This is a genomic window from uncultured Merdimmobilis sp., assembly GCF_902471145.1.
In the GTDB taxonomy this organism is placed as follows: Bacteria; Bacillota; Clostridia; order Oscillospirales; family Ruminococcaceae; genus Merdimmobilis; species Merdimmobilis hominis.
In genome coordinates this window covers 229917-287587 of sequence record NZ_CABRJC010000001.1, presented here as the reverse complement: position 1 = coordinate 287587, position 57671 = coordinate 229917, and the positions used below count along the sequence as shown (strand labels likewise).

The 57671-nt window shown below is 55.5% G+C and carries 52 protein-coding genes (2 of these 52 cut by a window edge); 23 read left to right on the top strand and 29 right to left on the bottom strand.

The window, feature by feature from the left end; all coding sequences use genetic code 11:
• A protein-coding gene (locus tag RDQ42_RS01335; protein WP_071427994.1) for a hypothetical protein crosses the window boundary here: on the top strand, positions 1-779 show its 3' portion. It extends 361 nt beyond the left edge of the window; the window shows 779 of its 1140 coding nt (coding positions 362-1140); its start codon lies beyond the left edge, outside the window; the stop codon is at positions 777-779.
• Positions 780-959: 180 nt separating this feature from the next.
• On the opposite strand, the gene RDQ42_RS01330 is transcribed toward RDQ42_RS01335, so the two are convergent.
• The 5 genes from RDQ42_RS01330 to RDQ42_RS01310 form a co-directional block, all read right to left on the bottom strand.
• Positions 960-2036, bottom strand: a complete 1077-nt coding sequence (locus RDQ42_RS01330; RefSeq protein ID WP_082398618.1) for a GNAT family N-acetyltransferase — start codon at positions 2034-2036, stop codon at positions 960-962.
• A 70-nt stretch (positions 2037-2106) separates the two neighbouring features.
• Positions 2107-3006 (bottom strand): LysR family transcriptional regulator, encoded by a 900-nt coding sequence (locus RDQ42_RS01325; protein ID WP_308588135.1) that lies wholly within the window; start codon positions 3004-3006, stop codon positions 2107-2109.
• A gap of 301 nt (positions 3007-3307) precedes the next feature.
• Entirely contained in the window at positions 3308-4150 is an 843-nt protein-coding gene (locus RDQ42_RS01320) for a class B sortase (protein ID WP_054331767.1), read from the bottom strand.
• Between the two features lie 12 nt (positions 4151-4162).
• Positions 4163-5932: a pyruvate kinase gene (gene pyk / locus RDQ42_RS01315; RefSeq protein ID WP_071427998.1), complete on the bottom strand. Its 1770-nt coding sequence runs from the start codon at positions 5930-5932 to the stop codon at positions 4163-4165.
• 342 nt (positions 5933-6274) lie between these two features.
• Complete coding sequence (locus RDQ42_RS01310; protein ID WP_054331768.1) at positions 6275-6763, bottom strand: hypothetical protein; 489 nt, start codon at positions 6761-6763, stop codon at positions 6275-6277.
• Positions 6764-7081: 318 nt separating this feature from the next.
• On the opposite strand from RDQ42_RS01310, the gene RDQ42_RS01305 reads away from it, so the two are divergent.
• The 4 genes from RDQ42_RS01305 to RDQ42_RS01290 are packed head-to-tail and all read left to right on the top strand — an operon-like array spanning position 7082 to position 10953.
• Entirely contained in the window at positions 7082-7465 is a 384-nt protein-coding gene (locus tag RDQ42_RS01305) for a GntR family transcriptional regulator (RefSeq protein WP_369949061.1), read from the top strand.
• Entirely contained in the window at positions 7462-8364 is a 903-nt protein-coding gene (locus RDQ42_RS01300; protein WP_054331770.1) for an ABC transporter ATP-binding protein, read from the top strand. Before RDQ42_RS01305 ends, RDQ42_RS01300 begins: the two co-directional genes overlap by 4 nt.
• The gene (locus RDQ42_RS01295; protein ID WP_308588130.1) at positions 8339-10666 is read left to right on the top strand and encodes a DUF6449 domain-containing protein; all 2328 of its coding nucleotides are present in this window, start codon (positions 8339-8341) and stop codon (positions 10664-10666) included. Before RDQ42_RS01300 ends, RDQ42_RS01295 begins: the two co-directional genes overlap by 26 nt.
• Positions 10667-10701: 35 nt before the next feature.
• Positions 10702-10953: a hypothetical protein gene (locus RDQ42_RS01290; RefSeq protein ID WP_071428004.1), complete on the top strand. Its 252-nt coding sequence runs from the start codon at positions 10702-10704 to the stop codon at positions 10951-10953.
• A gap of 116 nt (positions 10954-11069) precedes the next feature.
• On the opposite strand, the gene cls is transcribed toward RDQ42_RS01290, so the two are convergent.
• From cls to galE, 3 genes are all read right to left on the bottom strand, one after another.
• Positions 11070-12599 carry a cardiolipin synthase gene (cls, locus tag RDQ42_RS01285; protein WP_308588128.1) on the bottom strand — a complete coding sequence of 510 codons (1530 nt, stop codon included), beginning with the start codon at positions 12597-12599 and terminating at the stop codon, positions 11070-11072.
• A 132-nt stretch (positions 12600-12731) separates the two neighbouring features.
• Positions 12732-13088, bottom strand: a complete 357-nt coding sequence (locus RDQ42_RS01280; protein WP_231358173.1) for a DUF3788 domain-containing protein — start codon at positions 13086-13088, stop codon at positions 12732-12734.
• 76 nt (positions 13089-13164) lie between these two features.
• Entirely contained in the window at positions 13165-14175 is a 1011-nt protein-coding gene (gene galE, locus RDQ42_RS01275; protein WP_054331774.1) for a UDP-glucose 4-epimerase GalE, read from the bottom strand.
• Between the two features lie 191 nt (positions 14176-14366).
• On the opposite strand from galE, the gene RDQ42_RS01270 reads away from it, so the two are divergent.
• Positions 14367-15032, top strand: coding sequence for an HD domain-containing protein (locus tag RDQ42_RS01270; RefSeq protein WP_054331775.1), 666 nt, complete (start codon positions 14367-14369; stop codon positions 15030-15032).
• Here RDQ42_RS01270 and RDQ42_RS01265 read toward each other — a convergent pair.
• The 10 genes from RDQ42_RS01265 to RDQ42_RS01220 form a co-directional block, all read right to left on the bottom strand.
• On the bottom strand, positions 15010-15798 hold the full coding sequence (locus tag RDQ42_RS01265; protein ID WP_161802854.1) for a TIGR02206 family membrane protein: 789 nt from the start codon (positions 15796-15798) through the stop codon (positions 15010-15012). The two genes, RDQ42_RS01270 and RDQ42_RS01265, sit on opposite strands and share 23 nt — an antisense overlap.
• A 322-nt stretch (positions 15799-16120) precedes the next feature.
• Complete coding sequence (locus tag RDQ42_RS01260) at positions 16121-16354, bottom strand: DUF3006 domain-containing protein (protein ID WP_054331777.1); 234 nt, start codon at positions 16352-16354, stop codon at positions 16121-16123.
• A gap of 61 nt (positions 16355-16415) precedes the next feature.
• Positions 16416-17462 (bottom strand): ComEC/Rec2 family competence protein, encoded by a 1047-nt coding sequence (locus RDQ42_RS01255; protein ID WP_308588126.1) that lies wholly within the window; start codon positions 17460-17462, stop codon positions 16416-16418.
• A gap of 3 nt (positions 17463-17465) precedes the next feature.
• Positions 17466-19394 carry a YgiQ family radical SAM protein gene (locus RDQ42_RS01250; protein WP_231358175.1) on the bottom strand — a complete coding sequence of 643 codons (1929 nt, stop codon included), beginning with the start codon at positions 19392-19394 and terminating at the stop codon, positions 17466-17468.
• A 184-nt stretch (positions 19395-19578) separates the two neighbouring features.
• Positions 19579-20325 (bottom strand): TraX family protein, encoded by a 747-nt coding sequence (locus tag RDQ42_RS01245; RefSeq protein WP_071428009.1) that lies wholly within the window; start codon positions 20323-20325, stop codon positions 19579-19581.
• Between the two features lie 160 nt (positions 20326-20485).
• Positions 20486-23137: a DNA translocase FtsK gene (locus RDQ42_RS01240; RefSeq protein ID WP_231358176.1), complete on the bottom strand. Its 2652-nt coding sequence runs from the start codon at positions 23135-23137 to the stop codon at positions 20486-20488.
• A 40-nt stretch (positions 23138-23177) separates the two neighbouring features.
• Positions 23178-24059, bottom strand: a complete 882-nt coding sequence (locus RDQ42_RS01235; RefSeq protein ID WP_071428012.1) for an undecaprenyl-diphosphate phosphatase — start codon at positions 24057-24059, stop codon at positions 23178-23180.
• A 26-nt stretch (positions 24060-24085) separates the two neighbouring features.
• The gene (locus tag RDQ42_RS01230) at positions 24086-24313 is read right to left on the bottom strand and encodes a YlzJ-like family protein (RefSeq protein WP_054331783.1); all 228 of its coding nucleotides are present in this window, start codon (positions 24311-24313) and stop codon (positions 24086-24088) included.
• Complete coding sequence (locus tag RDQ42_RS01225; RefSeq protein WP_082398625.1) at positions 24310-25017, bottom strand: ClpP family protease; 708 nt, start codon at positions 25015-25017, stop codon at positions 24310-24312. The genes RDQ42_RS01230 and RDQ42_RS01225 overlap by 4 nt, the downstream gene beginning before the upstream one ends.
• A gap of 329 nt (positions 25018-25346) precedes the next feature.
• Entirely contained in the window at positions 25347-25838 is a 492-nt protein-coding gene (locus RDQ42_RS01220; RefSeq protein WP_071428014.1) for a dCMP deaminase family protein, read from the bottom strand.
• A 229-nt stretch (positions 25839-26067) separates the two neighbouring features.
• Here RDQ42_RS01220 and rsmA point away from each other — a divergent pair, with 229 nt between their 5' ends.
• Positions 26068-26943, top strand: a complete 876-nt coding sequence (gene rsmA / locus RDQ42_RS01215; protein ID WP_054331785.1) for a 16S rRNA (adenine(1518)-N(6)/adenine(1519)-N(6))-dimethyltransferase RsmA — start codon at positions 26068-26070, stop codon at positions 26941-26943.
• Between the two features lie 51 nt (positions 26944-26994).
• Here rsmA and RDQ42_RS01210 read toward each other — a convergent pair whose 3' ends face one another.
• Complete coding sequence (locus tag RDQ42_RS01210) at positions 26995-27663, bottom strand: redox-sensing transcriptional repressor Rex (protein ID WP_054331786.1); 669 nt, start codon at positions 27661-27663, stop codon at positions 26995-26997.
• A gap of 299 nt (positions 27664-27962) precedes the next feature.
• Between RDQ42_RS01210 and RDQ42_RS01205 the strand changes: the two genes are divergently transcribed.
• Together RDQ42_RS01205 and RDQ42_RS01200 are read left to right on the top strand one after the other, a co-directional pair.
• Positions 27963-28421, top strand: a complete 459-nt coding sequence (locus tag RDQ42_RS01205; protein ID WP_054331787.1) for a hypothetical protein — start codon at positions 27963-27965, stop codon at positions 28419-28421.
• A gap of 23 nt (positions 28422-28444) precedes the next feature.
• On the top strand, positions 28445-29383 hold the full coding sequence (locus RDQ42_RS01200) for an alpha/beta fold hydrolase (protein WP_231358178.1): 939 nt from the start codon (positions 28445-28447) through the stop codon (positions 29381-29383).
• Between the two features lie 77 nt (positions 29384-29460).
• Here the strand turns inward: RDQ42_RS01200 and rny are convergent, their stop codons facing one another.
• Positions 29461-31002, bottom strand: a complete 1542-nt coding sequence (gene rny, locus RDQ42_RS01195; RefSeq protein WP_071428447.1) for a ribonuclease Y — start codon at positions 31000-31002, stop codon at positions 29461-29463.
• A 650-nt stretch (positions 31003-31652) separates the two neighbouring features.
• Between rny and thrS the strand changes: the two genes are divergently transcribed.
• The 6 genes from thrS to RDQ42_RS01165 all read left to right on the top strand — a co-directional run bounded on the left by thrS (position 31653) and on the right by RDQ42_RS01165 (position 39824).
• A complete protein-coding gene (thrS, locus tag RDQ42_RS01190; protein WP_231358221.1) occupies positions 31653-33557 on the top strand; it encodes a threonine--tRNA ligase in 1905 nt (634 codons plus the stop codon).
• Between the two features lie 357 nt (positions 33558-33914).
• Positions 33915-35702 (top strand): M23 family metallopeptidase, encoded by a 1788-nt coding sequence (locus RDQ42_RS01185; RefSeq protein ID WP_231358179.1) that lies wholly within the window; start codon positions 33915-33917, stop codon positions 35700-35702.
• Between the two features lie 676 nt (positions 35703-36378).
• The gene (locus RDQ42_RS01180; protein WP_071428018.1) at positions 36379-37662 is read left to right on the top strand and encodes a UDP-N-acetylglucosamine 1-carboxyvinyltransferase; all 1284 of its coding nucleotides are present in this window, start codon (positions 36379-36381) and stop codon (positions 37660-37662) included.
• 245 nt (positions 37663-37907) lie between these two features.
• On the top strand, positions 37908-38699 hold the full coding sequence (locus tag RDQ42_RS01175) for an MBL fold metallo-hydrolase (RefSeq protein ID WP_071428020.1): 792 nt from the start codon (positions 37908-37910) through the stop codon (positions 38697-38699).
• A gap of 14 nt (positions 38700-38713) precedes the next feature.
• Positions 38714-39196, top strand: a complete 483-nt coding sequence (gene rlmH / locus RDQ42_RS01170) for a 23S rRNA (pseudouridine(1915)-N(3))-methyltransferase RlmH (protein WP_054331795.1) — start codon at positions 38714-38716, stop codon at positions 39194-39196.
• A 94-nt stretch (positions 39197-39290) separates the two neighbouring features.
• Positions 39291-39824, top strand: a complete 534-nt coding sequence (locus RDQ42_RS01165; protein WP_054331796.1) for an amidase domain-containing protein — start codon at positions 39291-39293, stop codon at positions 39822-39824.
• Between the two features lie 575 nt (positions 39825-40399).
• Here the strand turns inward: RDQ42_RS01165 and RDQ42_RS01160 are convergent.
• From RDQ42_RS01160 to RDQ42_RS01150, 3 genes are all read right to left on the bottom strand, one after another.
• Complete coding sequence (locus RDQ42_RS01160; protein ID WP_054331797.1) at positions 40400-41206, bottom strand: hypothetical protein; 807 nt, start codon at positions 41204-41206, stop codon at positions 40400-40402.
• A gap of 305 nt (positions 41207-41511) precedes the next feature.
• A complete protein-coding gene (locus tag RDQ42_RS01155; RefSeq protein ID WP_231358180.1) occupies positions 41512-42342 on the bottom strand; it encodes an MYG1 family protein in 831 nt (276 codons plus the stop codon).
• A 31-nt stretch (positions 42343-42373) separates the two neighbouring features.
• Entirely contained in the window at positions 42374-43159 is a 786-nt protein-coding gene (locus tag RDQ42_RS01150; RefSeq protein WP_054331798.1) for a ZIP family metal transporter, read from the bottom strand.
• Positions 43160-43348: 189 nt separating this feature from the next.
• Here RDQ42_RS01150 and RDQ42_RS01145 point away from each other — a divergent pair, with 189 nt between their 5' ends.
• The 3 genes from RDQ42_RS01145 to RDQ42_RS01135 all read left to right on the top strand — a co-directional run bounded on the left by RDQ42_RS01145 (position 43349) and on the right by RDQ42_RS01135 (position 46234).
• A complete protein-coding gene (locus RDQ42_RS01145) occupies positions 43349-43582 on the top strand; it encodes a hypothetical protein (protein ID WP_054331799.1) in 234 nt (77 codons plus the stop codon).
• 130 nt (positions 43583-43712) lie between these two features.
• The gene (locus RDQ42_RS01140; RefSeq protein ID WP_054331836.1) at positions 43713-44264 is read left to right on the top strand and encodes a LemA family protein; all 552 of its coding nucleotides are present in this window, start codon (positions 43713-43715) and stop codon (positions 44262-44264) included.
• Positions 44265-44344: 80 nt separating this feature from the next.
• Complete coding sequence (locus tag RDQ42_RS01135) at positions 44345-46234, top strand: DUF2207 domain-containing protein (protein ID WP_308588121.1); 1890 nt, start codon at positions 44345-44347, stop codon at positions 46232-46234.
• 45 nt (positions 46235-46279) lie between these two features.
• Here RDQ42_RS01135 and RDQ42_RS01130 read toward each other — a convergent pair whose 3' ends face one another.
• Both RDQ42_RS01130 and udk read right to left on the bottom strand, forming a co-directional pair.
• On the bottom strand, positions 46280-47620 hold the full coding sequence (locus tag RDQ42_RS01130; RefSeq protein ID WP_054331837.1) for an APC family permease: 1341 nt from the start codon (positions 47618-47620) through the stop codon (positions 46280-46282).
• 237 nt (positions 47621-47857) lie between these two features.
• Positions 47858-48475 (bottom strand): uridine kinase, encoded by a 618-nt coding sequence (udk, locus tag RDQ42_RS01125; RefSeq protein WP_231358182.1) that lies wholly within the window; start codon positions 48473-48475, stop codon positions 47858-47860.
• Between the two features lie 419 nt (positions 48476-48894).
• Between udk and RDQ42_RS01120 the strand changes: the two genes are divergently transcribed.
• Positions 48895-50994, top strand: a complete 2100-nt coding sequence (locus RDQ42_RS01120) for a sodium-translocating pyrophosphatase (protein ID WP_054331802.1) — start codon at positions 48895-48897, stop codon at positions 50992-50994.
• A gap of 69 nt (positions 50995-51063) precedes the next feature.
• Positions 51064-51714 (top strand): HAD family hydrolase, encoded by a 651-nt coding sequence (locus RDQ42_RS01115; RefSeq protein ID WP_308588119.1) that lies wholly within the window; start codon positions 51064-51066, stop codon positions 51712-51714.
• Between the two features lie 141 nt (positions 51715-51855).
• Here RDQ42_RS01115 and RDQ42_RS01110 read toward each other — a convergent pair whose 3' ends face one another.
• The 4 genes from RDQ42_RS01110 to RDQ42_RS01095 all read right to left on the bottom strand — a co-directional run bounded on the left by RDQ42_RS01110 (position 51856) and on the right by RDQ42_RS01095 (position 54448).
• Entirely contained in the window at positions 51856-52071 is a 216-nt protein-coding gene (locus RDQ42_RS01110; RefSeq protein WP_233424509.1) for a DUF4177 domain-containing protein, read from the bottom strand.
• A 62-nt stretch (positions 52072-52133) separates the two neighbouring features.
• Positions 52134-52286: an aspartate/glutamate racemase family protein gene (locus RDQ42_RS01105; protein ID WP_308588117.1), complete on the bottom strand. Its 153-nt coding sequence runs from the start codon at positions 52284-52286 to the stop codon at positions 52134-52136.
• Positions 52220-52792: an amino acid racemase gene (locus RDQ42_RS01100; RefSeq protein WP_308588144.1), complete on the bottom strand. Its 573-nt coding sequence runs from the start codon at positions 52790-52792 to the stop codon at positions 52220-52222. Before RDQ42_RS01100 ends, RDQ42_RS01105 begins: the two co-directional genes overlap by 67 nt.
• A 138-nt stretch (positions 52793-52930) precedes the next feature.
• Positions 52931-54448: a YifB family Mg chelatase-like AAA ATPase gene (locus RDQ42_RS01095; RefSeq protein ID WP_308588115.1), complete on the bottom strand. Its 1518-nt coding sequence runs from the start codon at positions 54446-54448 to the stop codon at positions 52931-52933.
• Between the two features lie 445 nt (positions 54449-54893).
• Here RDQ42_RS01095 and RDQ42_RS01090 point away from each other — a divergent pair, with 445 nt between their 5' ends.
• The 3 genes from RDQ42_RS01090 to RDQ42_RS01080 form a co-directional block, all read left to right on the top strand.
• The gene (locus tag RDQ42_RS01090; protein WP_369949091.1) at positions 54894-56645 is read left to right on the top strand and encodes a phospho-sugar mutase; all 1752 of its coding nucleotides are present in this window, start codon (positions 54894-54896) and stop codon (positions 56643-56645) included.
• A 114-nt stretch (positions 56646-56759) separates the two neighbouring features.
• Entirely contained in the window at positions 56760-56963 is a 204-nt protein-coding gene (gene rpmE / locus RDQ42_RS01085; RefSeq protein ID WP_074026324.1) for a 50S ribosomal protein L31, read from the top strand.
• Between the two features lie 82 nt (positions 56964-57045).
• Positions 57046-57671 carry the 5' portion of a YigZ family protein gene (locus RDQ42_RS01080; RefSeq protein WP_054331804.1) on the top strand. The gene runs 7 nt beyond the window's last position, so the window shows 626 of its 633 coding nt (coding positions 1-626); it begins with the start codon at positions 57046-57048; the stop codon falls past the right edge of the window.

The following is a 57671-nucleotide window of genomic DNA, read 5'->3' as shown; positions in this document are numbered from 1 at the left end:
GGCCCACCAAACAGACCGAAGTTTCCTACCGGATGAAATTGGTTGGCAGACGCGCTGGTATGGAGTCTGTAGAAGCCCTGGACATCAACTTTCTCACCGGCTATGAGTTCGCTTCCGATTCTATGGTAAGCAGCTTGGGCGAAGATGACTACATCACCGCAGATCCTAATGCCCCTGTGTTCACCAAAGAGCAGCTGGAGCGGATTGCCAGCGTCAACAACTACAAAAAGGTGACCTTTGCCAACGGCAGCTGGACCTTCCAGACCAGCATCAACGACATGGATTCCATCAACATGCTCAACAATGAGAATGCCATCAAAGAAATCATCTCCGCTTACCCGGACAACGATTTCAAATTCATCACCTTCCCCGCTGGCACCAAATTCCCTGGGAAAGGCACCTTGACCGTGGACGTCTCCGATCTGGAGGCTGGTTTCAAAGGCAACTACTATGTGTACCGTTACCTGAATGGCAAGCTGACAAAACTGGATGCTTCCTTTGTGGAAGAGGATGAGACCCTGGTTCTTGAAACCAACACCCTGGGCCGCTTCGTGATCACCGACAAGGAGATCAAAGACGGTTCCACCGTAGTAGAGGGCATGGAGCCCAGCAGCTCTGAGACCTCTTCTAACTCCTCTAGCAGCGAGAATGGTTCCAACAACTCCGGAAACAGCGGCAAGCCCAACCCCGAGACTGGTGTGGGCGCAAGTGCTGCTATCGCCACCGCTGTCATCGCCATCTCTGGCGCGGCTCTGGCTTTGAGCAAAAAATCCAGATAAGGATAACACCCAATCCATTGGCTTGAGCGTCAAAAAATGAAACGCGCGGCAGTTCCAACCGGAACTGCCGCGCATCTTTTTTTGACAATGAAAGAGAACTTTGGCTGAGGGGGAGAGAAGGCTAAGCCCTCTACACAAGGAGGAAGGAGAGAAGAGGGGCACTGCAAGACCGGTGCTGCCTTATTCCTCCAGTCCGTAGACGTCCCGGTAGACCGCAGCCTTGAGCAGGCCGAAATCCATCTCCTCCAAGGGATCGGGGTAGGTCATCAGCATCAAGGGCATAAAGGGAAATTGAGGCTGCAAAGACGGTTGCAAGTAGGGCTGGGTACAGAGGTGGAACCCATGCCGTTGGTAAAAGCCGATCCGGCGGCGGGCCATCTCCCCATTTTCCGGAGGTTCCACCTCCAGGACAATGGGCTGCCCCTCTCCGGCGGCGACCGCATCGAGGAATTTCCCCCCTAAACCGCTGCCTCTCTGGGCCCCATCCACTGCCAGATGTTCCACAAAGGTGTAGCCATCCAACCGCCAGATGGCCATAAAGGCGATGATCTGGCCGGAGCTATCCCGGTGGAGCAGCAGATGGTAACAATCCTTATTCAGGAGAGCCTTTTGGCCGGCATAATCCCGGCGCTCGGAAGCGGGGAAGGAAGCGTCCATCAGCCCCCAGACCCGTTCAAAATCTTCCGGGGAGATGGGGTTCTGGGTGGAGTGGATCTCAAAGGGGAAGGGGGGATCGGGGAAGAATGCGCCGGCATAATGGACGGTTCCGGCTGCATTTTTTAGCCCGTCTTCCCGCAGGGACAAGGCCATAAAATTGGCATCCTCCACCGGGAAGGGGCAGAGAATCCCAAATCGGGAAGCGGGAACGAACCCAAACCGGGGGTAATAGGCAGCGTGCCCCAGCACCACAATCCCGTCAAACCCCTCTAGGGCGGCCTGGGAGATGGCTTGCTGAATGAGCTTGGATCCAATACCCTTTCCTTGGTAAGAGGGCAGCACAGCCACTGGGGCCAGAGCTAAGGCTTTGCAGGGACTGTCGCCGATGGTGAGGCGGGTGAGCATACAGTGACCCACGATCTGCGCCCCATCCAAGGCAACAAGGGCAAGGCTTGGAAGGTAGGCGGGATCTTGCCGCAGGCGTTCCACCAAGTTGTGTTCATCCCCATCGCTGTGCTGTGCCTGTTCAAAGGCGGCATAGACCACCTGGCGGATGGCTTTAAAGTCCTGGGGGGATTCGGGCCGGATGAGAAGATTCATAATGAGATTCCTCCTGGTAAAGTTGATTTCGCAGCTTTGCAGGCCTCTTAGGGTTCATTCCTGCATGGGGCTACAGCAGCGATTTGTTTTCTAGCACCAATTGGGAGAAAAAGCGCATGGGTTTGGTGAGGTACGCATATTTTTTGTGGATCAGGTACAACTCCTGAAAGAGGGGGTCTGCCAGAGAGGCATAACAGATGCCAGAGGAGCCATAGGTGTCATCTTGGGGGCAGAACCCGATTGCAACGCCGGAATTTGCCAAGTTGAGGATGGAGAAGGCATTTGGGGCTTCAGCTGCCACTTTGGGGACAAAGTGATGCTGCTGGAAATACCGGTCCAGCCGCATCCGCAGGACAGTTGTATTGCCTGGCAGAATGAAAAATTCTTCTTCCAGCCGCTGGATGGGGATAGAGGGGAGCTCCCCAGGGGCGCTGCTTTCAAAGGTGGAGAGAGGGTTGCTTTTGGGGATGGCCAACAGGATTTCTTCTTGTTTGAGCATGGCATATTCCAGTGAAGGCTGCTGATCCACAATGGGAAGTATGCAAAAATCCAGCCTTCCTTCCCGCATCATGCCAAGGATTTCCAGGGATGAGCCCTCGAGGACATTCACCGTGCACTCTGGGTAATGGCTATACAGCTGGGGGAGGATTTTGCTCAGAAAGTGCAGGGATTTCCCACCCATCAAGCCTACGCTGAACAAAGCGCGCTCGTTGGCGCAGATGTCTTCGATTTCTCGATACATTTTGTTGTTGATTGCCACTATCTTCCGCACCCCTTTTAGGTAAACTTCCCCCGCCGGGGTCAGTGACAACGTCTTGTCCCGGTAGAAGAGAGGGGTTCCCACACTGGATTCCAGCTTCCGCAGGTAGCTGCTCAATGTGGGCTGAGAGAGATAGAGCCGCTTTGCAGCTTTTGAAATGCTTTTCTCCTCGGCAATGGCAATAAAATAATGAGCTGTCTTCATATCCATAGAAAAAAATCATTCCTTTCTGCAAATCGTCTGGAAGAGGGAATCTCCCAGTGGCTGCCTGCTTGTAAAGCGGTCTTCTTTTTCCTATTATAATTTTTCCAGAGGGGAAAATCAAATTTTATTAATGGCCATTGGCAGGGGCCACGCTGGCAGAGGTGATTGGCCCCTGAAGGCGTGGGGAAAAAGCCGAAGATTGCGGAGGAGGCCCCCCTCATCTATCTTCCCCTGGATATGCAGATAAAAAGCCGAAGCATAAAAAGAGGGCCCCCTCCAACGGGAGGGGGCCCTCTTTTTATGCTGTTTAGTTGAAGTTGGGAGCCTTGGGGTTGGGGTTCTTGGTCACGTTGACGGTGTCCTTGATCTCTTCGCCAGCTCTCAACAGACGGGCCTGCACCACAAAGCGCTGATTGGTGTTGCTGGGGCCACCGAATTTGTAAGTACAGGTGGAAAGGGTCAGAATCTTGTCGCCGGTGTTGACATCTACATCGTAGTTCAGCTCGCTTCTCAGCCGGGCCTCTTTGATGATGTTGTCAAAGGTGGCAGTGTCGGGGTTTTCCAGATGGTACTGGAAGCCGGTGTCGGTGTAGAAGACCGCATACACCTGGAAGACCATGTCATCCTCGGGGGTGGAGAAGTAGATGTAGGGGTTCTTGGAAGCCCAATCCACATCCAGGTAGTGCATCAGCTGGGCAAATTTTAGGCCGTTGGCTTTGTCTTCCATGTTGTGGCCGTAGATGATGGTGTTCTTGGTCAGGTCGTTGCGGGTGCCGAAGGTGTTGCCGCCGTCTGCATAATAGCAGCCATACCAGTTGTATTTCTGGGTGATGTCGCGGCGCTCATAGTACACATTGTCGCCCACCTTTTGCAGGACTTCCGCATCGATGGTGGTGTTGGGGATGGTCAGCCAGCCAACAACATCGCTGTTTTGGGCCTGGGCAGCAGCGATTTTATCCAGGGTTTCTTTCTCTGGCTCGCTGGGGTCACCGGGATCCTGGGAAGGTTCTTCCACCATAGAGGAACTTTCCGAAGAAGAGCTCTCGGAAGGCTCACCGCGGTCTTTACAGCCTGCAAAGGAGAAGACCATGACTGCTGCCAACAAGGCACAGGCGAGGGATTTCAGCTTCAAAGTAGGTTTTTTGTCCATTGAAATGCTCCTTTATCCTATTGTTTTTTCCCCTGTGGGGGTAACATTGCTGACAATATTGCGTCCGGCATCGATGCATACCGCGGTTCCGCTGCGCAAAATGGAAGTCGCACCAACCGCGCCAACGATGACGGGAATATCCAGGGTCAGCCCAACAATGGCTGCATGGGAGTTGATGCCGCCGGTCTCAGTGATGATGCCGGAGGCCTTTTTGAGGAGGTCTAAAATGTTGTTGGAGGTCTGTGGAATTACCAATATATCATTTTGTTTGAAATTATTCAAGGCCTCCTGCTCATTTCGCGCTACGCATAAGGTGCCGACCTGGGAGAGCTTGTTGATACCGGTGCCGGAGACCAGCACATCCCCCACCACGTGGACTTTGAGAAGGTTGGTCGTTCCGGAGATGCCGATGGGCACGCCAGCGGTGATGATCACCAAGTCGCCGTTGCTGATGAGACCCTCCTCCTTGGAACGCTCCACCGCGTGGGCGAACAGGTCATCGGTGTTGTCTTTAAAATCCACCAGCACCGGCACAACGCCCCAAGACATGCTCAGGTGATAATAGGTGCTTTTGCAGGGGGTGCACCCGATGATGGGGATTTTTGGACGGAACCGGCTGCTCATCCGGGCGGTGTGGCCCGACTGGGTGACGGTGATGATGGCCGACGCCCCCAGGTCATATGCGGTGGTACAGGTGGCATGGCTGATGGCATTGGTCACATCCCCGGAGCTGTATTTATCCCGCTCGCTGTAGAAGATGCCCCGGTAGTCGATCTCTCGTTCGGTCCGCTCTGCGATGACCGCCATAGTCTTGACCGCTTCCACCGGGTATTTGCCAGAGGCAGTCTCCCCAGAAAGCATGATACAGCTGGTGCCATCGTAGATGGCGTTGGCCACATCGGTGGCTTCCGCCCGGGTGGGGCGGGGATTCTTGATCATAGAATCCAGCATTTGGGTGGCGGTGATCACCGGTTTCCCGGCGAGATAAGCCTTTTTGGTCAGCTTCTTTTGCAGGATGGGGATTTCCTCCATGGGGATCTCCACCCCCAGATCGCCCCGGGCGATCATCAGGCTATCCGACACTTTGAGGATGCTGTCGATGTTTTCAATCCCCTCGGCGTTTTCGATCTTGGCACAGATCTTCATGGTGCTGCATCCGGCTTTGTCCAGGATGTTCCGGATTTCCATCACATCCTTGGCGCTGCGCACAAAGGATGCGGCCAGGAAATCAAACCCCTGCTCCACCCCGAAGAGGATGTCCTCCCGGTCCCGGTCGCTGACGTAGGGGAGGGAAAGCCGCACGCCGGGGACATTGACCCCCTTGTGGTTGGATACCTCCCCGCCATTGATGACGGTGCAGAGGATGTCAGACCCTTTGACCTCAGACACTTTCAGTTCAATCAAACCGTCATCCAACAGGATACGGGTGCCGGGGGAAACGTCTTTATAAAGCTCCTTATGGGTGATGGCAGCGCGATGGGCGTCACCCAAAATCTCTTCGGCACAGAGGACAAACTGGGAACCAGGGACCAAGGTGGCTTTGCCGTCTTTAAAATCCCGCAGGCGGATTTCCGGCCCTTTGGTATCCAGCATAGTGCCCACCGGGAGGCGGAGTTCTTCCCGGCATTTGCAGACCATCTGGTAGCGGGCCAGATGCTCCTCATGGGTGCCGTGGGAAAAATTGAACCGAGCCACATCCATTCCAGCCAGCATCAATTCTTTGATCTTCTCTTCCGAATCGGTGGCGGGCCCCAAAGTACACACTATTTTTGTTTTACGCATAGATTCACTCTCCAAATTTAGGTTGCCCGTCTGAGCAGACCGCCAGTAAAAAGGCGACACAAACCATAATAACTATAGCGCACCAGGCTGTAAAAATCAATGCCTCCCGCCATTTTCGATGAGAAAAACTGTGAAAAACTGGTGGGACTTGGGCATTTTTTGAAAAAAGGGTGTCGCCCATAGTATGGACAGGAATTCATTCTAAAAGTGGTGGATTTGTAAAATTTTGTTGCAGCCCCTGCGCAAAATACCTTGGAAAACAGTGGAAGGGGAAAACGGAAATGCTACAAAGAAAAAGGGCGGCCGAAGCCGTCCTTTCTGTATAGGGAAAATCCATTTCCATTATTTGGAGAGGGCATCCTCCCGGAACTCGATGGGGAGAAGCTTCCACATGATCACATCGCCGTCTTTGACCACGATGGAATCGGTGGATTCGGTGGTGACAGTGCCGTTGTACAGGAGGCTCCAGACATAAGCGTCATCCGACTGGAGGTTGCCAAAGCCAATGTACTCGCCGGACTCATCGGTTTCAAAGGGAACGGTTTCCCCGTATTCCACAACCGCTTTGGTCAGGTCGCGGACGGTAGGGGCTTCTGCATTTTCCGCCACAGCGGAGCCTTCGAACATAGCCACGCCTTCTTCATCAACGATGGTGAAGATGGTGGTGACCTTCTCACCTGTGGCGCCGCCGTCAAACACAGCGACCTTTTCCTCAGCCTGGGAAGAACTGATGCCCTGGCTGGAGGAAGAGTTACCGCCGTCGTTGCCGCAGCCGGCAAACACAGCGGCCATCACCGTACCGGCCAATAAAACTGCAAAAATCTTTTTCATTGTAATTACCACCTTTTCTCCGGCGAATCAAGATAGATTATAAGCTGGAACCAGGCCCCGCCGGCGAGCCGGACTGAAAATACCATACCGTTTTCCAGCACGTCCAGTATAGCATAGTTTGGTGCCCTGTCAAAGAATAATTTGTGAACTTTTGGTGGCGGTGGGACAATCTGCTGTATAACTGTACTAATACGCACAGTACAGTTTGTGGGATATTCCAAAAATCATTGGAAGCCATTGCCTTTTTTAGATAGGGGTGTTATGCTGTAACTGTACTAATCAAACTAATACGGTTAATACACTTGTTGATACAGCGAGGTGATCCAATTGTTTAAGCTTGACACGCAGAGCAGAACCCCGATTTATGAGCAGCTGAAAGCCCAGATAACCGAATTGGTGGTCATCGGCGCCCTGGAACCTGGAAGCCAGCTCCCCTCGGTGCGGTCCCTTGCCCGGGACTTAGGGGTCAACCCCAACACGGTACAGAAGGCTTACCAGGATTTGGAGCGAGACCAGGTCATCTATTCGGTATCCGGCAAGGGGAGCTTTATCGCCTCCTATGACCGTTCCCGCAGGAAGATTCAGCTCCAGTTTTTGGACCGTCTAAAGCTGGCCGCCCGGGATGTGATGAACAGCGGGACGCCGTTGGAAGAAGCCGTCGAAACGGTGCGGACGGTGTATGAGGAGGGTGTGACACAATGATTGAAGCGAAGAGCCTAGTCAAAAAGTTTGAAGATTACCCGGCCCTGAACGGGTTGACCACCACCATTGAACCCGGTTGGATTTACGGTTTGGTAGGCACCAACGGCTCGGGAAAATCCACCTTTATGCGGACCATCGCCGGGGTGTATCAGCCGGATGAGGGGAGCCTCCAGATCCAGGGGGCGGATGTCTTTGAAAATATCCACGTCAAAGATAAGGTGCTGTTTGTGCCGGATGACATGTTTTTTCTGCCCCAGTCCACTTTGGCGGACATGGCAGCACTTTACCAGGGGATTTACTCCGGCTGGTCCCAGGACAAATACCAGGAGCTGGTCAAACGTTTCCCCATAAGCGACAAGAAAAAGATCAACACCTTCTCCAAAGGGATGAAACGGCAGGCGGCCATCATCCTGGCCATTGCGGCCCAACCGGATTACCTCCTGCTGGATGAGGCGTTTGACGGCTTGGACCCGGTGATCCGGGTGGCGGTCCGCAAGCTGATCGCCGACGAAGTGGCATCCCGGGGCATGTCGGTGCTCATCGCCTCCCACAACCTGCGGGAACTGGAGGACTTCTGTGACCACATCGGCATCCTGCACCAGGGAAAACTCCTACTGGAGCGGGAGCTGGATGACCTGAAAGGGGAGTTCTGCAAGGTACAGGCGGCGTTCAAACCCATGGTGGACATCGACACTTTAAAAGAGAAACTGGAAATCCTCTCCATTGAAATGAACGGAAGTATCGTCAACCTCATTGTCCGGGGCTCCCGGGAGGAGGTCTTGGAGAAGATCAATCACTTCAACCCCCTCATTGCGGACAGCATGCCGCTTTCGCTGGAGGAAGTATTCATCTATGAAATGGAGGCGGTAGGGTATGATTACAACAACATTATCTTCTGATAAAAGCAGGAGTTTCGGCTTTTACAAAGACACATTGCGGCGCCTGAAATCCTTCATTTTGTTCTATGGTGCAGTGGGATTTGTTTTCTTCCCCCTCCAGTACTTGATGGGGGTCCTGCGGGACAATGGCTACTACTTCATGGGCCTTGGGGAGGTGTTCAACGCCATTTCGATGGTGTTTTACGGACCCTTCCTGTGTGTCGTTCCGGTGATCGTCGCCGCCCAAATTTTTGGCTATATGCATTCCAAAAAGGCGGTGGACCTGTACCACGCACTCCCCATCCGGCGGGAGGAACTGCTCCTCTCCAGCTTCGCCGCAGGCTTTACTGCGATCTTGGGACCTCTGGCCCTGAACTATGCCATTGTGATCCTGCTCAAAGCAGTTCGCTTTGGCGGTGGCCAAGAGGTTGGGAAGGTGGTTATCAACTTCCTGTATGCGGCGGTGATCTGCTTTGCCGCCTTGGCCATTGCAGCCTTTGTCTTCACACAGGTTGGCACCAAGTTCGACAGCATCGTCATCACCTTGGGGATGTATGTCATCCTGCCGGCCCTGTACCTGGTCACCATGTTGTTTATGAGTGAGCACCTGTACGGCTTCAATGTGGATCAAAGCATCAATTGGAAGCTGCTTTTGGGCCTTTCCCCCCAGCTGCTGTTTTTTTACCTGTACCAGGGGGATTACCCGTTGTCCTCGGACCCCAATATGCCCACCTTGGCATCGGGGCATGTGACCGCCTTTGTCTGGCTCATCATCGGCATCTTCCTGGCATTGGCTGCCGCTGTTATCTACCGCCGCCGCAAGAGCGAGATGGCCGAGAACACCTCCACCGGTGGTATCCTCAAGGTGTTTATTAAAATTGCTTCCACCTACCTGGCCTCATTGCTGATGGGCTTTATCTTTGAAGGGGTCTTTGGGGTGGGCGGCGATGACTTCAGCATGTTCCTGCTGGGCGTGGTTCTAGGCGCAGTCTTAGTCTACCTCACAGCGGAAGTCATCCTTTCCCGCAGCTTTAAAGCCATCTTCAAATCCCTGCCCATGGCCGCTGGCTTGGCGGTGCTGCTATGCGCCTTCTCCTTTGTCATGCACCAGGGTGGTTTTGGATATGTAACCCGCGTCCCCAAGGTGGAGGATGTGGCTTCGGTCACCATCGACTATCGGGGCGCCTACGGCGAAAATGAGCGGCAGGGTGGAACCGGCAGATATGTGCAGGACGTCACCCTGGAAGGGGAGGAAGCCAAAGCTTTGGTGATCCAGCTGCACCGCCTCTCGGTGGAGGAATACCAGCAGTACAAAGGGGAGGTCCCCGACGACAGCCGGTATTACCGCGGCTACAACTATGTGAATATCTCCTACAAAATGGCCGGCGGCAGCACGATGAACCGCAGCTACAGCAGTAAGAGCCAAGGGTTCTTGGAGTGCCTGGCCCGCCTGGAGGCCAACCAGGAGTTTATCACCAAAACCCACCCAGTCTTCCGAACCCAGTACAAGGATTTGGAGAAGGTTACCCTCACCGGTGCCAGTGGGGTAGGCAACGTGCCTCTCACCTTCTCGGAAGAGGAGATGAACCAGCTGTTCACCTGCATGCAGGAGGATCTGCTGGCCCGCACCTACGACCAGGTGGTCAATGGCAAACCGGCCATCGGCTTCCTCTCCATGGACTATAAGTTTGACAACCGGCATAATGAGTATTATTCTTCGGACCACTCGGGCCGGAACCAGCAGAGCGAATACCCGGAGGAAAATTTCTTCATGGGTGGCCAGCTGACCTTGACTGAGGACTTCACCAACACGGTGGCTTTCTTAAAGGAGAAGGGCTATGGCTCGATGCTGGAGCTGCAAGAGGGCGAAGTGGTCGGTCTGGTGTTCCGCCATCCCATGTATGACGGATACAACAGCGAGGTCATTTCCCTGGTGCGGGACTACAACTTCAATTCCTACAACAGCGGCAACCAGACCTGGAAAGAGGAAAAAGGCTATGTGGTCTATCGGGACGACCCGGGGCTGATCGGGGAGATCCTTCCCAAGCTGCACAGCAGCACCATCAACGGATACCGGTGTGTGCGGGTGGATTATGTGGTCAATGAAAATCTGACCGCCAATGGGGCGATGGAATTCCCCGGCGGCAGCGTCTCCAACCAGGGGGCCTATGGTTACCTTGCGATTGACGACCTGCCGGAGGACGTGCGGGAAGAACTTGCAGAGATCGACTCTGAGGGGATTGAATACGGCCAAACCACCTATCCCCAGGTGGCCGTCGCCACCGAATCGCTGTCGGAAGACCTCGCCGTGCAAGAAGAATAACCAATTGTTTGATGTGATAGAAAAGAGGGTCAAAGATGGAACTGTACTGCCCCCGATTGCCCAAGGTGATCACCCTCACCCAGGGCGTTGCCGGAACAGTGGCTATTATTAGCTTCCTACAGGGATTTTTCGGGGGAAGCCTGGCCGTGTTTCTGGTTTCTCAAGTGTGCCTCCTGCTGGCGGGACTGCTGGCGGTAGACCGCAGGTATTTGGTCTGCATGCTGTTTGACCTGTCGGCCATGGTGTTGCTCTTTGTCCGGTATGCACAGGTGTTTTGCAGCCTGTAATACCCCATTTTATTGCAGCCGATAAAACAGAAAACTCCCCCCGGTGGATGCATCCGCCGGGGGGAGTTGTTGCTTTGCAGGGATCCCTTTCCCCAGCCCATCTGGGAGGGCCGCCGTCACATCAGCGGGGCAAAAATTTTGAGGATAGCCCGGAAGATCCGGCGGGGAAGAGGAGTCATCTGAATCTCTTCATAGGTGACTATTTTGCACTTTTCCAGTGTGGTTTCTATATCCCGGCGGACATCTGCCACCACCGGCGAATAAAAAAAAGCCACCCCACATTCAAAATGGAGGTAAAAACTGCGGTAATCCATGTTGGCTGTGCCCACGATGGCACAGCAATCGTCCGAGACAAACATTTTGGCGTGAATAAACCCGGGGGTATACTCATAAATTTTTACTCCACAGCGCAGAAGGGATTGATAATAGGAGCGTGTCAGTTCGTGGACAAACCATTTGTCTGGGATGTGGGGGGTGAGAATCCGCACGTCAACGCCGCTTTGGGCCGCGGTGGACAAGGCGGTGAACATTTCGTTGTCCAGGATCAAATAAGGGGTTGTGATGTAGACGTAGTCATTGGCCCGGCTGATCATCTGGAGATAGGCGTTCTCGGAGATGTTCATGCTGTCCAGGGGGCTGTCCCCAAAGGGTTGGACAAAGCCGGCCGCGGCGGTACAGGAATGGGTGGGCACATACTGGGAAAAATCCCGCTGCTCCTGGGGGTTGCTGAACTGCCACAGGCTCAGGAACATCAGGGTCAGGTTCCACACCCCATCCCCCTCCAGCCGGACGGCAGTGTCTTTCCAATGACCGTGCTTTTCAAAGGCATTGATGTATTCATCCGCCAAGTTGATACCGCCGCAGAAGCCGATGTTGCCGTCCACCACGCAGATTTTCCGGTGGTCCCGGTAGTTCATCACCATGTTGAGATGGGGGCGGTAAGGGTTGAAAACCGTGACCTGTAGGCCCAGCTCCTTCAAGGTCTGGTCATAGCCGGGGGGCAGGGTCTGGATGCACCCCACATCGTCGTAGAGAAGGAGGACTTCCACCCCTTGGGCGGCTTTTTCCCGCAGGATATTGAGAACGGAATTCCACATCTCCCCCTCCTGGAGGATGAAATATTCCAGCAGGATAAAACGCTGGGCCGACTGCAGGGCCAGCAGCAGGGCGGGCCAGAAATCTTCCCCTAGAGGGTAGTAATCCGCCAGGGTGTTCTTCCACACAGGGAAGCCGGACCCATTTTTCAGGTAGCGGGCCTGCACCCCCAGGGAGGGGGAAACTTCCTCTAGCTCCCCAGCCACCCCGGAATCCACCTGGATCTGCCCGGCGGTGGTGCAGTTAAACTCCACCACCCGTTTTTTCAAGGCCCGGGAAAGGCGCTTAGAGCCGAAAATCAGGTAGAACAGCCCGCCAAAAATGGGCAGGGCGAGAATGGTGATCACCCAAGCCAGCTTGTATGAGGGATTGTCCTCTCGGGAGACCACCCATACCACCAGCAGTAAGCTGATGCACTGGGTCAGCACATATACTGGCAGGGCGTGAACGCTGAGGTAAAGCACCACATAGGAGAGGAGTCCGAGCTGGAGGGCGATCAACAAGGTGACCAGCACAACGCGGCTGGTCAGAAAACGCAGGAGCTTTTTCACCGCGTCATCTCCTTTCCTGGGCGCTGCCCACACTTTTGTAGTGTATGCTATACACAGGGGATTATGGACCTTCCCGCCAACGCCAAAATTTACAAAAAACCCCCTCCAGAAGTTGGCTCCAGAGGGGGGCCCCTACGACTGGCGCAGGGCGATCAGCCGTTCTAGGGAGGCAAGGATAGCCGGGGTGGTGACATCCACCATCAGCCAGCGGCCGCCCATGCCGGATTTGGTGTTTTGATACAGCTGTTGGACATAGGGGTCCAAAGAGGGGAGAAGGAGTTCCGCCTCGTTCTGCTTTTTGTCCCCGATGACCACCATGCAGGAGAAAGATCCCTCCACCGGGTATAGGGTGCAGAGGGCTTTGCCGCTTTTTTTGTATTTTACATTCCACCCCGGGGCCATGGCGCATTTGCTGTATTCCACCTTGGGGGTGACACGGTAGGTCTCTTCCAGGTGGATGAGGAACTTTCCCCATAGGGGAGTGGCCACCGCAGCGGCATCTCCTCCAAAGAGGGCTGCCGGTCGATGGGGTACCGGGTTTTCCAGCCCATAGGTTGTCCCCTTTCTAATTTTGCTGCCGATGGAGCAGGGTGTAATTCCAGGCGTCCCGGCACATTTCGTCGATGCCCCGGCGGGCCTCCCAGTGGAGAATTTCCTTAGCCAGGGAGGCGTCGGCGTAACTGCGGGCGATGTCCCCATCCCGCCGGGGGGCGATGACCCGGGGGATCTTCACCCCGCTGGCCCGCTCAAAAGCGTCGGCCACCTCCAGGACGCTGTACCCCTTGCCGCTTCCCAGGTTGATGGGGTGAGCCCCTGGGTTGTCCTTCAGGTAGTCGAGGGCGCAGATATGGCCCTGTGCCAGGTCGCAGACGTGGATGTAATCCCGGATGCCGGTGCCGTCGGGGGTGTCGTAGTCATCCCCGTAGACTTTGAGGCAGGGCAGTTCCCCCAAAGCCACCTTGGCAATATAAGGGAGCAGGTTGTTGGGGATGCCGTTGGGATCCTCCCCCAACAGCCCGGAGGGGTGGGCGCCTATGGGGTTGAAATACCGCATCAGGGCAATCCGCCAGCGGCTGTCCGAAGCTGCCAAATCGGTGAGAATCTGCTCGATGTACACCTTGGTCATCCCGTAGGGGTTGGTAGAACCCAAGGGGAAGTCCTCCCGGAAAGGGGCGGTGTTGCAGCCAAGGTAATACACCGTGGCCGAGGAGGAGAACACCAGGGAGAAACAGCCGTGGCGTTCCATGGCCCGGCAGAGATTCAGGGTGCCGGTCAGGTTGTTGTGGTAGTAGAGGAGGGGCTTTGCCACCGACTCCCCCACCGCCTTGAGGCCGGCAAAGTGGATCACCGTGTGGATGGCGTTTTCCTGGAAAACCTGCTCCAATTGGCCCTCGTCCAGCAGATCCGCTTGATAAAAGGGGAAGTCCCGGCCGGTCAGGGTGCGGATGGCGTCCAGGACCTCCGGTTTGGAGTTGGAGAAGTTGTCTAGAATGACGATCTCCTCCCCTTGTGCAAGAAGCTGGGCAGCAGTGTGGCTGCCGATATAACCGGCGCCGCCGGTGATGAGAATGGCCATAATGTTCCTTCCTTTCTCGGGGGATAGCAGGGGGTGAAACCTTTGTTCTTAGTATACCGGCGGGATGGGATAATGTCAATTTTTTCCCCAAAAGATTTGAACAGCCTGTTAAAGATAGCCGGTTTCTATTTCAAACGCCGCCAAAAGCGGCTATACTAATGGATATGAGGGAGAAGACAAGGAGGTATTGTATGAATCCTATTACACTGGAGGACATCCAGCAGAACGAAACCATCAAAACTTATATTGTCCGGGCGGATGAGACTTTAATCGCCCTGGGATATACTGAGCACGCTTTTGCCCATGTGACCAAAACTGCCTATGAGGCTTACAGCCTGCTTTTAAAGCTGGGCTACGATGAGCGCACTGCGGAGCTGGCCCGGATTGCCGGGTATCTCCACGACATCGGCAACATGGTCAACCGGGTGGACCACGCCCAATCCGGCGCGCTGATCGCCTTCCAGCTCCTCACCGGCCTTGGAATGCCGCCCCAGGAGATCGCCACCATCGTCACCGCCATCGGCCATCACGACGAGGCCACCGCCGCCCCGGTCAACCCGGTGGCCGCGGCCCTCATTCTGGCCGATAAATGTGATGTGCGCCGTTCCCGGGTCCGCAACCGGGATGTCTCCAGCTTTGACATCCACGACCGGGTAAACTACTCGGTGGTCCGGTCGGAGATGCTCTTTGACCACGAGAAACGCACTCTGACCCTCCTTTTGGAGATTGACACTGAAATCTGCGCAGTGATGGATTACTTTGAAATTTTCCTGAGCCGGATGGTCCTCTGCCGCCAGGCGGCGGAACACCTGGACATCACCTTTAAACTGAACATCAACGGTCAGAGCCTATTGTAACCGGCTCTTTCTGCTCCCCAAAGGCCCACATGCTGCGGTGGTCCATGGCCACAAAAACTCCATAGATGAGAAGGCAGGCCAGCATTACCCCGAGGAACATCACCATCAGGTAGGCCCCGTGGCCAAAGGCGTCAAAAATCCAGACCAAAGGGGTTCCGGGCGGGGCGGAGTAGAGGAACATGTAATTCTCCCCAAAGGTAAAATCCACCAAAAAGGCCAGGGACGCCGGAACCATCAGCACTGCCGGCACCTGCCAGAACTTTTTCAGGCTGGGCCGGAACCCCTGGAACAGAACCATGGCAAGGGGCACAAAGAGCAGCAGGCCGTGCAGGGTCAGGCTTTGCAGGGTCTGGAAATGGAAATAGGGGTAGGTGTCTACAATCCCAACTGGGTAAAGGATGGCCACCACACCGCCTAGGATGCCGGTATAAAAGATAAACTCTTTCAGGCATCCCCAGCCGGTAAAGACCGCCAAGGGGATGAAAAATACCTGGGTGCCGCACAGGTGCAGCGGCAGCAGCTTAACCCAGTTGGTCTCCCCTAAACCTACCATCCAAAGGATGCGGGCAAATTCCACCACCGGGATGGCCAAGGCCGCCAATTTGATGATGCGGTCGTTTTTCTCCCGGGACTGGCCCCGCATATGGGATAGGGCAGCATAAATCAAAAGGCCCACTGTGGCCATGCCGATGAGGTGTTTTATCCCCAAGAAGGGAAAGGCCTCCCCCGGCGGAATGTCCGGCCAAAAGGCAAAAAACTGTTTCATACCAATCATCCTCTCACATAGGGTCGCGGGGGATTGGGCCCAATTGAAAAAATCCCCATGGCTTCCCCCAATCATTGCTAGGGAAGATTGTATCATGCCGCCGTGAATGGATTGTTCCTTTTTTGTGGAAGAACTGTGAATAAAGGGAAAAATGGGTTTCCTCTTTTTGGGGAAACCCATTTTATATTTCCGGCGGGATTTGAAAGGGGAAACCGTGGAGCACAAGGGGAGAAGACGGCTCCTTTGGTGCAGGCAGTCAGAAGATATCCCAAAACAAATGCCCCTGGACAAGCCTTGTCCAGGGGCTGGGGTTGCAGCCAGATTATTTGGGGTCAGAGAAGGCCCGGTGCATCAGCTCCAGCACCCGCTGGCGGGTGACCCGGGTGCGCTCGGTGTCCACGGTGATCACCCCGTCGGCGAACAAGTTGAGGCAATCTCCCTCTTTGGCCCCCTCGGGAAGCCGATCCCGGGGGAGGTTCAGGTTGACTAGCCCGGTCTCGCAGTCCTCACAGACGGCGACATCCCCTTCAAAACGGTCGATGACTGCCTGTTTCATGAAAAGTACCCTCCTTGTGTGTGGGAAATACGCTCCCTTGGGATGTTTTATCAGGCTCCCCTTACGCATCCACCGAGTAGCTCTCCCCGGCGTCGGTGGTCAGGTTGATGGTCTCCCCATCGGTGACCATCTGGATGTTGCCAGACAGGTCGGTGCGGTAAAAGGGGCAGTATTTTTTCAGCCGGGCCACAATCTCCTTGTGGGGGTGGCCGTAGTCGTTGTTTTTGCCCACCGAGATGGTGGCGATTTTGGGGCCCACTGCGTCCAGATACCGCTTGCTGCTGGAGGTGGAACTGCCGTGATGTGGGACACAGTAGACGTCGGCGGACAGGTCTAACTCCATGGAGAGGAGGGTGCTTTCCGACGCGGTCTCTGCATCGCCGGAGAAGAGGAATTCCGCATCCCCATAGGTCAGGCGGCAAACCACCGAGGTGTTGTTCAGGTCATTGTATTCCCGCCGCGGGCCCAAAATGGTCAGCACTGCGCCGCCGCCCAAGCTGTATTGGGTGTCGGGGACGGCAGTGGTGACGGTCATCCCTTTGTCCAAGACAGCCTCCAGCAGGTCGGTGTAGGTTTTGGTGGTGGGGACAATCTTCTCCGGGATGGGGGAGAGGATGACCTGCTTCACCGGCATGGCTTTTATCACCGTATCCAGCCCGCCGATGTGGTCGGAGTGGGCATGGGTGCCAATGGCCATATCCAGGGATTGTACCCCCTGGGATTTTAAGTAGGCGAGGACTTCGTCCCCTTTGTCGTTCTCCCCGGCGTCGATGAGCACGTTTTTGGAAGGCCCTTTGATGAGGATGGACTCCCCCTGGCCCACGTCGATGATATGGACTTCCAACGTTTCCCCCAAAAGCTCCGGCAGGGGCGTATCAGAGGAGGGGGAGGATTCCCCGCCCTGGGGCAGCTGGGAAGATGAGGAGGAGAGGTTCTCCATCCCATAGCTGCCCGCTGCCTCCAGAACCTCCTCCCAGGTGGGCACCATGGGGAGGTTCAAAGAAAATTCGCTGTTTACTGTGACCAGCAGGGCGGCGGCCGCCGCCAGGGAGGCCGCCCAAATTTTGCGCATGGTCCGCTTTTTGAAAAATCGGTTCCGTCTTGCCATCTGTTATCGATCCTTTACCCGTTTGGATGTGTGCTTTCCCGCAGGTTTTTTCCCGGCCCGCTTCCTACCTGCTTTGGAAGGGGAAACAGCCCTTGTGCGGGGGGCGGTTTCGCTTTTCGCCCGCCGGTAGGCGATGTACTCTCGGTCCGGGGGGACCAGGCAGTCCTTGCCGGTGCCGATGAGATCTTCCCGCCCGATTTTGATCAGGGCTTCGATGATGATCCGCCGGTTTTCCGGTTTGTAGTATTGAAGCAGCGCCCGCTGGAACCGCTTTTCCTCCATGGTGCGGGGGACGTAGACTGGCTCCATGGTCAGCGGGTTGATGCCGGTGAAGAACATACAGGTGGAGACGGTGCCCGGAGTGGGGTAGAAGTCCTGCACCTGCTCGGGGCGCATGTTGTTTTTCTTGAGGAAGAGGGCCAGTTCCAGGGCGTCCTTGACGGTGCTGCCGGGGTGGGAGCTCATCAAATAGGGTACCAAGTACTGCTCTTTGCCCACCTCTTGGGTGATCTTATAGAATTTCTTTACAAACCGCTCGTACACCTGGATAGGGGGCTTGCCCATCATCTCCAGCACGTTGTTGCTGCAATGCTCCGGCGCAACCTTCAGCTGGCCGCTGATGTGGTGCTCGATCAGCTCCCGCATAAAGTCGTCATTTTTGTCCTTCATGATGTAGTCAAACCGCAGCCCGGAGCGGACAAACACCTTTTTTACCCCCTTGATCTTCCGCAGCTTTTGCAGAAGGTCGATGTATTCGGTGTGGTCCACAATCAGGTTGGGGCAGGGGTTGGTGCCCAGGCATTTGCGGTTTTTGCACAGGCCGTACTTCAGCTGTTTGTCGCAGGAGGGCCGCCGGAAATTGGCGGTGGGGCCGCCCACGTCATGGATATACCCCTTGAATCGGGGGTTGGAGAGGAAGCTTTTCGCCTCTTTGAGGATGGACTCCTCACTGCGGCAGGTCACCTGCCGCCCCTGGTGGAAGGCGATGGAGCAGAAATTGCAGTGCCCAAAGCAGCCCCGGTTGTGCATGATGGAGAACTCCACCTCTTCAATGGCTTTGACCCCTCCCTGGGCTTCATAAATAGGGTGGTACATCCGCTGGAAGGGGAGGTCGAACACCTGGTCCAGTTCTTCCTGATTCAACGGTTCCATAGGGGGATTTTGGACCAGGTACCGCTCGTCCTGCTTCTGGACGACAGTCTTGCCGTAGACATGGTCATGCTCGTCCAGCTGCTGGCGGCAGGCCCGGGCATGGGCCTCCTTGTCCACGCTGACCCGGTGGAAGGAAGCGCAGGTCACCGCGTCCTGGGGCAGCTCAAACTGCTGGCAGAGGTAACAGGTCCCCCGGATATCCCGAATGGCTTTGGGGTCCTCCCCCAGGGCCAGGCGGCGGGCGATCTCCGCAGTCTGTTTTTCCCCCATGCCGTAGATGAGCAGGTCGGCCTTGGAGTCGATAAGGATGGAAGGCCGCACTGCATCATCCCAGTAATCGTAATGGGCAAACCGGCGCAAAGATGCCTCCAATCCCCCGATGACGATGGGGATATCCGGGTAGATCTCCCGGATTTTGTTGCAGTAGGTGATAAGGGAGCGGTCGGGCCGCCGCCCTGCCACGTTGCCAGGGGAATAGGAGTCGTCGTGGCGTTTGCGCTTGGCGGCGGTGTAGTTGTTGACCATGGAATCGATGTTGCCGCCGTTGACAAAAAAGCCCAGCCGGGGCCGGCCAAATTTGGTGAAATCCCGGTCGGACTTCCAATCGGGCTGGGCGAGCACCGCCACTTTATATCCGAGGGCTTCCAGCTCCCGGGAGACGATGGCCATCCCGAAGCTGGGGTGGTCCACATAGGCGTCCCCGGTGACGCAGACAATGTCCACCTGCTCCCAGCCCAGGGCGCGGGTCTCCTCCGGGGAGATGGGTAAAAATCCAGCCATGTTGTTCTCCTTTATTTTCAAACAAATGTTCCAATTTTCGTTCTTTACCCTTAATTATAACAAACCCCAAGGGAAAAAAGCAACAGGGAAAACCTTCTCCCTTTTTTCTTAATACAAGATAGAAATAACCTCCTTTCGCCGAAATAACGAAAGGAGGTAGCTCTGTAAAACCAAAGCGGTCAGATTATATCGCCCATTGCCAAATCCAATATAACAGCAATAAATGAGCAGGGTAAAAAGCATAGCAAACGTATTGGAACCATTTGGAATGATATCCCTGCCTGCCGTGGTAAAGCCAAATTGGAATCAGGGACAATAGAGCAAAGCCCTGCTGCACAATTTGGAATTCATACCCGGCAAGGGTTACAGGATAAAAGTAACCGCCGATAACCCAGATGTTTAATACAGCCAAGCACATAAACTGTCCAAGGAAGCACCACCATTTTCTTTCGTGGAAGATATAAAATGTCAAAACGGTCAGTACACCGGCACCGTAGTAGTCAACCATGGTAATTGTTCCAAGAAGATAGCCAGCAAGTGCTGTTATCACAATGACCGGCCAGGTTACCCACCATTTTTTCCCTTCTTTTATTTTTCCCAGGAAGGTTATGCACAGCAGCGCAATCAGAAAAGTCCAAAGGACATTCTGATGGAATGGATAGATTAGCGAGCTTCCATAGATTAGGTTAAAAGGGATTTCGGAGACAATGGCAAAGATAAATATCCGGCTTATATACCTGCGGACATTGGATGTGTGGAAAAAACCTTCCACGATCATAAATGCAAAAATAGGGAAGGCTATTCTTCCAATACAGGTCAGCCACTCCTGGGCGGGAAACAACGTGGCCCAGAGATGGTCTCCCAGCATAAGCGCCATTGCCAGAATATGCAGAGAAAATGAACTGATTCCCTTTGCTTTTGTTTGCACCATAGTATTTCTCCTTTTTACCAATTTTAAGTGGAAATTTGCAAAACAGACCGATCTATTTGCCTGCAGGAGGGCTTCTAATTTATTTACTCTACCATATTTCTCTATTTTATTCAATTGGATATAAAAAGCGGCATCCCCACTGGGATGCCGCAAAAGGGAGCTACTGCTGATTGTTGAGTTTCATTTCGATCCAGCGGTCTTTGCTGATCAGCACTTGCCGGGGCTTGCTGCCCTCAAAGGGGCCCACAATGCCCCGGACCTCCATGTCGTCGATGAGCCGGGCGGCCCGGGCATAGCCCAACTTCAAGCGGCGCTGTAAGAGGGAGGTGGAGGCCTGTCCCGCCTCGATGACACACTCCACTGCCAAGGGAAGCATCTCGTCCTCGTCGTTGAAGCCGCCGCCGTCCCCGGAGTTTTTGCCCTTGGGCTCGGCTACCGCCTGTTTGTCGATCTCCTCGATGATGCCTTGGTCATACTCATGCTTCTCTCCCTCTTTGAGGAAGGAGGTCACCCGCTCAATCTCCTTGTCGCTGACAAAGCAGCCCTGGACGCGGATGGGCTTGGCTGCCCCCACCGGGGAGAAGAGCATGTCACCCCGGCCCAGCAGCTTTTCGGCACCCCCCATATCCAAAATGGTGCGGGAGTCCACCTGGCTGGAGACGGCAAAGGCGATCCGGGAGGGGATGTTGGCCTTGATGACGCCGGTGATAACATCCACCGAGGGCCGCTGGGTGGCGATGATCAAATGCATTCCTGCAGCCCGGGCCATCTGGGCCAGGCGGCAGATAGAATCCTCCACTTCATTGGGGGCCGCCATCATCAGGTCGGCCAGCTCGTCGATGATGATGACGATTTGGGGCATGGGGTGCAGGTCTTCCCGCTCCTCACAAAGGGAATTGTAGCCGGAGAGATCCCGCACGCCGGTTTCGGCAAAGGTTTTGTACCGGTTGAGCATCTCGGTAACCGCCCAAGCTAGGGCGCCAGCCGCTTTGCGGGGATCGGTGACCACTGGCACCAGCAGATGGGGAATGCCGTTGTACACCCCCAGTTCTACCACTTTAGGGTCCACCATGAGGAACTTGACCTCATCCGGGCTGGACTTAAAGAGCAAGCTCATGATGATGGAGTTGATGCAGACCGATTTGCCCGAACCGGTGGATCCGGCGATGAGCAGATGGGGCATCTTGGCAATGTCTGCCAGGGCGATGTTGCCGGTGATGTCCTTGCCCAAAGCCACGCTGACCCGGCTCTTGGCCTCCATAAACTCTGAGGAATCGATGATCTCCCGCAGGGAGACGGTGGTGACTACCTTGTTGGGCACCTCGATGCCCACAGCGGGTTTGTTGGGGATGGGGGCTTCGATGCGGACGCCGGCCGCCGCCAGGTTGAGGGCGATGTCGTCGGCCAGGCCGGTGATCTTGCTGATCTTCACCCCGGCGGAGGGCTGGAGCTCATACCGGGTGACTGCCGGGCCCCGGCAGATGTCGATGATCCGGGTCTGGACCCCAAAGCTCTGTAGGGTATCCACCAAGCGCTGGGCGTTGGCCTTTAGTTCCTCGGTGACGTCGTCATTCTTAGCAGGTGGGGCTTCGTTGAGCAGGGTGATCGGCGGGAAGGAGTAAACGGGGACCTGAGGGTCTTTGATGAGGATTTCCTGGTCCTCCAAGGGCAGATCCCCCGGGGCGGCATCGCCGGGCTCCTGTTCCGGCTCGGTCTCCGGGCTGGACAGCTCATCGGGGGAGTCCACCCAGGGCAGGTCCTGGGCCAGGACGGTGCCTCCTTCCGCCGGTTCGGCAGCGGGCCCAGCTTCCTCCTTTGGGGGGATAGCGTCTTTGTCCACCGTGATCAGCTTGCTGATGATGTCATCCAGGTAAGCGCTGTTCTCCGACTCTGCGGATTGCTCCTTAGATTCTTCCTTGGGGAGCTTGTCCTGGGTCTCAGGCTCGGGGTCACAGCGGAACTGGGGCTTGAGCAGCTTGGCGTCCAGCTTGTGGGAAGCCGGTTCCTCCGCCGCAACCGGCCCCTCTGCCAAAGGGGGGAGTGGGGCGATGGAATCCAGCAGCTTTTCCTTGGCTTTGCTCACGCCAGAGCGATCCATGCTCCCCTTGGGGGATTTGACCGGATGGGCGGGCAAGGGTTCGTCGTCTAACGGGACGTCGATGTTGAATTTGGGGCGGCGGCGCTCATCGCTGACCCGCTCCACATAGGCTTCTTCCAGCTTTTTGACCGGCTGGGCTGCCGATTGGTAAAGGTCGATGAGGGTGCCGCCGGTGATGACCATGACAAACACAAAGATCAAAAGGCAGATGGTGATGGAGGCCCCCAGCTTGCCGAACAGGTGCAGAAGAGGGACGCCGACAAGCCCTGCGGCCAGCCCGCCGCCGTGCATGGCCTCTCCGCTGTAGTAGAGCTGTTTGGCGGTGGCGATAAACCCTTCGGTCTCCGGGATGCCCAGGGTGAAGATCTGCACCGCCCCGCACAGCAGGGCGACCAGCACAAAGGTCTGCCAAAGTTTGTGGCCGATGTCGCCGCTGGGCTTTTCCAGGGCAGTCATCACCGCTATGTAGATTAGGATGGGGCAGATGAGGAATCCCCCCCAGCCAAACAGCCCAAACAACAGGTTGTGCAGGGTGTTCCAGAAGCTGTCCCCTTTTACAAGTGCCAGTGCGCCGAAGAGAATGCCCAAGGCGAAGAGCACCACCGCCCACATCTGCCGCCGGGCGCGGTTCTGTGCCTCCAGCTGTTTGGCGGTGGGCTTTTTTGCACCGGTTGATTTTTTACGGGAGGATGATTTTCCCTTTGTCGTAGCCATTCTTTTGTAACCTCCTGTTGCCGTGGGGTGGAAAAACGGGTTATTGGAGCCAGGTGAGGACTATCTTTTGCAGGGCGTGGTCGGTGAACATTTCATAAATACCCGCGGCGGTCACCAAGGTTCCAAGCGCCAGGGTGTAGTAAGCAAAGATTTTAAACTTATCGCTTTTCACCAGCCAATTGACCATCTTGATGGCGATGAGGCCAAACACTGCCGCAGAGAGCATGCCCACTGCCATCACAGAAAAGGGCAGGGAGACGCCGGCCTCCGCCGCGTCTTTGATCTCCAAAATGGCGCCGCCCAAAACGGCGGGCATGCCCATGATGAAGGAGAAGGTCACCGCGTATTGGCGGTCTAAGCCCATCATCAGCCCGGTGGCGATGGTGGAGCCAGAGCGGGAGATGCCGGGCAAGGGGGCAATAGCCTGGGCCGCTCCGATGGCCAAGGCGTCGCCATAGGTCATGGTTTTCGGGGTTTTGCGGCCCTTGGGGAACCGGTCCGCTAAGGTGAGCAAAACGCCGGTGATCAGGAAACAGATGCCCTCGGCCAGGATGCTGTTGTCGCTGGAAAAACCCTGGAGCCAATCTTTAAAAACAAAAGTGACAGCCAGGGGCAGGAGGGAGATGATCAAGAGGACGATCATCCGCCGGTAAGGGGTGAGGTGGGAGAGTTGGAACTTCCCTTTAAAGATATCGCCCACCATGCAGAAAAACTCGTAGATCAGCCGCAAGATGGTCTTGTGAAAAGCCAAAAACACGGCAATCAAGGTGCCCAGGTGCAGGAGGATGGAGAAGAGGGCCCCCGTTTCCCCGCCCTGGCCGGTAAAATACTGGATCAAAGAGAGGTGGCCGGAACTGGAGACTGGCAAAAACTCGGTCAAACCCTGGATAATGCCTTGAAAAAGCGCGTTCAAGATGTTCATGAGGAACCTCCGTATGTATCCCGCCCCTAACAGGACGGGTTGTTGTCAGACTGGGGCAAGGTGTAAGTGCTTCCGGGGGCAAACTCCGGTTTGAGGTAGACGGCGGGGTCGGTAGAGATCACCCGAGAGATGATCAGATCCCGCCCTTGGCGGACCCCTTCCAGGTAGCCGCCGTCAAACCCCGCCACCTCCATGGTGGGGGCGGCCGGCTGCTCCATTAAATACCAGGTGGGGGTCACCGAATGGATGATCATTGGGCATCCTCCTTCGGGGTGGACTCAATCAGCTCATAAAGGCAGGCGATGGCGTCCCCAAGGCCCCCCAGGTGGTCAATCAGCCCCTCCTGGACCGCGGCGTCGCCGTCGAGAACGGTGCCCACATCCATCATCAGTTCGCCGGTGGTCATCATCAGTTCCCGGAACCGCTGGGAGCTGATACCGGAATTTTCGGTGACAAACCGGACAATCCGCTCCTGCATCTTGTCAAAATAGGAGAGGGTCTGAGGGACGCCTAAAACCAGGCCGTTCATCCGCACCGGGTGAATGGTCATGGTGGCGGAGGGGACAATAAAGGACTGCTTAGCGCTGCAGGCCAGCGGCACGCCGATGGAGTGTCCGCCGCCCAGCACCAGGGAGACGGTGGGTTTGTTCATCCCGCTGATCAGCTCGGCGATGGCCAGGCCGGCTTCCACGTCGCCGCCAACGGTGTTGAGAATGATGATCAGCCCTTCAATGGTGGGATCCTGCTGGATGGCCACCAACTGGGGGATGACGTGTTCGTATTTGGTTGTTTTGTTTTGGGGCGGCAGGATGTAGTGCCCCTCAATCTGCCCGACGATGGTCAGGCAGTGGATGACGTGTTTCCCTTTAGCAGGGGTGACCGAACCGGTTTTGATGATCTCTTCGGTCTGGTCGGACCGCTCCTCATCCAGGGAACGCTCCTCTTCTTCCTCCGACATGGTGGGGGAGGGAGAGGACCCGCGGCGGTAGGGGGATTCCCCATGGCTGTGACCCATATCCAAACACTCCGTTTCTTTTACAAAAAATCCCTGCCATGGCGGCCGGGTGTTTCGATAGGTAGTCTTTCCGCAGCGTGTTTTATTATACGCTTTGCGCCGGGGGGAATATGTGCTTTCTTGGCGTTTCTTCCACCGTGAAAAGCACAACATCTCAACTTTAAATTATACCATGTTGCCCCCAGAAGTCAAACGAAGGCCCCCTTACGATTTTCTTATTTTTACAGGGGAAAACGAGGTCAAAAAAACAGGCGGCCGAAGCCGCCTGCCGTTTAATAACCCTTGATTTCGTCTAGGGATTCATCTTTTTCCACATAGTCCCGCTGGACGTCGATAATTCGGAATTGGTCGCGGGTATCCCGCACTACCACCTGGGCGATACCTGCGTTGATGATCATCCGCTTGCACAGGGAACAGGGGTTTGCCCCAACCACATAGTTGCCGGTGGAACACTCCAGCCCCACCAAATAAAGGGTGGCGCCCAGCATGTCGGCCCGGGAGGCGTGGATGATGGCGTTCTGTTCTGCGTGGACCGAGCGGCACATCTCATACCGCTGTCCCCGGGGGATGTTGAATTTCTCCCGGGTGCAGTACCCCAGATCGCAGCAGTTCTGCCGGCCCCGGGGAGCTCCTACATAGCCGGTGGAGATGATCTGATCGTTTTTCACAATAATCGCTCCAAAATTGCGGCGCAGGCAGGTGCCTCGGGCGGCTACTGTTTGGGCGATATCCAAATAATAATTATACTTATCTCTGCGTTCCATGGGATGATTCTCCTTTTTGTATGCCGCCAAGTTGGCGGTGGGAAGCGCCTTTTGTGCCCTAGTTGATACAAAAGGACAAATTTTTAGGTTCTCCCCCATTTTAATGCAAAACTGGCCTATGTGCAATGATTTTTTTTTGACTTTGTGTTACAATGAAGCAAGAAGCGCCGTTGGGGAGGCCTTATCCCTCCCGGCAGTCATCATTTTACTGGTTTTGGAGGACAAGTCCTTGAAATTATCCAACATTTCGGTCATCAAAGACCTGCTCGGCCGCCATGGGTTCACCTTTTCCAAGGCCCTGGGGCAGAACTTCCTCATCAACCCCACCGTCTGCCCCCGCATGGCAGAGGAGGGGGGAGCGGCCCCCGGTGTCGGGGTCATCGAAATCGGGGCTGGCATCGGCGTGCTCACCGCCGAACTGGCCCAGAGGGCGGAAAAGGTGCTCTGCATTGAGATCGACTCCCGGCTGCTGCCTATTTTGGATGAGACCCTGGGGGAATACAACAACATCAAAATCATCAATGAGGATGTGCTGAAGGTGGACCTGCCCGCCCTCATCGCCCAGGAGTTCCCGGGGATGGAGGTGGTGGTCTGCGCCAATCTTCCCTACTACATCACCTCTCCCATCCTGATGGACCTGCTGGAGCAGCGTCTGCCCATCCGGTCGATCACCGTCATGGTGCAGAAGGAGGCCGCCCAGCGGATCTGCGCCCCATTGGGGAGCCGGGAGGTTGGTGCGGTCACGGTGGCAGTGCGGTATTTTTCCGAACCAAAGGTGCTGTTCCAGGTGTCCCGCGGCTCCTTTCTGCCCGCCCCGGATGTGGATTCCACCGTCATCCGGCTGGATGTCCACCAGGAACCGCCAGTCTCAGTGCCGGATGAAACGCTGTTTTTCCAGGTGGTGCGGGGGGCTTTTTCCCAGCGCCGCAAGACAGTTTCCAACTCCCTGTCCAGCGCGTTGTCGCTCCCCAAAGCCGCGGTCAATCAAATTTTAGAGGCGGCTGGGGTTCCCCTCACCGCCCGGCCGGAGCAGCTCTCTATGGAGGAGTTCGCCGCCCTCTCCACGGCCGTAGGCAATTGGAAAAAGGCGGCCAACCGGGAATAGAAAAAACCCTCCCCAATCCGGGGAGGGTTTTGTTTTGCGGGGAGGTAGGGGCTATTTCTGCTCCACCTCTTTGGCGGCCTCTTTTTCCGCCAGGTCTTTGACTCGGTAGCTCAAGGTCATCAAGCTGTCCCCCAGGTGGACATTCTCCACCACAATGCTGTCGTAGTTGACCGCCAGATCGTAGTGGGAGAAATTCCAGAACCCGCGGATGCCCAAGCCAACCAAAAGGTCGGCGATCTCCTGTGCCGCTTCCTTTGGGATGCACAGTACCGCCATCTTCGGGCGGTACTGCTGACAAAAAGCAGTCAGATCGCTGACATCCCGGATGGGGAGCCCACGGACCCGGCGGCCGATGACCTCGCTGTTTTTGTCAAAGATGCCGATGAGATCGAACCCCTTGTTTTCAAAATCCATATGGGTGGCGATGGTGCGGCCCAGGTTGCCAGCGCCGATCAAAATGGTCTTGACGCCCAGGTTTAACCCCAGGATGTTGCCGATCTCCCCATGGAGGGCGGATACGTTGTACCCATACCCCTGCTGGCCGAATCCCCCAAAGCAATTGAGATCCTGCCGGATTTGGGAAGCGGTCAGCCGCATGATCTGTGCCAACTCCCGGGAAGAGATGCGGTTGACCCCACTTTTTAAAAGTTCCCCCAAGAACCGGTAATAGCGCGGCAGGCGCTTGATTACCGAGAGGGATACTGTATCACTTTTTGCCATTGCAATCACTCCCAACAAGACAGAAAGGACAAAATAAAAGTAGCATAAATAGTGTAAACGAATTTGGTGGAAAAGTCAAATAAGCAGCAATTGTTTGTAGGATTGCCGGAATTGGCCGGATTGTTTGCGCTACCTCCATGATTTATTCACAAATATTCGCTATACTAAAAACAGAAATGACCTTTGTACAAAGCTCTTTCCCATGGAGCGAGTAGACGACCATTCCCTTCGGGCCAGGGGCAGATGCGGTTTTCCCCTGTGTCGCCGCTGGGGTTTATCCGAATAAAAGGAGTAATGACATGAACAAACAACCTCTTTACGATCTGCCGGAAAATCTGGATGAATTGGAGCCGGAGCGCAGGGTCACCGTCGTCTGTGTTACCAACCAATTTCAATGCGACCGCATCATCAAGGCAGGACGGGTGATGGCAGATCTGAGCAACACCGCCTTAAACGTCATCAGTGTGGCCAACCCGGGAAGGGACCAGGACCCTGCCGCATTGCAGCACCTGTTTGATGTCACCAAGGAAAATGGGGGGAGTATGTCAATCTTATATGAGCTTGACCCAGCCAAGGCAATTATCCGTTATTTGAAGGAAAACAAAACATCCTATGTGCTCACTGGCATGCCGGAGAATGAAAATTCCATCCTCTATCAGATTTGGGAGAAGTTCACCCATATCACTTTCTTAACCGTCACCCCGGAAGGGGAACTCCAGGAGGCGGGCCGCGCCAGGTCCCTGCAAGCCGCCAATTGATTCTATGAAAAGGAGCGATTGTCATGCAAATCCGCGTCGATGAAATTTCCTTTGCCAGCAGCAACGGGCGCAGTCTGGTCAAAGGCTGGGTCTATGCCCCGATGGAAGGGGATTGCAAGGGAATTGTGCAGATCTCTCACGGCATGTGCGAATACATCGGCCGGTATGATCCCTTCCTCCGCTTTTTGGCGCAGCACGGGTATGTCGCCTGCGGCAACGACCATATTGGCCACGGCCACAGCAGCCCAGATGAGGACCACCTGGGCTATATGGGGGGGATGGAGGGCGACCGCTGGATTGTGGAGGATCTGCACCGCTTCAACCGGATTGTCCGCAAAATCCACCCCGGCTTGCCCTGTGTCATGCTGGGCCACAGCATGGGTTCCTTTGCCGCGCGGGTGTATGCTGCCCAATATGGGCATACCCTGGCAGGGTTAATTTTAAGCGGCACTGGGGGGAAGAACCCCGCCGCCCCTCTGGGGGAGAAGCTGGCCCGTGCTCTCAGCCGCAGGGCAGGGGAACGGGAGCGGACTCCTGTGCTGACCAGGCTGATCTTCCAGGATTACAACCGAGCCTTTGAGCCCCGCCGCACCGACAGCGACTGGCTCACCCGGGACAATGACCTGGTAGACCGGTATATTGACGACCCTTTCTGCACCTTTACCTTCACCAATTCCGCCTATGCGGCGTTGCTGCGGCTGCACCATCAGGCCAACAGCCGAAAGACCTTTCAAAGGACCCCCAAGGAACTGCCGGTTTACCTGTTCTCCGGGGACAAAGATCCGGTGGGAGGAAACGGGGAAGGGGTAGCCCAGGTGTTCCGGAGGTACAATGAGGCCGGGCTGTGGGATGTGGAACTGAAGCTCTACCCCGATGGCCGCCACGAGATGCTCAACGAACTCAACCGACAAGAGGTCTATAAGGATGTCTTGGGATGGCTGGACTTCCATTTGGCGGAATAGAGGGAAAGGCCCGCCTTGAAAAAAGCAGTGCAAAAAGAAAAGCCCTTGGGAATTATCCCAAGGGCTTTTGCATGTTCCTATTTGGCATAGTCCACCGAACGGGTTTCGCGGATCAAGTTGACTTTGATCTGTCCAGGGTATTCCATCTCATCTTCGATCTTTTTGGCGATTTCCCGGGCGGTGATAACCATCTGATCGTCGCTGATCACATCGGGTTTGATCATGACGCGGATCTCACGGCCGGCCTGGATGGCGAAGCATTTCTCCACCCCATTGAAGGAATTTGCAATCTCCTCCAGCTTCTCCAGGCGCTTGATGTAATTCTCCAGGTTCTCACGGCGGGCACCGGGACGCGCGGCGGAGATGGCATCAGCAGCCTGCACCAGGCAGGCGACGATGGTTTTAGGCTCCACATCGTTGTGGTGGGCCTCAATGGCGTGGATAATCTCCGGGCTTTCCTTGTACTTTTTGGCGATGTCTACGCCGATGGCCACATGGGAGCCTTCGATTTCATGGGTGAGGGCCTTGCCGATGTCGTGGATCAAACCGGCGCGGCGTGCTTGGTTGACGTCTGCGCCCACTTCGGCGGCCATAATGCCGGCCAGGTGAGCGACTTCCACTGAATGGGCCAGGACATTCTGGCCATAGCTGGTGCGGTACCGCATCCGGCCCAAAAGCTTGATCAACTCGGGATGCATGGCATGGACGCCGGTTTCAATGACAGCGCGCTCGCCGTCCTGCTTGATCTTCTGCTCCACTTCGCGGCGGGCCTTGTCCACCATTTCCTCGATGCGGGCGGGGTGGATGCGGCCGTCCTGGATCAATCGCTCCAGGGCGATGCGGGCGATCTCCCGCTTCACCGTGTCGTGGCAGGAGAGGGTGATGGCTTCCGGCGTGTCGTCGATGATCAGGTCGACGCCGGTCAAGGTCTCCAGGGTGCGGATGTTGCGGCCTTCACGGCCTATGATCCGGCCCTTCATCTCATCATTGGGCAGGGGGACTACCGACACAGTGACCTCAGCCACATGGTCGGCGGCACACCGCTGGATGGCTTGGGTAATAATCTCGCGGGCCTTCTGGTCCGCTTCATCCTTCAGCCGCTGTTCGATCTGGGTGATCTTCAGGGCCTTCTCATGGGTCAGTTCATTCTCCAGGTTGGTGAGCAGGTATTCCTTAGCTTGGTCAGCGGTGTAGCCGGAGATTTTCTCCAGCATCTCAAACTGGTGTTTTTTCACCAGGTCCGCCTCTTTAAGCTGCTCCTCCACCTCAGTCATCTTCTTTTGCAGGGCTTCTTCTTTCTTCTCCTGGTTTTCCAGTTTGCGGTCCAGGGATTCTTCCTTCTGCTGGATGCGCCGCTCCAGTCGGGATACCTCGCTGCGGCGGTCCTTTAATTCTTTTTCGGTCTCAGTTCGCATGCGATAGATTTCATCTTTCGCTTCGACAATTGCTTCTTTCTTTTTGCTTTCTGCTGTTTTCAGAGCCTCGCTGACCAGCCGCTTCGCCTCATCTTCGGCGGAGCCCAGTTCAGCTTCGGCGATCCGTTTTCTATATTTCACGCCCAGGGGAAAGGCGATAATCAAGCCGGCAGCAAACGCAATGATACCGATATAGATTGTCATGTCGCCCATACGATGTTTCATACCTCCTTTGTTTGAATTTTGGAAATTGAATATTGTAATATAGATCAGGGTAGCATTTTCAAAAACCAGTGGGCCATGGGGACAGGCCATAGCCCTCCACTCTAAAAAAACGCTATTTCTATTTTACCGTTCCGTGGGTGTGATGTCAAGGTGAATGTATGGACGGGGCATTTAAAATGGATGGAACCGCCAAAGATTTGGCCTTGACAAATCTCTACCCCGGTGGTATGATACACAGTAATCAGCAAAGGCTGAGGATTTTTATAAGAACTGAAATCGTTGATGAGGACGTTGCCGTCCCAAACAACCATACCAGAGAGGAAGCGCCACCGGCTGAAAGCGCGTCTATGGAAGGAATGGCAGATACCACCTCTGAGAGTGCGATTAAGGCTTGTCCCCAAACGCGCCGCGTGACAGCGTTACCCAGTCTACGAGGGGCAGGGTGTTTTCCTGCAATTCGGGTGGAACCGTGGAGCATTTGCTTCATCCCGTGTTTTCTGCGCGGGATGGGGCTTTTTTTATTTCATCCTCCCGCAAAGATGCAAGGGCTCCCCCCCCAGGGGGAGGATGATTTGAAATAAAAACCGCAGACTATGGATAGAATTTTTGTGAAAAGGAGCGAGCGAACTATGATCAACATCACCTTAAAAGACGGCGTCGCCAAGGAGTACCAGGCTCCGATTACCCCTATTGAGATCGCAAAAGACCTCTCTGCCGGCCTGGCCAAAGCCGCCTGCGCTGCAAAAGTGAACGGCGAGCTTCGGGACCTGCGCTTCCCCATCGAAAGCGACGCCAATGTGTCCATCCTCACCTTTGAGGACGCCGAGGGCAAAAAGGCATTCTGGCACACCAGCGCCCATGTGTTGGCCCAGGCGGTGCAGCACCTGTATCCCGAGGCTAAACTGACCATCGGCCCCGCGGTGGACAACGGCTTCTATTATGACATCGACGTGGAGAAGCCCTTTGTGGCAGAAGACCTGGAGAAGATCGAAGCCGAAATGAAGAAGATCGTCAAGGAAGGGGAAGCATTGGAGCGGTTTGAGCTCTCTGGCGACGAGGCCAAAGAGCTGATGAAGGATAACCCCTACAAGGTCGAATTGATCGAGGAGCACGCTGGAAAAGGGGAGAAGCTGAGCTTCTTCCGCCAGGGCGATTTCACCGACCTGTGCGCCGGCCCCCACCTGATGAATACCAGCCCCATCAAGGCCATCAAGCTGACCCAGTGCACCGGCGCCTATTGGCGCGGCGACGCCAACAACCGGATGCTGTGCCGGGTGTACGGCATCAGCTTCCCCAAGGCTTCTATGCTGGAAGAGCACCTGAAGATGCTGGAAGAGGCCAAAAAGCGGGATCACCGCAAACTGGGCAAAGAGCTGGAGCTCTTCGACATCTTTGAGGAAGGCCCCGGATTCCCGGTGTTCCTGCCCAAGGGTATGGCCCTTCGCAATACCTTGGAAGGCTACTGGAGGGAGCTGCACCGCAAGGCCGGCTATCTGGAGATCCGCACCCCCCTCATCCTCAACGAGGAGCTGTGGCACCGTTCCGGCCACTGGGACCATTATAAAGACAATATGTACACCACCGTCATCGACGGGGAGGACTACGCTGTCAAGCCGATGAACTGCCCCGGCGGCATGCTGGTCTACAAGAGCAAGCCCCGCTCCTATCGGGATCTGCCCCTGCGCATGGGTGAGCTGGGTATCGTCCACCGCCACGAGCTCTCCGGCGCCCTCCACGGCCTGATGCGGGTTCGCTGCTTCACCCAGGACGACGCCCACATCTTTATGACCGAGGATATGATCAAGGACGAGATCAAAGGCGTTGCCGCCTTGATCGATGAGGTCTATTCCATGTTCGGCTTCAAGTACCATGTGGAGCTCTCCACCATGCCCGAGGACCACATGGGCTCCCTGGAGCAGTGGGAGCAGGCAACCTCCGCCCTGGAGAATGCCCTGAAAGAGCTGGGCCGCGACTATGTGATCAACGAGGGCGACGGCGCTTTCTATGGCCCCAAGATCGACTTCCATCTGGAGGACTGCTTGGGCCGGACCTGGCAGTGCGGCACCATCCAGCTGGACTACCAGATGCCCGAACGGTTTGACCTGGAGTACACCGGCGCAGATGGCGAGAAGCACCGCCCCATCATGATCCACCGGGTGCTGTTTGGCTCCATTGAGCGGTTCATCGGCATCCTCACCGAGCATTTTGCCGGCGCGTTCCCCATGTGGCTGGCTCCAGTGCAGGTCAAAGTGATCCCTGTCTCTGAGAAGCATATGGACTATGCCAAAGGCGTTTACCAGAAGCTGTTTGACGCCGGCCTGCGGGTGGAGCTGGATGAGCGCAATGAGAAGATTGGCTACAAGATCCGGGAAGCCCAGTTGGAGAAGGTCCCCTACATGCTGATTGTAGGCGACAAAGAGGAGGAGGCGGGCAACGTTTCGGTCCGCTCCCGCAGCGATGGCGACAAGGGTGTCAGCACCCTGGAGGATTTCCTCTGTGCCATCAAAGTGGAGATCGATTCTAAGGCGCAGTAATCCCTTATATAAATAGGTATAGAAGAGCCCCAGGGGAGTACATCCCCCGGGGCTCTTGTTTTTTCATCCAGATTTCAGGCAAAACTGGAAATTTGTTCATATCTTGGGGATAAGATAGATACAGCCATGGGAAAATATCCTTGGAGCACAGGAGTCTACCAACTTGTTAAGAATAAAAAGTTGGCAAATATTTATTGATGTTGCACAATAATTGTGTATTTTCTGTTACGATATCAGGCGATTTGGTTGTAAAATAGTAACAAACAGAGCCCCAAACCTTGATTTTAACAGGTTTTTGCGCTATAATCAGGAAGTGAAAAAATGTCCAATGGGACAGAAGGAAAGGGGTTGATGCCGATGGCTCTCAAATTCGTGCGCGGTCAAGGCGATGGCCAGGCCGAGAGCGGTGAGGGGCAAAAGGCAGATAACACACATTCCCCCGACAATAAGTCCAAATGGCTTGTCAACTATAAAGACCGGCTGTACCGGCTTAGTTACTACACCGGCGTTCAACTGATGCGCTTTGGCAAGCGGATTCGCCGCCATGCTGTCGCTGCGGTGCTGGATGCCCAAGATTGGCTGCTGGAACAGAGTGCAGAGACCCGGGAGCGGGCCGCTTATGCTAGGATTAGCTTGCGTCGCACCTTGGAACAGGAGTTTTTCTCGCCGGTTCGTGCCTTCAGGGCCCGGGTGAAGGAACTGCGGGCGGAGTATGATTCCGCTAAGAGCCAAGGCGGCGACCAGATGGAAAGCTTTTTGGCTGCAACCAGCCAGGAACTGTGGGCAGAGACCCGCAAAGTTCTGGGGATTACCTTCAACTACGTAGCCCCTTTGGGGGCGGCGGCTTTGTTGTTTGTCACCATTACCACGGTGAACAGTTTCTCCTTTGGCTTGAAGGTGGAGTACAACAGCAAAGTGGTCGGCTATGTCCGCAGCGAGGCGGACTTTGAAGTGGCCCAGGCGGAGATGAAGAAGCGTATCATCTACGAGGATTATATCCAGCCGGAAGATGCAGTTCCCCGCTTCACCATGGCAATTGTAAACGATAAGGACATCATCTCCACCAACGATCTGACCGACCGGCTGATCGAGTCCTCCGGCAACGAGCTTCAAGAAGCCTACGGCCTTTATATCGACAACCAGTTCATGGGCGCCACCACTGACGGCGATTCCCTATTGGAGAATCTCAATGCCCGTTTGGAGGAATATAGCACCGGCGCCAAGGATGAAAAGGTCAGTTTTGTCAAAGACGTGCAGGTTCGGGAAGGCTTGTATCCTCTCACCTCTATTGTGGATTTGCGCAACATTGAATCCGAATTGGACAAGGATGAGTCGGAGGAGCGGATCTACACCGTGCAGAAGGGGGATGCCCCCACCCTGATCGCGCAGAAATATGACATGCGGTATTCCGATCTGAAAGAGCTTAACCCGGAGATTGAAACTGAGCTCTTTGTGGGGCAGGAGGTTTTGATTTCCCGCTCAGTCCCCTTCTTAGGGGTTCAGGTAACCAAGACAGTGACCGAAACTGAGGATATTCCCTATGAGATTGAACAGGTCACTGACAACAGCTACAACGAGGGCTTTACCAAAGTTTCGGTGAAGGGACAAACCGGTGAAAAAGAAGTAACCAGCCAGATCACCTATGTGGACGGCGTGGAGACCGAACGGATTGTCCTAGACAGCCGGGTAGTTAAAGAACCAGTGACACAGAAGGTGATCGTAGGCGGAAATAAACCTCTCTCCTACATCCCTACCTCCGGAGGCACCAACAATGGCGGGTTTATCTGGCCGGTTGGCGGAAACGGCGGTTATGTCAGCTGTAGAATCTGGGGATATTCTGGCCACACCGGTGTGGACATTGCCAGCCAGCCGGGAACCCCTATTTATGCAGCGGCTGCTGGGCAGGTAGTCACCGCCCAATACTGGGGCGGCGCATATGGTCATTACGTCAAGATCAGCCATGGAAACGGCCTGTATACCTTGTATGCCCACAACAGCAAGTTGTATGTGAATCCGGGCGATTATGTGGAGCAGGGCCAGCTGATTGCGGCTATGGGGCGTACCGGCCGGGCCACCGGAAACCACTGCCATTTTGAAATTATCAACAATGGCCGGTATCTGGATCCCCTGCAATACATCGGCTAACAAACTTAAATACGGCGGGAAGGGCTTTTCCCGCCGTATTTTTCTGCCTGGGCGGGGGCAAAGTATTAAAATTAAAAAAATTCTGTTCGCTTGATTATCCTGTATATGTCCGGCCTGGTTGGACAAACACTGCGGTTTCAAAGATCCTCCAGAGATGCCTCATGGTCACTTTATAAATCTCCTATGGCAATCAATAAAAAATAGCAGGACGAGACGAAATTTCGTAGAAATTTTTCGGAAAGGTTGCTATAATACTAGTTGCCACAGAGCCGTGAGGAGAAATTGTAGGCCATTTTGGAAGGGGCATTATGGTGCTAGAGGAAAGAAAATGGTTTTGCCAGTTGAACCCAATTATATTGTGAAAAATGTCTGATTAACCTTATTTTTTTACATAATTTTGGATGGGTTAGCTAAGAAATGTCACCGAGCGGGAATAATTATGAAACAAAAGGCGCAGATTGGCGGTAAATTTCCCGAGGGCTTTTATTTTGCCTGCCGCGGTGATATAATAACGACAGAAAGAGTTTGTTTTCTGCGAAGACCCAGCGAGATACAAATCCGATTTTTTGTTTTTTCTTGTTTCTCTTTGGCGCTTGTTGGCGCTTGTAGCCAAAGGGGTTGTTTTTTTGCCAGTTTTATAGGCAGAGGATTTCTATATGGAAAGGGAGTAAACGCTTTGGAGAAGTTTGTCGTTCAAGGCGGCGCGTCCTTGCGGGGAGAGGTCACCATCGGCGGTGCAAAAAACGCCGTCGTCGCCATCATACCCGCTACGGTTTTGGCCAAGGATCGCTGTGTGATTGAAAATATTCCCAACATCAGTGATGTGACCAATTTGTTTCATATATTGGAGGGGATGGGTGCAACTATCCGCATTCTCAACAAAACCACAGTGGAGATTGACACCACCCATTTGGTGGAGCCCACCGTCACCTATGAAATGGCGCGGCAGATGCGGGCTTCCTATTATTTTTTGGGGTCTCTGCTGGGCCGCTGCAACGAGGCCAGCGTCTCCATGCCCGGTGGGTGCGATTTCGGCGTTCGGCCCATTGACCAGCATATCAAGGGGTTTGAAGCGTTGGGCGCCAATGTCACCATCGACGGCGGCATGATCAACGCCAAGGCCGATCTCCTCTTGGGATCCCACATCTATTTTGACGTGGTATCCGTCGGGGCGACGATCAACGTCATGCTGGCGGCAGTCAAAGCCAAGGGCCTCACCATCCTGGAAAATGTGGCCAAAGAACCCCACATTGTGGACTTGGCCAACTTCCTCAACTCCATGGGGGCAGATATCCGGGGCGCTGGCACCGATGTCATCAAAATCCATGGGGTGGATATCCTCCACGGCACTACCTATTCCATCATCCCGGACCAGATTGAGGCGGGCACCTATATGGTTGCCGCCGCCGCCACCTACGGTGACGTCCTTATCAAAAATGTCATTCCCAAACACTTGGAATCTATCACCGATAAACTGGTCAAATCCGGGGCGGAGGTCATCGAATACGACGACAGCATCCGGGTGCGGCGGGAAGCCCCCATTGAAAAGGTAAACATCAAGACCATGCCCCATCCCGGCTTCCCCACTGACATGCAGCCCCAGATGACCGCTATGCTCACCATGGCCCAGGGCACCAGCATCGTCACCGAAGGGGTCTGGGATAACCGGATGCGCTACACCGATGAGCTCAAGCGGATGGGCGCAAAAATTCAGGTGGATGGCAAGGTCGCTGTGGTGGAAGGGGTTCCATCCCTTTCCGGCGCACCGGTGAAAGCCACCGATCTGCGGGCGGGGGCAGCCCTTCTCATCGCCGGGCTGATGGCCCAAGGTACCACCTATATTGAGGACATCCATTATATTGAACGGGGCTACGAAAACATTGTGGACAAGCTGGTCGCCTTGGGTGCGGACATCGAAAAGATCGACGTGGTAGAGGGCGCGATGGCCAAAGCATTGTAGCATACGGTGAAAAAGGACCGGATGATCTGTTTTTGGGCAGATGATCCGATCCTTTTTTGGAGTTTTATTCAGAGCTGTCCCCAAGGGGGATTCCCAGATTGGGGAGCGGAGGATCGGAAGCGCCGTCGGCGCCCCGGTTTCCCGTTAAAATTGCCCGGGGGATGGGTGGCCTTCCCGCGGGAGGAATCAAAAAAGGGGGAGGGCGCGGCTATGCGTCCAGGCCCCCTGGTGGAAAGAGGAAGAGCATGGCACGTTTTTGTCCCCTATGCAGCGGCAGCAGCGGAAACAGCGCCTATGTGGGCAGCGCCGAAGGCGGCGTCCTGGTGGATGCAGGAGCTTCCTGCAAGGCAATTTTAACCGCCTTGGCCCAGCGGGAGATCCCCCTGAAGGCCATCGGGGGAATCTTGATCACCCACGAGCATGTGGACCACATCAAAGGGCTGAAAGTCTTGCTCAAAAAGCTGCCCATCCCGGTGTTCGGGCCGGAAAAATCCATGGAATACCTGGCACAGAACGACCTTGTCCCCCCTGGTGCCGATTTGAACCCGTTGCCTTCTCTGGGCTTTGACCTGGGGGAACTGTACATAGAGCATTTTGAGACCTCCCACGACAGCCTGGGAAGCGCTGGATACCGGATATACACCCCGGATGAGCGCAAAATCGGCATTGCCACCGACCTGGGTTATGTCTCCCAGGAGGTGCATGCGGGGATTTCCGGCTGCGATTTGGTGTTGCTGGAATCCAACTACGACGAGGGGATGCTGATCACCTCCCCCTATCCCTATTCCCTCAAGCGGCGGATCAAAGGGAATATGGGGCATCTCTCCAACGACTTCTGTGCCTGCGAGGCCAAGGAGCTGGTCAAAACAGGGACGACCCGGGTGGTTTTGGGCCATCTGAGCAAGGAGAACAACCTGCCCCAATTGGCCTATGAGACCATCCGTGGAACCCTGGAGGAAGCCGGCTGCCGCCTGGGGGAGGATTACCTCCTGTCGGTGGCGCCGCGGTGTGATCCCGGCGAGATGATGATTTTGTAAAGGGGGAAGGGAAGATGCTGTCTGTCCACATTCTTGCGGTGGGGAAGTTGAAAGAAAGTTACCTGCGGCAGGCCAGTGCTGAATACCAAAAACGGCTGGGGGCGTTCTGCAAACTGACCATCACCGAAATTGAGGAATACAAGCTGCCGGACCGCCCCAGCGAAGCCCAGATCCGGGCGGGGATGGAGGAGGAGGGAAAGCGGATCCTTCAAAAACTGCCGGCTGGATGCTACCCCGTTATGCTTTGCATCGAGGGAAAACAGCTCTCTTCCGAGGAGTTGGCAGGCCGGATGGCGGAACTTTCCATCCAGGGAGTGAGCAGCATCGCCTTTGTCATTGGGGGTTCCTGCGGCCTTTCCGACCAGGTGAAAGCCGCCGCCCGGATGAAGCTTTCCATGTCCAAAATGACCTTTCCCCACCAGCTGGCCCGGGTCATGCTGCTGGAACAGATCTACCGGGCCTTTTCCATTCAAGCCGGGACCCGGTACCACAAATAAGAGTTTTCCACAAGCCCCAAGCGGGGCTTTTTTTCTGCCCGGGAACTCCCCTTCCCACGCTGGCATAGGATGGTTTGAAAGGGGGAAGGGACCGATGAAAGAATATGTCCACCGTCCATACAACCGAGAACTTGCTGTGCAGTACGCCCATAAATGGGCCTTTGGCCGCAACCCCGCCTTTACCGATTTTGAAGAGCTGGGGGGCGACTGCACCAACTTTGCCTCCCAGTGCATCTATGCAGGGGCGGGGGTGATGAACCCCACTCCCACCTACGGATGGTATTACTACGACCTGCACCACCGCGCCCCGGCATGGACGGGTGTGATTTACCTCTATCAATTCCTCACCGAGAACCGGGGAATCGGCCCCTATGCCGATGAGGTTCCGCTGGAACAGGTGGAGCCAGGGGATGTCATTCAGCTGCGTCTCACCGGCCGAAGGGTGTTCCACCACAGCCCAGTGGTGGTTTCCCGGGGAAATCCCGCCACGTTGAGGAATACCTTGGTGGCGGCCCATAGCATTGACAGCGACAACCGCCCCCTTTCCACCTATGCTATTGAGGAGATGCGCTGCCTGCACATCTTGGGGGTGCGCTCTTTGGAAAAGGTGTGGGTGCCCGGATCGTAGGGGCCTTCCTGTCGGCCCCTAACCCCATTCAAGATTCCATCCTGAAACTGATTTTATGGGGCGTTGCACGCCCCCAAACCACCGCGATCCCTTTCTAAAATGAGAGAAAGGGACGAAAGCTCGCCGGGGAGACCCCGGCCCCCCCTACTTCTCGCAACAATTGGTACGCTCGGAAAATCCCTCGCTCTCCACGCCTCGAGCGAGGGATTTTTCCGCTTTCGCGGATGCCCTCGCGGGGCATATTCAAAGTTATTTCTACTCTGCTACCAAGTGGTCGCATATTCGCCTTTTTTCTCTTTTTCATGATACAATTTTATTGGAAGAACCCAAACCGGAGACAAATACATAATTTTATATGATACTATCCCAGGAACAGGGGAATTTTTAAGGGGGCACAGTCAGCTGATGCTGACCGTACTGACTTCGCCTGTGCCACGGGTGGTTCGGCCCCCCTTAAATGTGCTTTTGGGTCCAGGGCCTTTTTCGCGTTGGGGTTGACCGCCACGGCTCAGCCTTTCCCCCAATAAAAAGAACCGGAGCATCCACTGCGGATACCCCGGTTCTTTTTGTGTACGCTAGTCTCTGCGGTTGGACCAGTGGTCCAGGTCATAGCTGTAGGAAAGGCCCTCTTCCAGGTAATCATACTCGATATCGTAGGGGAAATCCGGCTCCTGGTAGTTGGCAAAATACTCTTCCCAGGTGGTTACTTCACCCAACAAGTATTGATTTTCCGTATCGGTATCGGTAAAGGTGAGGAGCTCGGTGAGCTCGGTCAAAGTGGGGCGCTCAAAGTTAAACATGGGCAATTTTTCCCCAACCCGCCGGGAGGTCACCAGGTAATCCCCGCCCTTGGTAAGGGCAAAGGAGGCATCGCCGTTCATACTCACTGTGGTGTCCTGTAAAAAGGTAAAGGTGCCATCCTCATGCGCTTCATATACGTGAAGGGTAGAGTTGGGGCGAAAGTGGCAGTCCACCAGGGTGAAGGTGGCTTTGCCAGGGAAATTGACCCCGTCCGAGACCCGGAGCAAGTATTTTGGGGTTTTTTCACCCACGGCCTCATTGGCGTATTTCAGGTCTTTTTCTCCGGTGAGCCGGACCATGTTCAGGTCATACCGCTCCAGTTTGGGATCAAGGGGGCCAATGTCCTCGCTTTTAAACTCCACCGAATAGAAATCGTCAGACAGGGTGAGGACACTGCCCTCCCGCTCCTTGACCTGCTGGAACAGCCAGATGGGGGCGGAGTGTTTTTCCGCGAAAAAGCCCTGGGTATTTTTGATGTTTTGCTCCAAGGAATCCGCTGCCATAGCGGGGACAAACAGCGCTTCAGCAGTCAGGACTACCGCAGCCAAAACGGCCAACAGCCGCAGTTTTGGATGTTTCATAGGATACCCTCCTTTCGTCGCCCAACAATTTTTCCACCATAACATTACACAGATGGCACAGCTCTGCTGTGATTGATTTAACGGAAAGTTTGTGCAAGCTGTAAGGATTGCGGTGCGGCTTGCCGCACAGGGCTGCGCCCTGTAAGCAATTCTTCGAATGGCACAGCCTTGCTGTGACTATTGTACCATGAAAGGAACAAACCTCAAGGGGTTGGGCGGGAAGTTCATAAAATCTTAAGTTTACCGCTTGTAATTCGACTGAAGAAACAGAAAAAAGGAGGGGATACACCCCTCCGGATAAACGGTTATGCATTTGTGCGCTGGGCAATCCGGCAGGCGGCAAGGGCATCCTCTAGGGAATCCGCTGCGATTAAAAACCGGCTATTGTGGCAAAACCGCAAAGTGGAAAGTCCAGCGAGTTTTGCCAATTCATTGTCCCGCTTGCCTGCCCATGCCAGGGGAAAAGGGCATTTCAATTCCCCGCTCTCCGGGTCGGGGACCCCTTGGGCGCTGTATCCGCCGCGCTGGGAGGGGTACACCACAAAGAGGGCCTCGCTTTTGGGGAGGCTCATTTTCCACGGGGCAAACCGGGGCAGGAGGACAATTCGATCCTCCATAGAGCTAAGGGCTTCCTCCACAAGGGATTTCGCCCGCTGGATACCCCAAATCTCCTCCAATTTGTGCTGCAAAATCACCTTGGCAAAGGCCACAGCAGAGGGGAATCGATCGCCCGGTGTATCCGGGGAGTCCCACAGGGGGTTAAATCCCCCAATGGCCTCGGCTAAGGGATGGCCGCAGCCGGTGTTGTCTTCCAAGTCCAGGGGTTGAATCCAATTTTCATCCAGCCGAAGGGCTTCTTCCTCCCCCACCAGGGAGGGGCCATATTCCCGCCACAGAAGGCCAAAAGCCGCATAGGGAACCCCATTCTCCCGCACGGGGGCACCGGTTTGGTGGTGATCAAAGGCTCCGCCGCCAATATCATAGACAATGCCATCGAAGTCTGCCGGCACCTCCAGAACGCGCTCCACCTGGAATTCCGGGTTCAGGAGTTCCAGCAGGGCGGTGGAAAACACGTCATCGGCGTGAAATTTTCCACTGTGGGTCAGCCCACGCGCCGGGATCATTGTTTTATCCATAGATAACGCTCCTTCTTTCTCACTGTCAAGTTTAGCCCAGGGCTACATCCAGCACCATCATCAACAGGAATCCGGCTAAGGCGGCTAAAGTTCCGGCGTTGCTGTGTTCGTTGTAGGCTTCCGGGACCAGTTCGTCGATCACTACATAGATCATGGCGCCGGCGGCAAAGGAGAGCATAAACGGCATGACGTGGACCACCGTAAAGGCCAGCACCACGCCGATAATCCCAGCGACTGGCTCCACTGCACCGGAGGCAGCCCCATATAAAAAGGCCTTGTGCCGGCTCATGCCCTCCCGGCGCAAGGGAAGGGAGATAGCCGCCCCTTCTGGGAAATTTTGCAGCGCCATGCCAATGGCCAAGGCGATGGACCCTGCCATGGTGACGGTGGAATCCCCTGCGGCTGCCAGGGCGAAGGAGAGGCCCACCGCCATGCCTTCGGGGATGTTGTGGAGGGTTACCGCCAGAACCAGCAAGGTGGAGCGGCCCAGGGAACAGGGTTTGCCCTCCGGGCAGTCGGCCCCTGCGTGGAGGTGGGGCATCAATTGATCCAGAAGGTAGAGGAAAATCCCTCCGGCAGCGAACCCGCCGGCGACGGGAATCAGAGCGGAGAGACCGTCCCCGGCCATATCTAGGGCAGGGAGAAGCAGCGACCAAAAGGAAGCCGCGATCATCACGCCGGAGGCAAAACCCAGGAAGACCCGGTGAACGCGGGCGTCCATATCATCCCGGAACAGATATACCATAGCGGAGCCAGCCGTTGTCCCCAAAAAGGAGAAGCCGGTGCCTAAAAAAGCGAGCCAAAGGGAATATCCCATACCATGCACCTCGTTTCATTGATTCCATATGGATCAATTATATACTTTATGAGTATATTTGTAAAGGCGGAAATATTTTGGATTGGTGCGGGGACTTTCCTGGCGTTGACGGGAGAAGGGGGAAATTTTAGTTGGCCGGTTCTCACCCATCAACCTTTGCATAGGCATTTTAGGAGGGGAGGGGACGGGATGCATCCTTTGACAGGGGAAGAATTGAGCGCACTTGGATTTTTGCTGGGGGTTTCCCTCTCCTCCGGCGGCAAGTCGGCGGAGGAGCTGAACAACCTAGGCAATGTATTGACGGTGGCGGCAGATGTCATCCTCACCATAGCGGGCCGCAGGGCGCAATTGGAGGTGCAGCAGCAAGTGCAGGCCGCCAACGGGGGCAATTCCACCAATCCCTGTCCAAAGGGGGCAAATTGAGGGGATTTCGCTTTGGATTCTCCCACAAAAATATGATATAATACTCATATGGCACTGGACATGCAGCGGCTGAGGCAAAAACTCCTTCTGGAGGGCCGCAGTGCTTACCTTATATTTGGAGGAAAAAACAATGGTTAAATGGATTCTATTGATCGTGCTCATCGCCCTGGTAGTTTGGATCATCGCCGCCTACAACGGCTTGGTCAAGCTGAAAAACAAATGTGAGGAGTCCTTCTCCACCATGGACGTCTACCTGAAAAAACGGTACGACATGATCCCCAACCTGGTGGAGACGGTGAAGGCATATGCCGCCCATGAGTCCAAGACCTTGGAAGGGGTTATCGCCGCCCGGAATATGGCGATGAACGCCTCTTCCACCGAGGATCGGATCAAGGGGGAGAATATGCTCCAGGGCACCCTTCGGTCCTTGTTTGCCGTCAGCGAGGCATATCCCCAGCTGAAAGCGGATACCGGATTTGCCGACCTGCGGAATCAGCTGGCCCATTTGGAGGATGAAATCGCCTCCTCCCGCAAATATTACAACGCAGTGGTGCGGCAGTATAACAGCAAGATTGAGATGTTCCCCAGCAATTTGATCGCCTCTGCCTTCCACTTCAACCGCCGCTCGATGTTTGAGGTCAACGACCCCTCGGAGCGGGAGAACGTCCGGGTGCAGTTCTAAGCCCCCAAACCTGAAGAAAAAAGGAGGCGAACCCCATCAAACACAAACGATTGTCCGCATTCCTGCTGGCGGCGGCGCTGGTGTTTTTATTCACTTGTTCCGGTTTTGCAGTGAGCGGCCGCCCGAGCCGAACCTCCAGCCGCTACGCCTATGAAATTGACCAATACAACGTCTCCATCCAGGTGGGGGAGGACAATGTCTACCACGTCACTGAGGAGCTGAACGTCCATTACAACCAGTCCCGCCGTGGAATCCTGCGGTATATCACCTACCGGGGGGCCATTGGCCGGGAGATTGAAGGGAAACTGCTCCAACACAGCTACCGGGCCAAAATCACCGATGTCAATGTGGAAGGCGCCCCCTTCACCACCTACAAAGAGGACGGCAATTTTGTCATTCAAATCGGCGATCCCAACCGGTACGTCACCGGCGACCAGAGCTACCGCATCTCTTATTCCTACGACCCCGGGGAGGATGGGACCTCCGTCCTGGACGAGGTGTATTACAACCTGATCCCCGATGATTGGGATGCCCCCATCGCAGCGGGGGCCTTCACCGTCACCTTGCCCAAGTCCTTTGATACCCAAAAGGTGGAATTCACCGGAGGCCGGTACGGAGGGGTGGATACCGGTTTGGTGGATTGGTCGGTCAGCGGCAACACCATTTCCGGCCAGTTGACCCGCTCCCTTTCCCCCGGCGAGGGGATCACCCTGCGGGTCAACCTGCCCGACGGCTACTTTGTGGGGGTGCGCACTGACCTGGGCCTGGTGGTCCTCCTTTACGCCATCACCCTGGCGGCGGGGGCGGCGGGGATCTTCCTCTGGTTTAAGCTGGGACGGGATGAAAAGCTGGTCCCCACCGTCGAGTTCTACCCTCCAGAAGGGCTGACCAGCGCCGATGTAGGGTATATCATCGACGGCTATTCTGACAATGAGGATTTGATCTCCCTCATCATCTACTGGGCCAGCAAGGGCTACCTGAAAATTGAGGAGACTGACCCGGGGTTTGTGCTCTACAAACTACAGGAGCTCCCCATGGATGCCAAATCCTATGAAAACATCCTGTTCCAGGGCCTTTTTCACAGCCGAGATTCGGTGAGCGACAAAGAGCTGGAGGAGAAGTTCCACTCCACTTTAGAGAGCGCCAAGACCCAGCTAAAGGACTACTTCCAGTCTTCCAAGAGCCGGCGCATCTTCACTGGGAGTTCCCTGGTGGCGCGGGTACTTGCCTCTCTGATCGCTATTGTCCCCATCGCCGCCCTAGCTCTTTTAGGCTCCTACATAAAGGTTGTCAGCGAGCTATGGTTTGTGCCGGTTGCGTTGTTTGCTGTGCTCTTCCTGATCTCCCTTATTCTGATGATGGTCACTTATGACCGCTGGAACAGCCAATCCTCTGGGAAGCGGCTGGGGCTTTTCGGCGGCTCTTGTGTGCTGTGCGGGGTGTCCCTCCTGTTTTTGATGTGCTATGGGGTTTATATTGTGAGTATGCCGGCGGCCACCCTCCTATGCATTGGGGCCAGTGTCCTGCTGGCACTGCTGGCCGTGGTCATGAAGAAACACACCCCCCAGGGCCAGGCTTGGACCGAGAAGATTCTGGGCCTGCGGGAATTTATCGAAACGGCGGAGCTGGACCGGATCAACACCCTGGTGGAGGAAAACCCGGAGTATTTTTACAGCGTCCTGCCCTTTGCCTATGTGTTGGGCCTCACTGACAAGTGGGCCAAACAGTTTGAATCTATCGCGGTGCCGCCGCCGACCTGGTATGTCAGCAGCGACCCCCATTCGGTTTACACCACCATGTGGATGGTTCGGCGGCTGAACCGCTGCACCCGTTCTATGGCCCATGCCATGACCTCTGTTCCCCCGCCACCGCCTTCTGCCCGATCATCCAACCGGGGTAGCGGGAGATCCGGAAGAAGCGGCGGCTTCTCCGGCGGCGGCCACGGCGGAGGCGGTGGAAGGAGCTGGTAAAAGAAGATACAAAAAAATCCCCCCTGTATTAACAGGGGGGATTTTTTAGCTTTCTTTTGGGGAAGAAAAAGCCCGGCGGTAATACCACTGGGAAAGAAACAGCACACCAGCACAGGTGAGGGCGTACAGCGGGAACAGGGGGTTCTGCATCCCGCCCCACAGGATAAATAGGGAACCTACCGAGGCCAGCAGAGGGACGACATATCCCCGAAGGGGGCTTTGGATCTCTCCCTGGCGCGCCAGCTGGATCACCTTCCAGTAAAGGACCAAATAGCCGCCGTACAAAATAGTGATGGAAATTTCCGAAATATCCGAATTGGGGAGAAGGCCGTAGCGCTGGGTGAAATAATGGATCACCATCCAGCACAGGGAAAGAGCGAAGGAGAAAAGGGCGGAGGGGAGGGATACCCCCAGTTTGCTGTGGATTGAGGAAAACAGGTGGGAAGCGGGGAGCATTCCCCGGATGGCCAGGGCATGGGGCATCCGGATCAGGCCAAGTACCAGGCCGTTGACTGTGCCCAACACCGAGACCACGATGAATACCAACAGAATCTTAGCGCCCGACGGGCCGAAGAGGAGGTTGGCGGCATAGTCCACATGGGCGTCCCCCATGGCCATGACCTGCTCCGGCCCCACCAGGGCGGAGATCCCCACAAAATACAAGATGTATGCCAGCAGGATAAACAGCGGGGAGATGATCAGCGCAAGGGGAAGGTTCCGCTTGGAATCTTTGATCTCGTGGGCCACCGATGTGGAGATGATCCAGCCGTCAAAGGCGAAGGCGATAGGGCCCACTGCGGCAATCCAACCTGGGGAGACCGAAGCGGCGGTGGAAAGGGATTCCCCCATCATAGGCAGAGGGTCGCCGAACAGAAGGCCGACCCCGGCGATGAGCATAAGGGGGAGAAGCTTGATGATGGTGGCAAGATTTTGAAAATATCCCCCCAGCTTAGCGGAGATAATATTCAGGGAGAAGAAAAGAAGAATGTAGCCGCACCCCAGCAGGACCTGCTGAAGCAGGGTGGATTCTACCCCGAATAGCATAAAGGTGTAAAGCGCGCCTACCCAGGAGACTACACAGACCAGGGAAGGGCAGTACAAAAACAGCTGGAACCAGCCAAAACCGCAGGCGGCGCGGTCCGAGCAGAACTGCTGGGCATAGGTGACCAGGCCCCCGGGCTCGTCGGTGCGGGCGGCCAGCTCTCCGACGGCTACCCCGCCAAAGATGATGCTGATGGCCGCTAGGGAGAAGACCAGGATGCCAATGGCGACGTTGCCCCCGGTGTAGACGAGGATATTGTCGCTTTTAAAAAAGATGCCGGAGCCGATAACAATGCCGACGATCATGGTGATGGCCGTTGGCAAGCCGTATTTTTTCTGTTTCATGGGGATACCTCCTTTGGCGGTCATATTATTTAACATATTAAAGTATAAAAGCAAGGGAGTCAAGAACAAATCCGCCTCTGAAAAGGTTTTTGTAAAGGATAACAGAATAAAAAGGGATATAGAGAGGAAAATCCGTGAAATATTTTCCATCCCCCAGCCGATTGCCAGAGAAAAAAGGCTTGGGAATACAAAAAAGCCCGCCTGTCTGGGCGGACTTTTTAAGGTCAACACGGGTCATCACTGCTGCAAAAAGGAACTGATCTGCTCCAGCAGCATGCCGATGGCCACCCGGTTGTGGCCTCCTTCAGGGATGATGATATCCACATTGCGCTTGCTGGGTTCCACAAACTGTTCGTGCATCGGCTTGACGGTGGCCAGATACTGGTTGACTACCGAATCCAGATCCCGGCCCCGTTCCTTGACATCCCGCAGCAGCCGCCGGATCAGGCGGACGTCGGCGTCGGTGTCCACAAACACCTTGATATCTATCAAATCGGTGAGGGCTTTGTTTTCAAAAATCAAAATCCCCTCCACAATGATCACCGGGGTGGGATCGACGTGCACCGTCTCCGGCCTGCGGGTGTGCTGGATAAAGTCATAGATTGGGTGGTCGATACCAATGCCCTGTTTGAGCTTTTTCAGGTCGTCCACCATCAAATCGGTGTCAAAGGCGTTGGGGTGGTCGTAGTTGAGGGTGACCCGCTGGGAGAAGGGGAGATGGTCATTGCATTTATAATAATAATCATGGCACAGGATGGTGACATCCTCTTGGAAGGCTTCCTTGAGCTTGCGGGCCAAGGTGGTCTTGCCGGAGCCGGTTCCGCCGGCAATGCCGATGATGATGGGCTGTTTCATAAAAAACCTCCTCCATATGGGCAAAAAATTTGAGGGATTTGGCCCTGGGTTTGTCCCCCATATATTTTCTTTATTATAGCACAAAGAGGGGAGTGGGGGAAGGTTTGGTTGTGAATCAATTGACACGTGCCGACGGTTTTCTTCTTATTGGACTGCCAAAAGGATAAAAAAATGACCAATTGGCGCGAGCAATCCTGCGGCGATTTCTGTATATTCCACTATTTTATGGCAAAACTAGAAAAAACAGGGCTAATTTTTGCCGTTGTTTGTTGACAAACAGGTAAATATGCCATAAAATAGTTACAGATTTTTGTGGAATGTTTGTCGCTTCTGTGAACAGACTTTGGAGGCAAAGTGTGTTATCATAGCTGTTGCGTGGAACATGAACAAAAACGTAAGTATGAATAGGAGTGGAAGAAATGGATTTGATGATCCTGGCACCGATCGGCGCAGTCGCGGCGCTGCTCTTCGCGTTCTCGCTGTCCAAAAAGGTAACATCCGAGAGCGAAGGCACCCCCGAGATGCAGAAGATTGCCGCATCCATCAGAAGTGGCGCAATGGCATATCTCAAACGCCAGTACAAAGGTGTCGCCGTATTTTTCGCGATCATGTTTGTCGTATTGATGGGCCTGAGCTTCTTGGGTTATGTGAACATGTTTGTCCCCGTGGCTTTTGTCAGCAGTGGTGTATTCTCCGCGCTGTCCGGCTACTTCGGCATGAACATTGCCACATCCGCCAACGCCAGAACCGCTTACGCTGCGGAGCATAGCCTGAACAAGGGCCTGAAAGTGGCCTTCTCCGCCGGCGCAGTCATGGGCTTCTCGGTTGTTGGCCTGGGCCTTCTGGATATGTCCATCTGGTACTACATCCTGAAGTTCTATTATTCGAACTTGCCAGCAGCAGAGCAGGCAGTTCAGATCTCCTCCGCTATGTTGACCTTCGGTATGGGCGCTTCCGCTATGGCTCTGTTCGCCAGAGTGGGCGGCGGTATCTTTACCAAGGCCGCTGACGTAGGCGCTGACCTGGTGGGTAAAGTTGAGGCAGGCATCCCTGAGGATGACCCCCGTAACCCCGCCGTCATCGCCGACAACGTGGGCGACAACGTGGGCGACGTCGCTGGTATGGGCGCCGACCTGTTTGAATCCTATGCAGGCGCTCGCCTGTCCGCTTGTGCCCTGGCTGTCACCGCTGGCTTTGGCCTGACCGGTATGGCTGTGCCCATGGCCCTGGCTGCCATCGGCGTGTTTGCCTCCATCATCGGCACCTTCTTTGTCAAAACCAAAGAGGACGCCACTCAGATGGATCTGCTCAAATCTTTGCGCAAAGGCACCTACATCAGCTCTGTGCTGGTTGCTGTGTGCAGCTTCTTCTTGATCCAATATGCCTTCGGCATGGAGCAGATTGGCCTGTATTTCGCCATCCTCTCTGGTCTGCTGGCTGGCATCCTGATCGGTTACTTCACCGAGTACTACACCTCTGATACCTACAAACCCACCCAGGTGTTGGCCGCCTCCTCTGAGACCGGCCCTGCCACTGTCATCATCAGCGGTCTGTCCCTGGGTATGATGTCCACCGCCATCCCTGTGGTCATCGTTGGTATCTCCGTTTTGGTCAGCTACTATCTGGCCGGTGGTATCCTCACCGGCGGTCCTGTGGATTTCAACACCGGCTTGTTCGGCGTTGGCCTGTCCGCAGTGGGCATGCTGTCCACTCTGGGCATCACCCTGGCTACCGATGCTTACGGCCCTGTGGCTGACAACGCCGGCGGTATCGCCGAGATGGCTGGCTTGGGCGAAGACGTCCGCAAGAGAACCGATGCTCTGGACTCCCTGGGCAACACCACCGCAGCTACCGGTAAAGGCTTTGCCATCGGTTCTGCCGCGCTGACTGCCCTGGCCTTGATCGCTTCCTTCATCCAGCAGGTTGAGCTGGTTGATGCCAATGCGTTCGACCTGCGGATCATCAACCCCACCGTTTTGATCGGTCTGTTTGTCGGCGGTATGATCCCCTTCGTGTTTGCCGCTATGACCATGAGCTCGGTTAACCGTGCCGCTATGAGCATCGTCACCGAGGTTCGCCGTCAGTTCCGGGAGATCAAGGGCCTGATGGAAGGCACTGCGGAACCGGACTACGCCACCTGTGTGGACATGTGCACCAGATCCGCTCAGAAAGAGATGATTCCTCCGGCAATCCTGTCTGTGGTGGTTCCCATCGTGGTGGGCTTGATCCTGGGTGTCAACGGCGTGGCTGGCATGCTGGCCGGCTGCACTGTCACCGGTTTTGTCCTGGCTGTTATGATGTCCAACGCCGGCGGTGCTTGGGATAACGCCAAGAAGCACATTGAGGCTGGCAACCTGGGCGGCAAAGGCAGCGACAACCACAAAGCTGCTGTTGTCGGCGACACCGTGGGCGATCCCTTCAAGGACACCTCTGGTCCTGCCATCAACATTCTGATTAAACTGGTTTCCACCGTCTCCATTGTGTTTGCGGCTGTGTTTGCCAGTGTATCCCTGCTGTAATCGTTCTAAAATTAGCACCCCTACCGGATTCGGTGGGGGTGCTTCTGTATTACAAGGAGGAATTTTTCAATGGTAAAATACATTTTGTTCGACCTGGATGGCACTTTGACCGACCCCAAGGTCGGCATCACCACCAGCGTCCAATATGCCCTGGCCCAGTTTGGCATCCAGGTGGAGGACCCGGACAGCCTTGCCTGTTTTATTGGCCCGCCTCTGTTGGATTCTTTCCGGGAGGAGTGCGGGTTTGATGAAGCAACTGCCCAGGCTGCCGTGGTCAAGTACCGGGAGCGGTTTGGAACCCAGGGCCTGTATGAAAACCAGGTCTATCCCGGCATCCCGGAGATGTTGGACCGTTTCGTCCAGTCCGGATTCACTCTGGGGGTGGCCACCTCCAAGCTGGAGACCTATGCCGTGCAGATTCTAGAACACTTTAGCTTAGCGCCCTATTTTAAAGTGGCGGTAGGCAGTCTGCCGGACAACTCCCGGGGGGAGAAAAAGGAGGTTATTGCCGAAGCCCTGCACCAGTTGGGCGCCCGGCCAGATCAAACAGTCATGGTAGGCGACCGTAAATATGACATTCTGGGGGCAAAGGCCAATGGAGTCGCTTCCATTGGGGTGCGTTATGGCTATGCCGCCCCCGGGGAGCTAGAAGCGGCCGGGGCGGATTTTGTGGTCCAATCGGTGGAAGAACTGAGCCGTTTGCTGGAGAAGCTCCGTTAGGCCAAAAGGGAGAGGAGGACAGCGCTTCTTTGGAAGAGGCATCCAGCCCAAAAGCATAAGGCAAATCAAAAACCGCAGTGCTATTTTTTGTGTAATTTGGATTTTAGATAAAGAAAAATACTTTTTGTATATATTGTGTCTTCAAATTCGTTTGCGTTTGAAGATGCAGACAATGCTTTTGGATGAGCCTTGTGATTGGGTGGTGGAAAAGCTGCTCACCAATTCCCATCCATCGCTGCCCAGGAGGTTGAGTTCGTCCTGGAAACGGGCAGCATCAACGCTTCCTCCCCCAAACCCCGTCGTGTCATAGAGATAGGAATTGCATTCAAATGTTTCCATAAAGGTATAGGTTTTCATCGGAGCAGTTGCCGCCCCTTTTGCTGTGTTCCCTTTTCAATTTAGGAACTCAAAGACGGCCATTAGACGGAGCAGGGGATGCCTTTGGCGTAGGCGACTGCCGCCCGGGCGATAGCTGCATTGGGGTCGATGACCGGGATGGGAAAATCTACCCCTGACAGGATGAGGGGAATTTCGGTGCAGCCCAAAAGGAGAGCTTCTGCGCCTTGTTCCACCAGACGGTGGGCAGCGTCCGCCATGGACTGGCGGTTCTCTGGCAGGAGGCCGTGGTATTTGAAGTGGAAGATGGAAGTTTGCACGGCTTGCTGAACAGTGGATCCAAGGGGATGACCTCTATCCCACGGCGGGCGCAGTAGCTCTGGTAGAGCCCAGATTCCATAGCGGCGAAGGTGGCTAGCACCCCTACCCGTTTGGCCTGGGGCACCTGGCGGAGCAGTTCTTTCACCGCTTCCTCCAGGATGTCTAGGAAGGGGATATCAACCTGGGCGGACACTTCATCCAGAAAATAGTGAGCGGTGTTTGCCCCCAGTATGATGCAGTCTGCCCCGGCTTGCTGAAGGTTGCGGGCGGTCTCCACCATGGCGGGGACGGGACTTGGCCCGCCGCAGAGGATGGCCTCCTGCCGGCTGGGCATTTTGGGGTTGCAGTCTACCAGAATATGGATGTGCTCCTCCTCCTTGGAGGCGTGGGTTTCCTCCACAATCCGGCGGAAGAGGTCGATGGTTTTTTCTGACAGAAATATTCCTCCTTGAGGGGCAACGGCCCCTTTGAGATTTCTAGCCGGCGGTCCCCCGAAAATGAGGATGAGGAGGCGGCTTGGAGTTTCATTCCATTGAGGGCCCTTCTTGGTGGAGGGCTGTCAGCGGTTCCAATATTTTCGGTCCAAACTGCGGTACTGCACCGCCTCACTGATGTGTGGAGCGCGGATGACCTCGCTCCTATCCAGGTCAGCGATGGTGCGGGCCATTTTCAAAATCCGCTCATAGGCCCGCCCGGAGAGACCCATCCGCTCAAAAGCGGCTTTTAACAGGCGGTCGGCCCCATCGTCCAGCGGGCAGCTCTGCCTCAGGAGAGAAGGGGGAATCTGGGCGTTGCAGAGGATGGAGGGGTTCCGCAGCCGCTGGAATTCCCGGGCAGCTATCACCCGCTTTTGGATCTCCCGGGAGGATTCCTCTGGGGTGGGGGAGGAAAAGGCCTCGTATTCCACTGGCTGTACCTCAATGTGCAGGTCGATGCGGCTGAGCAGGGGGCCGCTCACCCGGGAGAGATACCGGGTCACTGCGGCCGGCGAGCAGGTACAGGGCCGGGTCGGGTGGCCGTAGTACCCGCAGGGACAGGGGTTCATCGCCCCCACCAGCATCACTTGGCTGGGGTAAGTGATGCGGGCATTGGCCCGGGAAATAGTCACTACCCCGTCTTCAAGGGGCTGACGCAGGGCCTCCATGGCTTGGCGGGAGAATTCGGGCAACTCGTCTAAAAACAACACCCCGCGGTGGGCCAGGGAGATTTCACCGGGCTTGGGGCTGGACCCTCCCCCGGTGAGACCGGCAGGCGAAACGGTGTGGTGGGGCGCCCGGAAGGGCCTTTGCCGCAGCAGTCCTCCGCTGGTGAGGAGGCCGCCAACCGAATAGACCTGGGTCACCTCCACCGACTCCTCATAGGAGAGGGGCGGCAGGATGGAGGGGAGACGCTTGGCCAGCATGCTTTTCCCCGTGCCAGGCGGGCCGATCATCAGGAGATTGTGTCCCCCTGCGGCAGCCACCTCCAGCCCACGTTTGGCGGCCCGCTGGCCTTTGACCTCTGCAAAATCTGGCAAAGGGCCTGAGGGGAGTTCCCCTTCGGGAAGGGGCTGTGCTGGGGACAAGGTGTGGGTTCCCCGCAGGTGTTCCGCTAGCTCGGCCAAGTTTTTGACTGGGTAGACAGTGATTCCCTGTACAACAGCTCCTTCGGCCCCGTTTTCATAGGGGACAAATAAGGAGGCGATCCCCAGCTGTTTGGCCCCTAGGGCCATGGGGAGTACCCCGTGTACCGGACGGATCTCCCCGCCCAGGGAGAGTTCCCCCACAAAGGCCATGGAGGAGAAATCCCCTTCCAGCTGGCCGGCGGCCTGGAGCAGCGCCACACAGATGGCTAAATCCAGAGAAGCCCCGGCTTTTTTGGTGCCGGCGGGAGCCAGGTTGACTACCACCTTCCGCTCCGGGAAATCGAAGCCGCTGTTTTTTATGGCGGAACGAATCCGGTTCCGGGACTCCCGGACCGCCGCATCCGGCAAGCCGACGATGTCAAAGGAGGGGATCGCCCGGGTAAGGTCAGCCTCGGCCGAGATCAAAAAGGGCTCCAAACCCAAAAGTCCGATGCTTCTGGTGCTGCAGAACACAGGGAATCTCCTCCTTTAGGATGGGGCGGCTTTCCCGTCATAAGGGGCATGCCGCCGCATTTTAGATAATACTGTCAGCTCAAACGGGAAAAACCCTGTTGCCGCATTGCGACAGAAGGGGTTCTTCCCCCATAATTTCTTTGCAAATATTGTAGCATAAATTCTAAGAAAAGAAAACATATTGAAAAAATATTAGATAGTTTTACCATAATATCGGTGAAAAACGTCGAATCTAGTTTGGAAGATATTTCCGGTTATTCGTTGCCAAACAGGATTTGCCATGGTACAATAGCCACAATGAAGCTGTGGCTATTGTACCATGGCAAACGGCAAGGTACGCCGGTCGCGTGGGTGCAGCTTTAGGCGGAGAGCGAGCGGCGCGCGGGAATTGTACGTGGGGGCCCACAAACAAAGATATAAAGGAGGTTTGTACAATATGGGTTTCATGGACCAGATCAAACAGCTTTTTCACAAAGAGGAACTTCCAGAGGAAATCAAACGGGAATACGAACGGTGGCGCTCCCACCGAATCGACGATAAAGACCTTATCCAGGAGCTTGCCGAAATTGAAAAGAAGAACAAAGAGATCTACGAGCGGTTTTACACCTCCCTCTCCTTTGGGACGGCGGGCCTGCGAGGAATTCTGGGGGCCGGCTCCAACCGGATGAATATCTACACGGTGGGACAGGCCACCCAGGGCCTTGCCAACTATCTCAACAACCATTATGAGCGCCCCTTTGTGGCTATCGCCTATGACAGCCGCCGCAAATCCCGTGAATTTGCCCGGGATGCCTCCCAGGTATTGGTGGGCAACGGCATCACCGTCTGGCTGTACCCAGATATCATGCCCACCCCCTGCCTTTCCTTCGCCGTTCGCTATTTCCGGTGCCACGCGGGGATCAACATCACCGCCAGCCACAATCCCGCCCAGTACAACGGGTACAAGGTGTACGGCCCCGATGGCTGCCAGATCACCGAGGAGGCGGTTGAGGAGATCTCCCGGGAGATCCGCCGCACCGACCTGTTTGACGATGTAAAGCGGGGCGCCTATGACATGGCCACCAATGTAGGCAACATCCGCTGCATTGAGCAGTCGGTCGAGGAGGCTTACCTGGAAAAGGTAATGGAACAGCGGGTCAACCCCGGCATTGGGGAACAGTGCCCCATCCGGATCATCTATACCCCTCTCAATGGCTCGGGGCTGCGGATGGTGCGGGAGGTTTTGGCCCGCACCGGCATGCGGGATGTATATGTGGTGCCGGAACAGGAGCACCCGGACGGCGATTTCCCCACCTGCCCCTACCCCAATCCCGAGGTAAAAGAGGCATTGCAGCTGGGCATCAACCTCTCCGATGAACTCCAGGCCGACCTGCTGCTGGCCACCGACCCGGACTGCGACCGGGTGGGTATCGCGGTGCGCCACAACGGGGAGATGGTGATGCTCACCGGCAACCAGGTGGGCGTCCTCCTGCTGGACTACATCGCCTCCAGCCGGAAGGAAAACGGCACCATGCCAGAGCATCCCCTGATGGTGAAAACCATCGTCACCACCAGCATGGTGGATGCGGTGGCGGCAAAATACGGGGTGGAGGTAAGGAATGTCCTCACCGGGTTCAAATACATCGGCGAGTTGATCGGCGAATTGGAAGCCAAGGGGGAGGAAGGCCGATTCCTCCTGGGATTCGAAGAGAGCTATGGCTACCTGGTGGGCAGCTATGTGCGGGATAAGGATGCGGTGGTGGCATCGATGCTCATCGCCGAGATGACCGCTTGGCACAAATCCCAGGGCCGCACCCTGGTGGACGCCCTTGACGCCCTGTATGCCGAGGTGGGCTATTACAAAAACGCGGTGGACAGCTTCGCCTTTGAAGGGTCCGACGGCATGGAGAAGATGGCTGCCATTATGGAGGGCCTGCGCAAGGAGCCCCTCACCGAGATCGCCGGGCAGAAGGTGGTTTCCCGTGCGGACTATGCCTCCTCTCAGCGGGTGTGCGGCGACGAAGCGGAGACGATCGGCCTTCCCAAATCCAATGTGCTGGAGTACGGCCTGGAGGGAGGCTCATCGGTGATCATCCGGCCTTCCGGCACCGAGCCGAAAATCAAGGTGTACTACTCCCTCACCGGGGAGGACCGCCAGGCTGTGGAAAACTTTTACCAGCAGCTTTCCGGTTGGGCAAAGGAGTTTTTGGGCGCGTAAGGGCAGGTTATCAACATTTCCCAGAAAAAAGGCTTGCATTTTGTTTGGGGTTATGCTAACATATTACTGTTATATGCGCAGAAGGCATATGGATTTGAAAGAGGTGACTTTTACATGAAAAAAGGTATTCATCCCAACTATGGACCTACAACAATCACTTGTGCTTGTGGTGAAGTTATAGAGACCTGCTCTACCAAAAAGGATATCCGCGTGGAGGTTTGCTCCAAATGCCATCCTTTCTTCACTGGCAGACAGAAACTGGTCGATACCGGCGGCCGCGTTGATCGCTTCAACAAACGCTTCGGTCTGGACAAGTAGTTCGCATCGAGATAACAAGTGGATAGGGGCGGTGCAGATCGAGTTTGCACCGCCCTAATTTTCATAGAATGGAGGAACCCCCATGGCCCAGTCCGGTTACAAGACCATCCGCGGCTTTGGCACCGACGAATTTGTGGAGCGAAAATCCCGGTTTATCGGGTCGATCCAGCCAGTCAGCACCGAGGAAGAAGCAGTGGCCTTTATCCAGTCGGTGAAGGAACGGCACCGGGAGGCGAACCACAACGTCTATGCCTATGTGCTGCGGGAGGGGCAGATCCGCCGCTACTCCGACGACGGGGAGCCCCAGGGCACCGGCGGCGTGCCGGTCCTGGAGGTGCTGCTCAAAGAGGGGCTGGTGGATTGTTGTGTGGTGGTCACCCGGTACTTTGGCGGGGTGCTGCTGGGGGCAGGGGGCCTGGTCCGGGCTTATTCCCACGGCGCAAAGCTGGCGGTGGACGCCGCCGGCATCCTGAATATGCAACCCTGCACCGTGCTGGAGCTGACTATGGATTACTCCCTCTATGGCAAGATCACCTACATACTCCCCCGCTATGAAACAGTGGTGGAGGACAGCGACTTTGGGGCGGCGGTGCGCCTTCGCATTTTGATGAAGGACGAACACCTGCCCCGCTTCGCCAAGGATTTGGAGGAACTGACCAGCGCCCAAGTGTTCCCCCATGTGCTGGAAAAACGATACGCCCACATCGC

What these genes read in the sequence shown, in the direction of transcription:
- RDQ42_RS01330 (WP_082398618.1), bottom strand. Translation starts at nt 2,036, where the DNA reads ATGAATCTTCTCATCCGGCCCGAATCCCCCCAGGACTTTAAAGCCATC.
- RDQ42_RS01325 (WP_308588135.1), bottom strand. Translation starts at nt 3,006, where the DNA reads ATGGATATGAAGACAGCTCATTATTTTATTGCCATTGCCGAGGAGAAA.
- RDQ42_RS01320 (WP_054331767.1), bottom strand. Translation starts at nt 4,150, where the DNA reads ATGGACAAAAAACCTACTTTGAAGCTGAAATCCCTCGCCTGTGCCTTG.
- pyk (WP_071427998.1), bottom strand. Translation starts at nt 5,932, where the DNA reads ATGCGTAAAACAAAAATAGTGTGTACTTTGGGGCCCGCCACCGATTCG.
- RDQ42_RS01310 (WP_054331768.1), bottom strand. Translation starts at nt 6,763, where the DNA reads ATGAAAAAGATTTTTGCAGTTTTATTGGCCGGTACGGTGATGGCCGCT.
- RDQ42_RS01300 (WP_054331770.1), top strand. Translation starts at nt 7,462, where the DNA reads ATGATTGAAGCGAAGAGCCTAGTCAAAAAGTTTGAAGATTACCCGGCC.
- RDQ42_RS01295 (WP_308588130.1), top strand. Translation starts at nt 8,339, where the DNA reads ATGATTACAACAACATTATCTTCTGATAAAAGCAGGAGTTTCGGCTTT.
- RDQ42_RS01290 (WP_071428004.1), top strand. Translation starts at nt 10,702, where the DNA reads ATGGAACTGTACTGCCCCCGATTGCCCAAGGTGATCACCCTCACCCAG.
- galE (WP_054331774.1), bottom strand. Translation starts at nt 14,175, where the DNA reads ATGGCCATTCTCATCACCGGCGGCGCCGGTTATATCGGCAGCCACACT.
- RDQ42_RS01270 (WP_054331775.1), top strand. Translation starts at nt 14,367, where the DNA reads ATGAATCCTATTACACTGGAGGACATCCAGCAGAACGAAACCATCAAA.
- RDQ42_RS01265 (WP_161802854.1), bottom strand. Translation starts at nt 15,798, where the DNA reads ATGAAACAGTTTTTTGCCTTTTGGCCGGACATTCCGCCGGGGGAGGCC.
- RDQ42_RS01260 (WP_054331777.1), bottom strand. Translation starts at nt 16,354, where the DNA reads ATGAAACAGGCAGTCATCGACCGTTTTGAAGGGGATGTCGCCGTCTGT.
- RDQ42_RS01255 (WP_308588126.1), bottom strand. Translation starts at nt 17,462, where the DNA reads ATGGCAAGACGGAACCGATTTTTCAAAAAGCGGACCATGCGCAAAATT.
- RDQ42_RS01250 (WP_231358175.1), bottom strand. Translation starts at nt 19,394, where the DNA reads ATGGCTGGATTTTTACCCATCTCCCCGGAGGAGACCCGCGCCCTGGGC.
- RDQ42_RS01245 (WP_071428009.1), bottom strand. Translation starts at nt 20,325, where the DNA reads ATGGTGCAAACAAAAGCAAAGGGAATCAGTTCATTTTCTCTGCATATT.
- RDQ42_RS01240 (WP_231358176.1), bottom strand. Translation starts at nt 23,137, where the DNA reads ATGGCTACGACAAAGGGAAAATCATCCTCCCGTAAAAAATCAACCGGT.
- RDQ42_RS01235 (WP_071428012.1), bottom strand. Translation starts at nt 24,059, where the DNA reads ATGAACATCTTGAACGCGCTTTTTCAAGGCATTATCCAGGGTTTGACC.
- RDQ42_RS01230 (WP_054331783.1), bottom strand. Translation starts at nt 24,313, where the DNA reads ATGATCATCCATTCGGTGACCCCCACCTGGTATTTAATGGAGCAGCCG.
- RDQ42_RS01225 (WP_082398625.1), bottom strand. Translation starts at nt 25,017, where the DNA reads ATGTCGGAGGAAGAAGAGGAGCGTTCCCTGGATGAGGAGCGGTCCGAC.
- RDQ42_RS01220 (WP_071428014.1), bottom strand. Translation starts at nt 25,838, where the DNA reads ATGGAACGCAGAGATAAGTATAATTATTATTTGGATATCGCCCAAACA.
- RDQ42_RS01210 (WP_054331786.1), bottom strand. Translation starts at nt 27,663, where the DNA reads ATGGCAAAAAGTGATACAGTATCCCTCTCGGTAATCAAGCGCCTGCCG.
- RDQ42_RS01205 (WP_054331787.1), top strand. Translation starts at nt 27,963, where the DNA reads ATGAACAAACAACCTCTTTACGATCTGCCGGAAAATCTGGATGAATTG.
- RDQ42_RS01200 (WP_231358178.1), top strand. Translation starts at nt 28,445, where the DNA reads ATGCAAATCCGCGTCGATGAAATTTCCTTTGCCAGCAGCAACGGGCGC.
- rny (WP_071428447.1), bottom strand. Translation starts at nt 31,002, where the DNA reads ATGACAATCTATATCGGTATCATTGCGTTTGCTGCCGGCTTGATTATC.
- thrS (WP_231358221.1), top strand. Translation starts at nt 31,653, where the DNA reads ATGATCAACATCACCTTAAAAGACGGCGTCGCCAAGGAGTACCAGGCT.
- RDQ42_RS01185 (WP_231358179.1), top strand. Translation starts at nt 33,915, where the DNA reads ATGGCTCTCAAATTCGTGCGCGGTCAAGGCGATGGCCAGGCCGAGAGC.
- RDQ42_RS01175 (WP_071428020.1), top strand. Translation starts at nt 37,908, where the DNA reads ATGGCACGTTTTTGTCCCCTATGCAGCGGCAGCAGCGGAAACAGCGCC.
- rlmH (WP_054331795.1), top strand. Translation starts at nt 38,714, where the DNA reads ATGCTGTCTGTCCACATTCTTGCGGTGGGGAAGTTGAAAGAAAGTTAC.
- RDQ42_RS01165 (WP_054331796.1), top strand. Translation starts at nt 39,291, where the DNA reads ATGAAAGAATATGTCCACCGTCCATACAACCGAGAACTTGCTGTGCAG.
- RDQ42_RS01160 (WP_054331797.1), bottom strand. Translation starts at nt 41,206, where the DNA reads ATGAAACATCCAAAACTGCGGCTGTTGGCCGTTTTGGCTGCGGTAGTC.
- RDQ42_RS01155 (WP_231358180.1), bottom strand. Translation starts at nt 42,342, where the DNA reads ATGGATAAAACAATGATCCCGGCGCGTGGGCTGACCCACAGTGGAAAA.
- RDQ42_RS01150 (WP_054331798.1), bottom strand. Translation starts at nt 43,159, where the DNA reads ATGGGATATTCCCTTTGGCTCGCTTTTTTAGGCACCGGCTTCTCCTTT.
- RDQ42_RS01145 (WP_054331799.1), top strand. Translation starts at nt 43,349, where the DNA reads ATGCATCCTTTGACAGGGGAAGAATTGAGCGCACTTGGATTTTTGCTG.
- RDQ42_RS01140 (WP_054331836.1), top strand. Translation starts at nt 43,713, where the DNA reads ATGGTTAAATGGATTCTATTGATCGTGCTCATCGCCCTGGTAGTTTGG.
- RDQ42_RS01130 (WP_054331837.1), bottom strand. Translation starts at nt 47,620, where the DNA reads ATGAAACAGAAAAAATACGGCTTGCCAACGGCCATCACCATGATCGTC.
- udk (WP_231358182.1), bottom strand. Translation starts at nt 48,475, where the DNA reads ATGAAACAGCCCATCATCATCGGCATTGCCGGCGGAACCGGCTCCGGC.
- RDQ42_RS01120 (WP_054331802.1), top strand. Translation starts at nt 48,895, where the DNA reads ATGGATTTGATGATCCTGGCACCGATCGGCGCAGTCGCGGCGCTGCTC.
- RDQ42_RS01115 (WP_308588119.1), top strand. Translation starts at nt 51,064, where the DNA reads ATGGTAAAATACATTTTGTTCGACCTGGATGGCACTTTGACCGACCCC.
- RDQ42_RS01110 (WP_233424509.1), bottom strand. Translation starts at nt 52,071, where the DNA reads ATGAAAACCTATACCTTTATGGAAACATTTGAATGCAATTCCTATCTC.
- RDQ42_RS01090 (WP_369949091.1), top strand. Translation starts at nt 54,894, where the DNA reads ATGGACCAGATCAAACAGCTTTTTCACAAAGAGGAACTTCCAGAGGAA.
- rpmE (WP_074026324.1), top strand. Translation starts at nt 56,760, where the DNA reads ATGAAAAAAGGTATTCATCCCAACTATGGACCTACAACAATCACTTGT.